This is a genomic window from Dehalogenimonas sp. THU2 (genome assembly GCF_039749495.1).
In the GTDB taxonomy this organism is placed as follows: Bacteria; Chloroflexota; Dehalococcoidia; order Dehalococcoidales; family Dehalococcoidaceae; genus Dehalogenimonas.
In genome coordinates, this window is record NZ_JBDLLU010000003.1 from 55,910 (window position 1) to 113,580 (window position 57,671).

At 55.7% G+C, this 57,671-nt stretch carries 53 protein-coding genes (1 of these 53 cut by a window edge); 29 read left to right on the top strand and 24 right to left on the bottom strand.

Annotation, left to right across the window (positions count from 1 at the left end):
* Together ABFB09_RS02190 and ABFB09_RS02195 are read right to left on the bottom strand one after the other, a co-directional pair.
* Positions 1 to 1,145, bottom strand: partial view of an MBL fold metallo-hydrolase gene (locus ABFB09_RS02190; protein WP_346999561.1) — the 5' portion only. Its footprint begins 250 nt before the window's first position; 1,145 of the gene's 1,395 nt are visible here — the first part of the coding sequence; its start codon is at positions 1,143 to 1,145; its stop codon lies off the left edge, out of view.
* A gap of 60 nt (positions 1,146 to 1,205) precedes the next feature.
* Entirely contained in the window at positions 1,206 to 1,493 is a 288-nt protein-coding gene (locus ABFB09_RS02195) for a DUF4491 family protein (RefSeq protein WP_346999563.1), read from the bottom strand.
* A 239-nt stretch (positions 1,494 to 1,732) separates the two neighbouring features.
* Here ABFB09_RS02195 and ABFB09_RS02200 point away from each other — a divergent pair, with 239 nt between their 5' ends.
* From ABFB09_RS02200 to rlmN, 5 genes are all read left to right on the top strand, one after another.
* Positions 1,733 to 5,488 (top strand): DNA-directed RNA polymerase subunit beta, encoded by a 3,756-nt coding sequence (locus ABFB09_RS02200; protein ID WP_346999564.1) that lies wholly within the window; start codon positions 1,733 to 1,735, stop codon positions 5,486 to 5,488.
* Complete coding sequence (rpoC, locus tag ABFB09_RS02205) at positions 5,481 to 9,380, top strand: DNA-directed RNA polymerase subunit beta' (RefSeq protein WP_346999565.1); 3,900 nt, start codon at positions 5,481 to 5,483, stop codon at positions 9,378 to 9,380. The genes ABFB09_RS02200 and rpoC overlap by 8 nt, the downstream gene beginning before the upstream one ends.
* A 207-nt stretch (positions 9,381 to 9,587) precedes the next feature.
* Positions 9,588 to 9,863 carry a hypothetical protein gene (locus ABFB09_RS02210; RefSeq protein WP_346999566.1) on the top strand — a complete coding sequence of 92 codons (276 nt, stop codon included), beginning with the start codon at positions 9,588 to 9,590 and terminating at the stop codon, positions 9,861 to 9,863.
* Positions 9,864 to 9,923: 60 nt separating this feature from the next.
* Complete coding sequence (locus tag ABFB09_RS02215; protein WP_346999567.1) at positions 9,924 to 10,205, top strand: YtxH domain-containing protein; 282 nt, start codon at positions 9,924 to 9,926, stop codon at positions 10,203 to 10,205.
* 48 nt (positions 10,206 to 10,253) lie between these two features.
* A complete protein-coding gene (gene rlmN, locus ABFB09_RS02220) occupies positions 10,254 to 11,354 on the top strand; it encodes a 23S rRNA (adenine(2503)-C(2))-methyltransferase RlmN (RefSeq protein WP_346999569.1) in 1,101 nt (366 codons plus the stop codon).
* Here the strand turns inward: rlmN and ABFB09_RS02225 are convergent.
* Positions 11,329 to 11,784, bottom strand: a complete 456-nt coding sequence (locus tag ABFB09_RS02225) for a DUF1801 domain-containing protein (protein ID WP_346999570.1) — start codon at positions 11,782 to 11,784, stop codon at positions 11,329 to 11,331. The genes rlmN and ABFB09_RS02225 overlap by 26 nt on opposite strands.
* A 156-nt stretch (positions 11,785 to 11,940) precedes the next feature.
* Here ABFB09_RS02225 and ruvB point away from each other — a divergent pair, with 156 nt between their 5' ends.
* From ruvB to rimI, 3 genes are read left to right on the top strand one after another with little or no spacing between them, the layout of a single operon-like run.
* Positions 11,941 to 12,981, top strand: coding sequence for a Holliday junction branch migration DNA helicase RuvB (gene ruvB, locus ABFB09_RS02230; RefSeq protein WP_346999571.1), 1,041 nt, complete (start codon positions 11,941 to 11,943; stop codon positions 12,979 to 12,981).
* A gap of 43 nt (positions 12,982 to 13,024) precedes the next feature.
* A complete protein-coding gene (locus tag ABFB09_RS02235) occupies positions 13,025 to 13,582 on the top strand; it encodes an epoxyqueuosine reductase QueH (protein WP_346999573.1) in 558 nt (185 codons plus the stop codon).
* A gap of 58 nt (positions 13,583 to 13,640) precedes the next feature.
* Positions 13,641 to 14,240, top strand: a complete 600-nt coding sequence (gene rimI, locus ABFB09_RS02240; RefSeq protein ID WP_346999574.1) for a ribosomal protein S18-alanine N-acetyltransferase — start codon at positions 13,641 to 13,643, stop codon at positions 14,238 to 14,240.
* Here the strand turns inward: rimI and ABFB09_RS02245 are convergent.
* The 4 genes from ABFB09_RS02245 to ABFB09_RS02260 all read right to left on the bottom strand — a co-directional run bounded on the left by ABFB09_RS02245 (position 14,237) and on the right by ABFB09_RS02260 (position 15,738).
* Positions 14,237 to 14,434 (bottom strand): tautomerase family protein, encoded by a 198-nt coding sequence (locus tag ABFB09_RS02245; protein WP_346999575.1) that lies wholly within the window; start codon positions 14,432 to 14,434, stop codon positions 14,237 to 14,239. The genes rimI and ABFB09_RS02245 overlap by 4 nt on opposite strands.
* 2 nt (positions 14,435 to 14,436) lie before the next feature.
* Positions 14,437 to 14,820 (bottom strand): hypothetical protein, encoded by a 384-nt coding sequence (locus ABFB09_RS02250; RefSeq protein WP_346999576.1) that lies wholly within the window; start codon positions 14,818 to 14,820, stop codon positions 14,437 to 14,439.
* A complete protein-coding gene (locus ABFB09_RS02255) occupies positions 14,786 to 15,007 on the bottom strand; it encodes a hypothetical protein (RefSeq protein WP_346999577.1) in 222 nt (73 codons plus the stop codon). Before ABFB09_RS02255 ends, ABFB09_RS02250 begins: the two co-directional genes overlap by 35 nt.
* A gap of 74 nt (positions 15,008 to 15,081) precedes the next feature.
* The gene (locus ABFB09_RS02260) at positions 15,082 to 15,738 is read right to left on the bottom strand and encodes a class I SAM-dependent methyltransferase (RefSeq protein WP_346999579.1); all 657 of its coding nucleotides are present in this window, start codon (positions 15,736 to 15,738) and stop codon (positions 15,082 to 15,084) included.
* 135 nt (positions 15,739 to 15,873) lie between these two features.
* Between ABFB09_RS02260 and ABFB09_RS02265 the strand changes: the two genes are divergently transcribed.
* The 9 genes from ABFB09_RS02265 (at position 15,874) to ABFB09_RS02305 (ending at position 25,560) form a co-directional block, all read left to right on the top strand.
* Positions 15,874 to 17,250, top strand: coding sequence for a tRNA uridine(34) 5-carboxymethylaminomethyl modification radical SAM/GNAT enzyme Elp3 (locus ABFB09_RS02265; RefSeq protein WP_346999581.1), 1,377 nt, complete (start codon positions 15,874 to 15,876; stop codon positions 17,248 to 17,250).
* Positions 17,251 to 17,458: 208 nt separating this feature from the next.
* Entirely contained in the window at positions 17,459 to 18,049 is a 591-nt protein-coding gene (locus ABFB09_RS02270; protein WP_346999582.1) for a 4Fe-4S dicluster domain-containing protein, read from the top strand.
* Positions 18,046 to 18,912, top strand: coding sequence for a CoB--CoM heterodisulfide reductase iron-sulfur subunit B family protein (locus ABFB09_RS02275; protein ID WP_346999584.1), 867 nt, complete (start codon positions 18,046 to 18,048; stop codon positions 18,910 to 18,912). Before ABFB09_RS02270 ends, ABFB09_RS02275 begins: the two co-directional genes overlap by 4 nt.
* Position 18,913: 1 nt before the next feature.
* Positions 18,914 to 21,946 carry an FAD-dependent oxidoreductase gene (locus tag ABFB09_RS02280; protein WP_346999586.1) on the top strand — a complete coding sequence of 1,011 codons (3,033 nt, stop codon included), beginning with the start codon at positions 18,914 to 18,916 and terminating at the stop codon, positions 21,944 to 21,946.
* A gap of 23 nt (positions 21,947 to 21,969) precedes the next feature.
* A complete protein-coding gene (locus ABFB09_RS02285; RefSeq protein WP_346999683.1) occupies positions 21,970 to 22,413 on the top strand; it encodes a hydrogenase iron-sulfur subunit in 444 nt (147 codons plus the stop codon).
* 8 nt (positions 22,414 to 22,421) lie between these two features.
* Complete coding sequence (locus tag ABFB09_RS02290; RefSeq protein WP_346999587.1) at positions 22,422 to 22,604, top strand: hypothetical protein; 183 nt, start codon at positions 22,422 to 22,424, stop codon at positions 22,602 to 22,604.
* A gap of 77 nt (positions 22,605 to 22,681) precedes the next feature.
* Positions 22,682 to 23,602, top strand: coding sequence for a methyl viologen-reducing hydrogenase (locus tag ABFB09_RS02295; protein WP_346999588.1), 921 nt, complete (start codon positions 22,682 to 22,684; stop codon positions 23,600 to 23,602).
* A 21-nt stretch (positions 23,603 to 23,623) separates the two neighbouring features.
* Positions 23,624 to 25,066 carry a Ni/Fe hydrogenase subunit alpha gene (locus tag ABFB09_RS02300; RefSeq protein WP_346999590.1) on the top strand — a complete coding sequence of 481 codons (1,443 nt, stop codon included), beginning with the start codon at positions 23,624 to 23,626 and terminating at the stop codon, positions 25,064 to 25,066.
* 8 nt (positions 25,067 to 25,074) lie between these two features.
* Positions 25,075 to 25,560 carry a hydrogenase maturation protease gene (locus ABFB09_RS02305; RefSeq protein ID WP_346999591.1) on the top strand — a complete coding sequence of 162 codons (486 nt, stop codon included), beginning with the start codon at positions 25,075 to 25,077 and terminating at the stop codon, positions 25,558 to 25,560.
* A 209-nt stretch (positions 25,561 to 25,769) separates the two neighbouring features.
* Here the strand turns inward: ABFB09_RS02305 and ABFB09_RS02310 are convergent, their stop codons facing one another.
* The 3 genes from ABFB09_RS02310 to ABFB09_RS02320 form a co-directional block, all read right to left on the bottom strand.
* A complete protein-coding gene (locus ABFB09_RS02310) occupies positions 25,770 to 26,084 on the bottom strand; it encodes a hypothetical protein (protein ID WP_346999592.1) in 315 nt (104 codons plus the stop codon).
* A 96-nt stretch (positions 26,085 to 26,180) separates the two neighbouring features.
* The gene (locus tag ABFB09_RS02315; RefSeq protein ID WP_346999593.1) at positions 26,181 to 26,657 is read right to left on the bottom strand and encodes a TlpA disulfide reductase family protein; all 477 of its coding nucleotides are present in this window, start codon (positions 26,655 to 26,657) and stop codon (positions 26,181 to 26,183) included.
* A 19-nt stretch (positions 26,658 to 26,676) separates the two neighbouring features.
* On the bottom strand, positions 26,677 to 27,366 hold the full coding sequence (locus ABFB09_RS02320) for a cytochrome c biogenesis protein CcdA (protein ID WP_346999594.1): 690 nt from the start codon (positions 27,364 to 27,366) through the stop codon (positions 26,677 to 26,679).
* A gap of 166 nt (positions 27,367 to 27,532) precedes the next feature.
* On the opposite strand from ABFB09_RS02320, the gene ABFB09_RS02325 reads away from it, so the two are divergent.
* From ABFB09_RS02325 to cobU, 12 genes are all read left to right on the top strand, one after another.
* Positions 27,533 to 28,276, top strand: coding sequence for a radical SAM protein (locus ABFB09_RS02325; RefSeq protein WP_346999595.1), 744 nt, complete (start codon positions 27,533 to 27,535; stop codon positions 28,274 to 28,276).
* A 397-nt stretch (positions 28,277 to 28,673) separates the two neighbouring features.
* Positions 28,674 to 29,663, top strand: coding sequence for an ABC transporter substrate-binding protein (locus ABFB09_RS02330; RefSeq protein WP_346999597.1), 990 nt, complete (start codon positions 28,674 to 28,676; stop codon positions 29,661 to 29,663).
* A 54-nt stretch (positions 29,664 to 29,717) separates the two neighbouring features.
* Positions 29,718 to 30,671, top strand: coding sequence for a cobalamin-binding protein (locus ABFB09_RS02335; RefSeq protein ID WP_346999598.1), 954 nt, complete (start codon positions 29,718 to 29,720; stop codon positions 30,669 to 30,671).
* 68 nt (positions 30,672 to 30,739) lie between these two features.
* A complete protein-coding gene (locus tag ABFB09_RS02340; protein WP_346999599.1) occupies positions 30,740 to 31,807 on the top strand; it encodes an iron chelate uptake ABC transporter family permease subunit in 1,068 nt (355 codons plus the stop codon).
* 2 nt (positions 31,808 to 31,809) lie between these two features.
* The gene (locus ABFB09_RS02345; RefSeq protein WP_346999601.1) at positions 31,810 to 32,613 is read left to right on the top strand and encodes an ABC transporter ATP-binding protein; all 804 of its coding nucleotides are present in this window, start codon (positions 31,810 to 31,812) and stop codon (positions 32,611 to 32,613) included.
* 7 nt (positions 32,614 to 32,620) lie between these two features.
* On the top strand, positions 32,621 to 33,367 hold the full coding sequence (locus ABFB09_RS02350) for an adenosylcobinamide amidohydrolase (protein WP_346999602.1): 747 nt from the start codon (positions 32,621 to 32,623) through the stop codon (positions 33,365 to 33,367).
* Between the two features lie 9 nt (positions 33,368 to 33,376).
* Positions 33,377 to 34,309 (top strand): cobalamin biosynthesis protein, encoded by a 933-nt coding sequence (locus ABFB09_RS02355; RefSeq protein WP_346999603.1) that lies wholly within the window; start codon positions 33,377 to 33,379, stop codon positions 34,307 to 34,309.
* Positions 34,296 to 35,408 carry a histidinol-phosphate transaminase gene (locus ABFB09_RS02360; protein WP_346999604.1) on the top strand — a complete coding sequence of 371 codons (1,113 nt, stop codon included), beginning with the start codon at positions 34,296 to 34,298 and terminating at the stop codon, positions 35,406 to 35,408. Before ABFB09_RS02355 ends, ABFB09_RS02360 begins: the two co-directional genes overlap by 14 nt.
* Before the next feature lie 613 nt (positions 35,409 to 36,021).
* Positions 36,022 to 37,080: a nicotinate-nucleotide--dimethylbenzimidazole phosphoribosyltransferase gene (gene cobT / locus ABFB09_RS02365; protein ID WP_346999606.1), complete on the top strand. Its 1,059-nt coding sequence runs from the start codon at positions 36,022 to 36,024 to the stop codon at positions 37,078 to 37,080.
* 44 nt (positions 37,081 to 37,124) lie between these two features.
* Positions 37,125 to 37,889 carry an adenosylcobinamide-GDP ribazoletransferase gene (cobS, locus tag ABFB09_RS02370; protein ID WP_346999607.1) on the top strand — a complete coding sequence of 255 codons (765 nt, stop codon included), beginning with the start codon at positions 37,125 to 37,127 and terminating at the stop codon, positions 37,887 to 37,889.
* A gap of 11 nt (positions 37,890 to 37,900) precedes the next feature.
* Complete coding sequence (locus ABFB09_RS02375; protein WP_346999608.1) at positions 37,901 to 38,506, top strand: histidine phosphatase family protein; 606 nt, start codon at positions 37,901 to 37,903, stop codon at positions 38,504 to 38,506.
* A gap of 13 nt (positions 38,507 to 38,519) precedes the next feature.
* Positions 38,520 to 39,083: a bifunctional adenosylcobinamide kinase/adenosylcobinamide-phosphate guanylyltransferase gene (cobU, locus tag ABFB09_RS02380; RefSeq protein WP_346999610.1), complete on the top strand. Its 564-nt coding sequence runs from the start codon at positions 38,520 to 38,522 to the stop codon at positions 39,081 to 39,083.
* An 86-nt stretch (positions 39,084 to 39,169) separates the two neighbouring features.
* On the opposite strand, the gene trxA is transcribed toward cobU, so the two are convergent.
* The 14 genes from trxA to ABFB09_RS02450 form a co-directional block, all read right to left on the bottom strand.
* Positions 39,170 to 39,487: a thioredoxin gene (gene trxA / locus ABFB09_RS02385; protein WP_346999611.1), complete on the bottom strand. Its 318-nt coding sequence runs from the start codon at positions 39,485 to 39,487 to the stop codon at positions 39,170 to 39,172.
* A 62-nt stretch (positions 39,488 to 39,549) separates the two neighbouring features.
* Complete coding sequence (locus ABFB09_RS02390; protein ID WP_346999612.1) at positions 39,550 to 42,906, bottom strand: FAD-dependent oxidoreductase; 3,357 nt, start codon at positions 42,904 to 42,906, stop codon at positions 39,550 to 39,552.
* 17 nt (positions 42,907 to 42,923) lie between these two features.
* The gene (locus ABFB09_RS02395) at positions 42,924 to 44,069 is read right to left on the bottom strand and encodes a (Fe-S)-binding protein (protein WP_346999613.1); all 1,146 of its coding nucleotides are present in this window, start codon (positions 44,067 to 44,069) and stop codon (positions 42,924 to 42,926) included.
* Between the two features lie 91 nt (positions 44,070 to 44,160).
* Positions 44,161 to 45,072: a sensor histidine kinase gene (locus ABFB09_RS02400; protein ID WP_346999614.1), complete on the bottom strand. Its 912-nt coding sequence runs from the start codon at positions 45,070 to 45,072 to the stop codon at positions 44,161 to 44,163.
* A 272-nt stretch (positions 45,073 to 45,344) separates the two neighbouring features.
* Positions 45,345 to 45,992, bottom strand: coding sequence for a response regulator transcription factor (locus ABFB09_RS02405; RefSeq protein WP_346999615.1), 648 nt, complete (start codon positions 45,990 to 45,992; stop codon positions 45,345 to 45,347).
* A 12-nt stretch (positions 45,993 to 46,004) separates the two neighbouring features.
* Positions 46,005 to 46,664 (bottom strand): DUF3786 domain-containing protein, encoded by a 660-nt coding sequence (locus tag ABFB09_RS02410; RefSeq protein WP_346999616.1) that lies wholly within the window; start codon positions 46,662 to 46,664, stop codon positions 46,005 to 46,007.
* Positions 46,665 to 46,670: 6 nt separating this feature from the next.
* Positions 46,671 to 47,549: a dihydropteroate synthase gene (locus ABFB09_RS02415; protein WP_346999618.1), complete on the bottom strand. Its 879-nt coding sequence runs from the start codon at positions 47,547 to 47,549 to the stop codon at positions 46,671 to 46,673.
* Positions 47,550 to 47,561: 12 nt separating this feature from the next.
* Positions 47,562 to 48,911 carry an acetyl-CoA decarbonylase/synthase complex subunit gamma gene (gene acsC, locus ABFB09_RS02420; RefSeq protein ID WP_346999619.1) on the bottom strand — a complete coding sequence of 450 codons (1,350 nt, stop codon included), beginning with the start codon at positions 48,909 to 48,911 and terminating at the stop codon, positions 47,562 to 47,564.
* A 17-nt stretch (positions 48,912 to 48,928) separates the two neighbouring features.
* Complete coding sequence (acsB, locus tag ABFB09_RS02425) at positions 48,929 to 51,127, bottom strand: acetyl-CoA decarbonylase/synthase complex subunit alpha/beta (RefSeq protein ID WP_346999620.1); 2,199 nt, start codon at positions 51,125 to 51,127, stop codon at positions 48,929 to 48,931.
* Between the two features lie 68 nt (positions 51,128 to 51,195).
* Complete coding sequence (locus ABFB09_RS02430) at positions 51,196 to 52,137, bottom strand: acetyl-CoA decarbonylase/synthase complex subunit delta (protein ID WP_346999621.1); 942 nt, start codon at positions 52,135 to 52,137, stop codon at positions 51,196 to 51,198.
* An 85-nt stretch (positions 52,138 to 52,222) separates the two neighbouring features.
* Complete coding sequence (locus tag ABFB09_RS02435) at positions 52,223 to 53,110, bottom strand: tetrahydrofolate dehydrogenase/cyclohydrolase catalytic domain-containing protein (RefSeq protein WP_346999622.1); 888 nt, start codon at positions 53,108 to 53,110, stop codon at positions 52,223 to 52,225.
* Positions 53,107 to 53,886, bottom strand: coding sequence for an AAA family ATPase (locus ABFB09_RS02440; RefSeq protein WP_346999623.1), 780 nt, complete (start codon positions 53,884 to 53,886; stop codon positions 53,107 to 53,109). Before ABFB09_RS02440 ends, ABFB09_RS02435 begins: the two co-directional genes overlap by 4 nt.
* Positions 53,883 to 55,811, bottom strand: a complete 1,929-nt coding sequence (locus tag ABFB09_RS02445) for an ASKHA domain-containing protein (protein WP_346999624.1) — start codon at positions 55,809 to 55,811, stop codon at positions 53,883 to 53,885. Before ABFB09_RS02445 ends, ABFB09_RS02440 begins: the two co-directional genes overlap by 4 nt.
* Before the next feature lie 17 nt (positions 55,812 to 55,828).
* Positions 55,829 to 57,595 carry a formate--tetrahydrofolate ligase gene (locus ABFB09_RS02450; RefSeq protein WP_346999625.1) on the bottom strand — a complete coding sequence of 589 codons (1,767 nt, stop codon included), beginning with the start codon at positions 57,593 to 57,595 and terminating at the stop codon, positions 55,829 to 55,831.
* Between the last annotated feature and the right edge of the window lie 76 nt (positions 57,596 to 57,671).

A 57,671-nucleotide genomic window follows, 5' to 3' on the forward strand; every position in this document is an offset into this window, starting at 1 on the left:
CCTTCCACGATCAGCCGGCCCAGGGTGCCGTGAGCCTGGTAGCCGGTGAACAGGACGGTGCTTTCGGGGCGGGAGATATTCTGGACCAGATGGTGCTTGATGCGTCCGCCGGTGACCATCCCTGATCCGGCGATGATGATACTGGAACCCTTTTGTTCGGCAATAGCCTTGGAGTCATCCACGGAACTGGTCAGTTTCAGACCCGGAAAATCGAATGGTGAGCCTTTTTTGAAGCCTTCGATATCCCCGCCCCAGAGTTCCGGATGTTGGGAGAATATGCCGGTCAGCTTGATGGCCATCGGGCTGTCCACGAAAACCGGCAGTTGGGGTATCTTTTTCTGGCTGATGAGCAGCCGGAGGTAGTGGATCAGTTCCTGGGTCCGTTCCAGGGCGAAGGCCGGGATGACCACGTTGCCGCCGCGTTCAACTGTCTCGTTGATGATTCTGGCGAACTTTTCTTCGACCTCCTCGACCGGTTCGTGATCGCGGTCGCCGTAGGTGGACTCCACCACCAGGTAATCCGGGGTGGTCGGGGAAAGCGGTGTCTCCTCCAGCGGCCGGTCGGGGCGACCGATATCGCCGGAGAAACAGATGCTGCGTTCATCGCCATCCCGGGATTTGAATTCCAGGAAGATCATCGCCGATCCGAGTACATGCCCGGCGTTTAACAGGGTTGCTCTTATCCCGTCGAACTCGATGGGATCATCGTATCCGGTGGGTTTGAACAGCGGGAAACAGGCTTCGGCGTCCTCGACCGTGTACAGCGGTTCTTCCGGATGCGGTCCACGGCGGCCTTCCCGCTTATGACGGCGTTTTTTGGTTGCGGCGTCCTCTTCCTGGATGCGAGCGGAATCCAGCAGCATCACCTCGGCCAATTCCAGTGTAGCCTCGGTGGCATAGATCTTGCCCTTGAACCCGTCACGCACCAGTTTCGGCAATAGGCCGGTATGGTCGAGGTGGGCGTGGGTCAGGAGCACCGCTTCTATCTCCGGGGGTTTCAACGGGGAGGGATCCCAGTTGCGGGACAGGAATTCCCGTTCCTGGTACAGCCCGCAGTCGATCAGCAATTGGGTTTTCTTGTCCTCGAAGAGGTAGCGTGATCCGGTGACGTTACCGGCGGCGCCGAGAAAAGTTAATTTAGGCATAATCATACGATAGCCGAAATCGAGCGATGAGGCAAATAGCCGGAATTGCTGCGTTTGATGTCACGCCGATTTCCTGGGATTGGCCGGGAACCAGTCTTTTTTAACGCGCTCTTCCTGCTCGAAGAGCTCCTTGATGCTCCACAGGAAAGAAAACCCGGTGATGCCGGTGATGGCCGCCGGTACGACGCCGTCGATGAACAAGGCCGCTCCGGCGCATCCCAATCCCAGTATCAGAAAGGCCGGCCAAGCCTGGGTGCCGAAATAATACTCAGTCTTAATCACGATGGGGTGAAAAACGCCGATGATTATAAAAGTCGCCGCGCCGATGAATATGCCAGTGAAATCCATGTCCTGTACTCCTGAAATCTACCTGCACAGTCCGGTCGGGCCGTGGGCGGCGTCATTTTACTACCCAGCAAATTTCCTGTAAAATGACGTTGACACCATTCAGTGATTAGTATATACTGAGTGGTTGTTAATTATGCCTCTTTGTCATTTTTATTTTTTCAGAGCTTTTTCCGGTCTCTTTTTTCTTTGGCCTTAATCCATCATTTTCCTTAATCGACTGTTTTATTTAAGGAGCAGACATGGTTTCTATGCTACCCGCCACTGGCGTATTGTCCGCCGCCGCCGCCCGCAAGTCCTATTCCAAGATCCCCGAGGTTGTGGATGTCCCTAATCTGATCGACCTCCAGTTAGCCTCCTTCCGGTGGTTCATGGAAGACGGTCTCAAGGACCTCGTCGAAGAAATTTCTCCAGTGAGGGATTTCAACGGCAACCGCATGGAGCTGGATTTCATCGGCTATGAGTTCCGTGAGCCCCGCCTGTCTGAAGAAGAATGCCAGCAGCGCGACAAAGATTATTCCATCCCTTTGTACGTTAAAGCGCGGCTGATCATCAAGGCTACCGGAGAGATCAAAGAACCCTTCGAGATCTTCTTTGGCGATATGCCGCTTATGACCGCCAACGGTACGTTCATCACCAGCGGCACCGAGCGGGTGGTCGTCAGCCAGTTGCTGCGCTCACCCGGCGTTTATTTTACCGTTCAGGAAGACACCGCCACCGGCCGCCCGCTGTGCCATACCAGCCTCATCCCCAGCCGCGGCGCCTGGCTGGAATTTGAAACCTCCAATCGCGACGTCATCTCGGTCAAGATCGACGGCCGCCGCAAGATTCCGGTCACCAGTTTCCTGCGGGCTATCGGTTACGGTTCGGACCAGGACCTGGTCAACATGTTCACCGATGTCGATAACTCCATGGAGCACTTGTACATCCAGTCCACCATCGACAAGGACCCGCTGATCCGCGACACCCCCGGCGCCTTGATCGACATCTACGGACGGCTGCGCCCGGGCGACCCAGCCAACGTGGAGAACGCCACCAAGCTGGTAAACGACATGTTCTTCAGCCCGGATCACTATGACCTGGGAGCGGTCGGCCGCTACAAGGTGAACCGCCGCCTCAGCCTGGAAGGCCGGGTCAGCGAGGAGAACCGCGCGCTTACCCGTGAAGACATCGTGGCCATCATCAAGCAGATCATCAAGATCAACAACAGCATCGATCATGCCGACGACATCGATCACCTGGGCAACCGGCGCATCCGCACCGTGGGCGAACTCATCCAGAACCAGTTCCGCATCGGCCTGCTCAGGCTGGAACGGGTGGCGCGGGAGCGCATGAGCATCGTCGCCCTTGATCAGGTGACGCCCGGCGGCCTGGTCAACATCCGGCCGGTGGTCGCCGCGGTGCGTGAGTTCTTCGGCGGCTCGCAGCTTTCTCAGTTTATGGACCAGACCAATCCGCTGGCGGAACTGACCCACAAGCGCCGCCTGTCAGCCATGGGCCCCGGCGGTCTTTCTCGTGAGCGCGCCGGCTTCGACGTGCGTGACGTGCATTACTCTCACTACGGCCGCATCTGCCCCATCGAAACGCCGGAAGGTCCCAACATCGGCCTTATCGGTTCCCTGGCGGCCTACGGCCGGGTCAATCGCTACGGCTTCATCGAGACGCCTTACCGCCGCGTTCTCCGGGAACTGCACAACCATGATCCCCGGCTGGTGGGATTGGCCCTCCGCGAGGCGGTAACCGACGGCGACAAGACCGTGCTGGCAGCCGGTGCCGTTATCGATGACAAGACGTTTAAAACACTGGCCAAGCTGCAGGAGCAGATGGTCCGGGTGGAACCATTCGTTTCCGACGAGGTGTTATACCTGGCCGCAGACGAGGAAGACAAGTACGTTATCGCCCAGGCGCACGCCCGGCTGGATGCCCGCGGACGTTTCGTTGACGACCGTATCGAGTCCCGCTTCGGCGAGAATTACCTCTACGAACCCCCGGTGAAGATCGATTTCATGGACGTCTCGCCCAAGCAGATCTTCAGCGTGGCGGCCTCGCTGATTCCCTTCCTCGAACATGACGACGCCAACCGAGCCCTGATGGGCGCCAATATGCAACGCCAGGCGGTACCCCTGCTCCGTCCGGAAGCGCCGCTGGTGGCCACCGGCATGGAGATGGAAGCGGTCCGTTACAGCGGCCATGTCATCTTTGCCCGCAACGCCGGCACCGTCAAGTCGGTGACCAGCGACAAGATCATCGTCAAGATCGACGGCGGACTTGAGGACACCTACAAGCTTACCAAGTATATGCGCACCAACCAGGGCACCTGCATCAACCAGCGGCCGGTAGTCAGCTCAGGCGACACCGTGCGGGCCGGACAGGTGCTGGCTGACTCGTCGGCCACCGAGAACGGCGAACTGGCCCTGGGCCAGAACCTGGTCTGTGCCTTCATGAGCTGGCACGGCTACAACTATGAAGACGCCATCATTCTGAACGAACGCCTGGTCAAAGAAGACCGCCTGACCTCCCTCCATATCACCAAGCACGAGGTCGAAGCCCGCGACACTAAGCTCGGCGTCGAAGAGATTACACGCGACATCCCTAACGTCGGTGAGGAATCGCTGCGCGAACTGGACGAAGAAGGCATCATACGCGTCGGCGCCGAAGTCGGCCCGGACGACATCCTGGTGGGTAAGATCACCCCCAAGGGCGAGACCGAGCTTTCGGCGGAAGAGAAACTGCTGCGCGCCATCTTCGGCGAAAAAGCCCGCGAGGTCAAGGACACCTCGCTGCGCATGCCTCATGGTGAGTGGGGCAAGGTTATCGCCGTCAAGGAATTCTCTCGTGATAACGGGGACGACCTGCCGGCCCGCGTCAACAAGTGGGTCCAGGTGTGGGTCGCCCAGAAACGCAAGATATCTGTCGGCGATAAACTGGCCGGCCGCCACGGCAATAAAGGTATCGTCTCCATCATCGCTCCGGCTGAGGATATGCCGTTCCTGCCCGACGGCACCCCGGTGGATGTCATCCTGAATCCCATCGGCGTACCTTCCCGCATGAACCTGGGACAGATCCTGGAACTGCATCTCGGCTGGGCCGGTCACCTGATGGGCTTCCGGGTACGCACCCCCGTCTTCGACGGCGCTACCGACGTGGCTATCGAGGATGACCTGGCGCGGGCCACCATGGCCCGGATGGCCGGTCTTATCAACCTGGATTACCAGGAGAAGAACTCCAAAACCATCGCCGCTGCCGCTGTGGAGTGGCTCAGCAGCCGGGGTTACGACGGCGCCAAAGCGTTCGACGACAACGCTCCCGGATTTGCCCGTGAGACCTGCCTCCGCCTGTGGCTGGAACAGCAGGGTGTTGGCGAGGCGCGTAATATTCCCGCGGCGGAGCTTTTCGACCGCACCTTCAAGCTGGCCCGGGAACGCAACATCCCGCTGCCCATCGACGGCAAGATGGAACTGCGCGACGGCAAGACCGGCGAACTCTTCGATCAGCCGATCACCGTCGGCAATATGTATATCCTGAAACTGATCCACCTGGTGGAGGACAAGGTACATGCCCGCGCTACCGGCCCTTACTCCCTGATCAGCCAGCAGCCGCTGGGCGGCAAGGCCCAGTTCGGCGGCCAGCGCTTCGGTGAAATGGAAGTCTGGACCCTGGAAGCCTATGGCGCGGCCTACAACCTCCAGGAGATGCTGACCATTAAGAGCGATGACGTCACCGGGCGCGCCAAGGCCTATGAGTCCATCGTCAAGGGCGAGGACGTTTCACAACCGGGCGTACCGGAGTCGTTCAAGGTTCTGGTCAAGGAACTTCAGAGCCTGGGCTTGTCGGTCGAGGTCATCAACGAGGAAGAACGCCTGCTGCCCGCCGAGCATCTCAAGGAAGCAGCGGCGGACGAAGAGGAATCTGAACTGGCCCTGGCCGGTGAGCTTTCCGCCAGACTGCTCGAAGTGAACGAAAACGAAGAAGAGGACACTGAGAACGAAGATGAATGAAGTCATTGATTTCGACGCCATCCGGATCTCACTGGCTTCACCGGATCAGATCAAGAGCTGGTCTTACGGTGAAGTTACCAAGCCGGAAACGATAAACTACCGCACCCTTAAACCGGAGCGCGACGGCCTCTTCTGCGAGCGCATCTTCGGTCCCACCAAGGACTTCGAGTGCTCCTGCGGCAAGTACAAGCGTATTCGCTATAAGGGTATCATCTGCGATAAGTGCGGTGTGGAAGTAGCCCGGGCCAAGGTCCGGCGCGAGCGCATGGGTCATATCGACCTGGCCTGCCCGGTCGGCCACATCTGGTTCACTCGCGGCATCCCCAGCCGCGTCGGCTTGCTACTCGACCTGTCCACCCGCAGCCTGGAGCGCATCGTTTATTTTTCTCATTTCGTTATCACCCAGGTGAACGAGTCCGCTCGCCTGCAGGCTGTAACCGGTCTGGAAAAGGGCCGCCAGCAGGAGATGGACGACCGCGAGACCGAGGTGGCGGAGCGGGTGGCCGAACTGGAGACCGCCGGAGCCGAGGTCGAGGAGATCAACACTCTCCGACGTGATTTCGAGGCCGAGCGCGCCGAAAGCGAAGAGCAGACAGCCAGCATCGTGGATCAGCTACGCGAACTGCGCCGCGGCAACCTGCTGACCGAAAGCCAGTTCTTCGATCTAAAGACCCGTTACCCGGAAGTCTTCGACGCCAAGATGGGCGCCGAGGCGATCCTGGATCTGTTACGCACCATCGACCTGGGTGAGATGCGCAACCGTCTCATCCTGGAAACCCGCTCAACCTCCGGTCAGCGCCGCAAGAAGGCCAGCAAGCAGCTTCAACTGGTCGAGGCCTTCCGCCGCAGCGGCAACAAGCCGGAATGGATGGTACTGACCGTCCTGCCCGTGCTGCCCCCCGACCTCCGCCCCATGGTCCAGCTCGACGGCGGGCGCTTTGCCACCTCTGATTTGAACGATCTCTACCGTCGCGTCATCAACCGCAACAACCGGCTGCAGCACCTGCTGGAGATCGGCGCGCCGGAGATCATCATCCGCAATGAGAAGCGCATGCTTCAGGAAGCGGTTGATTCCCTCATCGACAACGGCCGCCGCGGCCGCAGCGTAGCCGTGTCCGGCGATCACAAGGCCAAGTCCATCTCTGATCTCCTGCGCGGCAAGCAGGGCCGTTTCCGCCAGAACCTGCTGGGTAAGCGTGTGGACTATTCCGGCCGCTCCGTTATCGTCGTCGGCCCGGAACTCCAGCTGCACCAGTGCGGCCTGCCCCGGAAAATGGCCCTGGAACTGTTCAAACCTTTCGTCATGCACCGCCTGGTCACCGACGGCCTGGCGCCCAATATCAAGAGCGCCCGCCGGCTGGTGGAGCGAGCCCGCCCTGAGGTTTACGACATCCTCGAGGACGTGGTCAAGGACCGCCCGGTGCTCTTAAACCGCGCTCCGACGCTGCACCGCCTGTCCATCCAGGCTTTCGAGCCGGTGCTCATCGACGGATCGGCCATCCGCATCCACCCGCTCGTGTGTACCGCCTTCAACGCCGACTTCGACGGCGACCAGATGGCCGTCCACCTGCCTCTTTCCCGCGCCGCGGTTAAGGAAGCCCGGGAGGCGATGCTTTCCGTCCACAACATGCTCTTGCCTTCCAGCGGCGACCCGGTGGTCACCCCCAGCCTGGACATGGTCTTCGGCTGTTACTACCTGACCAGTATCCGCCCCGGCCTCAAAGGCGAGGGCAAGCGCTTCGGTAGTTTCGAAGAAGCCAAGCGGTATTTTGATCTGGGCATCATCGAGCTCCGGGCGGAGATCGATGTTCGTAACGGTGAAGGTGAAACGATTAAGACCAGCGTCGGACGCATCATCTTCAACGAAGCCCTGCCTGCGGCCATGCCGTTCTTCAACAAGGCGGCCGATAAGTCTACCCTTCGCCGTCTCATCGGCGAAAGCAAGCGGCTGGTCAGCGACGATTTTGCCATGGCCCGGTCGCTCGACGCCATCAAGGAGCTCGGCTTCCGTTTCGCCACCCGTTCCGGCATCACCATCGCCATGAGCGATATCGCTGTTCCGGCAGCCAAACCGGCCATCGTCGGCGCCGCCGAGCACGATACCACGGTCATCGAGCAGCAATACGCCCAGGGTCTGATCACCGACGATGAGCGCTATTCCGGCGTCATCGAGGTCTGGATGCGGGCTACCGACCAGATCGGCGAGGCTATCGCCAAGGGCATGGATAACGTCGGTAACGTTTACATGATGGCCAACTCCGGCGCCAAAGGTAACATTTCTCAGATCCGCCAGATGGCCGGTATGCGCGGCCTGATGACCAACCCATCGGGTAAAATCATCGACTTTCCCATCAAGTCGTCGCTGCGCGAAGGTTTGTCGACCATCGAATACTTCATCTCAACCCACGGCGCCCGCAAGGGTCTGGCCGACACCGCCCTGCGTACCTCCGGTTCCGGTTACCTGACCCGCCGTCTCATCGATGTGACCCAGGACCTCATCATCTACGAGGAAGACTGCGGCACTATGAACGGTCTGTGGATCGAGGAACCCACGGAGAAGGGCATCCTGCCGCCGCTGGCTGAGCGTATCGCAGGCCGGTTGGCCGCCATGCCGGTGGCCAATCCCCTGACCGGTGAAATTATCCTCGACCGCGACGGCGAAATCGACGACAAGAAGGCCAAAGAGATCGTCGCCGCCGGCGTTACCAGCGTTTACGTCCGCTCTCCGATGAGCTGCGGCTCCCGGCGCGGCATCTGCCAGAAGTGTTACTGGCGCGACCTGGGCCGCGGCAAGACGGTGGATACCTATACCGCGGTCGGCATCCTGGCCGCCCAGAGTATCGGTGAGCCCGGCACCCAGCTTACACTGCGGACCTTCCATACCGGTGGTGTGGTCGGTACGGACATCACCACCGGTCTGCCGCGCGTGGAAGAGCTTTTCGAAGCCCGTTCTCCCAAGGCCCAGGCCATCATCTCCGAGATTGACGGCGAGGTCGAGGTCAAAGAGAGCGACGCCGGCCGCAGCGTACGTATCCTGGCGCGGGATACCTACCAGGATGAATACGACCTGCCGGACGGCTGGCATCTGGAAGTGAACGAGGGTCAGCCCGTGGACATGGGTTCGGTGCTGGCAACAGCGCCGGAAGCCGCCAAGGAATCCCTTCATCTCACCCACGGCGAGGGGGTACTGGTGGCCCGTGTCGGCGGCCGCGTCAGCGTGGACGGCCAACACCTGCTCATCAAGTATGAGGACATCGACGAGCGTGAGTACGCGGTGCCCGCCGCCACCCACATCCAGGTCAGGGACGGGGACTCCGTTAAAGCCGGCCAGAAGCTGACCGACGGTTCAATCAACCCGCAGGATATCCTGGCGGTGCTCGGCCGCGAGGCCGTCCAGCGCTACCTGGTGGAAGAGGTTCAGAAAGTGTACTTCTCCCAGGGCGTGCACATCAATGACAAGCACGTCGAGGTTATCGTGCGCCAGATGATGAACAAGGTACGTATTGACACCTCCGGCGATACCGACCTGGTGCCCGGCGAGCTGGTGGACAAGTTCCGCTACGAGGACATCAACGTCAAGATACTGGCCGAGGGCGGCGAACCCGCCACGGCGCATACCATCCTCCTGGGCATCACCCGCGCCAGTCTTTCCACGGAGTCCTGGCTGGCCGCCGCCTCCTTCCAGGAGACGACCCGCGTCCTCACCGACGCCGCCATCCATGGCAAGAAGGATAACCTGGCCGGCCTCAAGGAGAACGTCATCATCGGCAAGCTCATCCCGGCCCAGTGCCAGTCCTGCCGCGACGCCACCTCGGAAAGGGCCGCGGAACTGGAAGCCTCCAAGGTGGTCCACCTGGAACACATGGAGCAACTCGAGCAGCCGGTTCTTTAGAAGAAGACTTACCGAATCTAAAAGGGGGAGGGAGCGAAAGCGCCTTCCCCCTTTGTTTAAATCCGCCTCGTATCACACTTCCCGCCTCACATTGGTAGTATTTGAAAATTAGATTATGGGTATTATTCCCCCCCATCGAAAATTATCTTGTCCGAACAGCCCATGGGCGTTATAATTGACCCCAATACCGGATGGAGGTAAAAAGCGGTGTGTTGTCCTCTCATCATCCTGATGCTCCTCGGTCCCCGGGCTGCCATTCTCGTCTGGTGGCTGGTTGATCAGGCGCGTTGGCAAAGCGCTTTTGATACTTTCCTCATCCCAATTGTTGGTTTTCTGCTTTTGCCCTGGACCACCCTGGCCTATGTCCTGGTTTTCCCCGGCGGCGTCGAGGGTCTCGATTTTGTTTGGCTGATCCTGGCGGTCCTGGTGGACCTTGGCGGCTATGGCGGCGGCTACCGGAACCGGGACAGAGTACGCCGGTAATCTCGTTTAAACTGAACGATACGGGTCGATAAATTAACGGTCTGACGGAAGGGGCATAACATGAGCGATAAAGGTAACGTCGGCGGCGGATTAGGCGCAGGATTTCTGGTCGGTTCGGCTTTAGGCATCGCGCTGGCGCTGCTCTTCGCCCCATACCGCGGCAAGAGAACCCGCCAACTGGTAATGGACAAAGTCTCGCACGTCTGGGATCAGGGTGTTGAAGCTTTCGAGGAAACCCGCGAGGAGATAGACGAGATGGCGGAGAAGGCCAGCAAACGCGTCGGTGAGGTGATGAAAAGAGCGGTCAAGGAAGGGTATTCCGAGAATAACCTCGGCGTCTAGCCTTTTCCGGATGGTTTCTTCGCATCAATTTTTCTCGATACATCCGCCATGTCATCGATAAATCTCCCCGTCCGCCTCCTGGACCTGTCGCCCACAGAATTGACCGATTTCGTCGAAGCCCTTGGCGTACCGAAGTCCGCCGTCGGTCTGCTTGGCAGATACCTCTATCGTGAGGCTGCCTGCTCTTTTGAAGAGATGACCGAACTGCCACCTGCTCTCAGGAGCAAACTCTCGGAACAGACCGTTTTGGGTGCTCTCGAACCCATCGATGAGATTATCTCCGCCGATGGTCAAACCCGCAAGGTCCTTTTCCGCCTGGAAGACGGCAAGACCATAGAATCCACCCTGATGTTTTTCCGCAATCCCGGCACCGGCCGTGCGCGGCGCACCGTCTGTGTCTCCACCCAGGTCGGTTGTGCCCTCGGCTGTCCGTATTGCGCTACCGGACGGCAGGGTTTCGAGCGCAACCTTTCTCCGGGTGAGATCGTCGGGCAGGTGATATACTTCGCGCAGCGTTTCGGCGCTGATGATCCCGAGAGAGAAACCGGCAAATCCCGCAATTGGGTAACCCACGTCGTCTTCATGGGTATGGGCGAACCGCTGACCAATTACGATAACGTGGTGAAAGCCGTCGCCATCCTCAACTGGCAGCAGGGCATGGGGCTGGGCTTCCACCAGGTGACGGTTTCGACGGCAGGCTTGGCACCTCAGATAATCCGGCTTGCCGGAGAAGGTTTGCAGTTCCAGCTTGCCGTCTCCCTCCACGCTGCCACCGATAAACTCCGCGACCGCCTGGTGCCAGTCAACCGGAAATACCCCTTGTCCGTGCTGATCCCGGCCTGCCGGGAATACGCCGCCACGACCGGCCGGAAGGTTTTCATCGAATACGCCCTGTTCGACGGCGTGAACGATTCTTTAGATCAGGTCGATGAACTTCTGCACCTGCTGGAAGGATTGGACTGCTCCATCAATCTAATCGTCGGCAATCCAACCTGCGCAGAGAGTTTCCAACCGTCGTCGAGGGAAACGGCGCTGGCTTTTCAGAAACGGTTGATAACCGGAGGTATTAGGACCATGCTGCGGGTGTCGCGGGGGGCGGATATCGAGGCGGGGTGCGGGCAGCTCAGGAGCCGGTGGCTGAACGCCTGATGTTTTTAACCTTTGTCACAAAGTCCTCAACGCTGTAGGCGGCGATTGCCTCTCCGATCAAGGGCAACGGAAGATCATCGAGTTTCTTGAATCGTACGCATGATTTACCCATATCGTATCTTTTTCCCGTTGCCTTGTATTGCGCTTCAAATTCGCGTTGTGACTGTTCATCCAGGTATACAGAGTTGAGATAGACTGCCATATGGTTTTTCTGAGAACTGAGACCGGCGTACATAAGCGGTTTTTTGTTATAGGTGTTAGGATAAATCGTCAGCGGAACCTGGTAGGTAATCATTCCCCAGTTCATCACTTCTTCAAAGCCCTCTGGGAGATTCTTCAGGATTACATCGCGGACCTTCTCGATAGCCGCCCTGCATTCTTCCGGCAGTTCTGAAAGGTAATCTTCGACGCTATTGGCTTCGGATCTCACTTGAACCTCCGTGGAAATTTGATCGAAAAGAGACAAACCTTGTCAATCGAGCAAGTTCGTTAATTATACGGCAATCGACAATTCGGTCCAATTTATTGACGTCGGAAACTGCAATCCCCCCCAGCCCCGCCCCATTATGCTATAATTCCCTCAACCATGACCGAGCGCATCATATCAAGCAAACCGGAATCTGATGACTCCAAGCTGGACGTCAACCTCCGCCCCAGGTCCCTCGACGATTTCATCGGCCAGGAAAAGCTGAAAGACAATCTTGGGGTGACCATGCTGGCCGCCAGCGCCCGCAAGGAGGCGCTGGACCATGTGCTTCTCTACGGTCCGCCCGGCCTGGGGAAGACTACACTGGCCTATATCATCGCCCACGGCATGGGAGTCAACATCCGTATTACCGCCGGCCCGGCCATCGAGCGCGCCGGAGACCTGGCGGCTATCCTCACCGGATTACAGCCCCACGACGTGCTCTTCATCGATGAGATCCACCGCCTCGGCCGCACCGTGGAGGAGATCCTCTACCCGGCCATGGAAGATTTTGCCCTGGATATCGTCATCGGCAAAGGCCCCGGCGCCAAGAGCCTGCGACTGAAGCTGCCGCCCTTCACCCTCATCGGCGCGACGACCCGCTACGCCATGCTATCTTCGCCGCTACGCGACCGCTTCGGCGCTGTTTACCGGCTGGACTACTATACCGACGGGGACATCGAGAACATCCTACGCCGTTCCGCGGCCATTCTTGGCGTCCAAGCCGACGCCGCCGGGCTCCGGGAGATCGCCTGCCGCGCCCGGGGTACCCCGCGCGTGGCCAACCGGTTGCTCAAACGAGTGCGGGACTACGCCCAGGTCAGGGGCACAGGAATTATAGACTGTGACATCGCACTTACCGCTTTGGGTCGCCTGGAAGTGGACGCCGTCGGCCTCGACAATATCGACCACCTGCTTTTGAAGGCTATCATCGAGAAGTTCTCTGGCGGCCCGGTCGGCCTGGAAACCCTCGCCGCCGCCATCTCCGAGGACTCGGACACCATCATGGACATCTACGAGCCCTACCTGATGCAGCTCGGTTACCTGGAACGCACCCCCCGCGGCCGCGTCGCCACCCGCCGGGCCTATGAACACCTCGGCTTGAAAGTCCCCCGCTCCCGCCTGACCGAGGACGACGCGCCCCAAGCCTCCCTGCTCTAGGATAGCGAGTTGATAAAACCGTGGGGTGCGGAACTGAAAACTGATGACCAACCGTCTCCTCATTCACTGCTGCTGCGTCCACTGTTCCGCCTATACTCTCCAATACTGGCGGGACCAGGGCCACGACGTCACCGCCTACTGGTACAACCCCAACATCCACCCCTTCACGGAGCACGAGCGGCGACGGGAGGCCCTGGAGGCGTTCGCGGAGGGGGAGGGTATCCCCTTTATCGTCGCGCCGGCGTACGATCTTGAGAAGTATTTCCGAGCTGTCGCCGGACATGAGGCCGAACGCTGCCCGGATTGCTACCGATTGCGGCTCGACGCGACGGCCGTCTGGGCTGCCGCCAACGGCTTCGACGCCTTCACATCCAGCCTGCTCATCAGCCCGATGCAGAAACACGACCGGATCGTCGAGGCTGCCCGGGCCGCCGGGGAATCGTCGGGCGTCCGGTTCGAGTACGCCGACCTGCGCAAGCGCTACTCGGACTCCCGCCGTATCACCAAGCCCCTGGAGCTCTATCGCCAGCAGTACTGCGGCTGCCTTTTCAGCGAATACGAGCGCTTCGGCGTTCCAGAACGCGGGGAAAGCCGGAGCTGAAGAAAAGGTATTCCCCGTGCGGCGTTCCTGTGTTACAATGGCGAACACGAGGGTGATTATGCCTTACACGGTGCGGCCGATGTGCCGCGAAGATATCGTCCAGGTAACGGCCATCGACCGGGAAGCATTTCCCACCATGTGGCCGCCGATGAACTACCAGCGGGAGCTGGAGAACCGGCTGGCGTACTACATCGTGGTCGTCGAGAATCCGACCCCATCCCCGGACGAATCGCCCGAACCCGAAAGCGTCGGGTTGGCGCGGCGGGTCAGGGATTGGCTGGCGCCGGGTCACGACAATCACCACGATAAGATAATCGGCTTCGCCGGTTTCTGGATCATGGCCGGGGAATCCCACATCATCAGCCTGGCGGTGAAACGGGAATGCCGCTGCCGGGGGTTGGGGCAGTTGCTGTTGCTGGCACTTATAGAGGAAGCGGTCAAACGGGAGTCGGAAACGGTCACCCTGGAAGTCCGCGTTTCCAATTACGAAGCCCAGCGGATGTACCTCAAGCACGGCTTCATCGGCAAAGGGGTGCGGCGGGCTTATTACACCGACAATCGCGAGGATGCCCTCATCATGACCCTCGACGATGCCGCCTCGCCGGAATGCTGTTCAAGGGTCATCGAGGCACGGAAGGCGCTCTCACTGGAAAGCTAAAGAGGCCGGACGCGGGTTTCGGCGGCCAGTTTGCCGCCGGAAGCCCAGTTATGCTTGGGCACGTCCCGGAAGATGATGGTCACCTTCTCCGGCGCGGTGCCTATCTTCTCGAATTCGGCGGTGATGCCCTCGGTGAGTTGTTTCTTCTGGGCGATGGTGCGCCCTTCCTGCATTTCCACGATAACTACCGGCATGGTTAAGTCTCCTCGATGACCTTTTTCAGGATTATGGGACAGGTCCGCCAGTCCCCGTGGACGTCCGGCGCGGCGATGATGAGTCCCCAGAGATCGTCTGTTCCTGAGCGGGCCACGTGCCACCAGTGGGTGAAGCGGGGCGGGATGCCGCGGGTGCGGAAGACGGCTTCTTCTACCCCAATGGTCTGCACCATGAGTCCAGGCCATTCGGCGAAGCCGCCCTCTGGCTGGGAGAGGCTTAAGTTGATCTCGCGATTAAGCCAATCGATCTCCAGCGTGATCATACTGGTATGATCGGCGCCGGGCAGGTGGGCTTCACCGCGGAAATTTTCCATGGCCGTCGCCGGTGATCTAGCGGCCGCCGCGGGCGCGGCGCCGGATCTCATTCTCCTGCTCGAACCGGGTGAACTCTTCCTCGGTCATCAGTTCACAGCTTTCGAGCTGGTTCTTCTCCAGGTGGATCTTCATGGCGGCGCGGCATTTCCAGCACCGGTACGGACCGATGTAGCGGTCGTCGCTGATGGAGAAACCGCCGGCGGTGTTGCATTTGGGACAGGTGATATTGACCAGCATAGCAAAAGTACTCCTTTGCCCGATGGTAGGTTGGTTACCATATAATGTTACCAGTTTAGGCTGCCCCGGACAAATTAAAGTTCTTTCTTGAGCAGCAGACAGATGTTGCGCGAGAACCACTTGAACGGCCGGCGGTAGCGGGCTTCGGGACGGGAGGAGAGGATAGTGAACCCGGCCGTCCGGGCCAGTTTCTCGATCTCGCCGTAAGTGAAAAGGTGATAGAAACGGCGGATGATCTCGCCGCCCTGTTTCCACGGGATGAGGGTGTCGCGGCGTTTAAACCAGAAGCGGGGCTGGGTGGCGTTCCAGACGGTGATGAAGGCCTCACCGCCAGGTTTGAGGACACGTTTGATCTCGGCGAGCGCTTTGAGCTGGTCATCTCTGCCTTTGATATGATGCAGGCTGGCCACGGCGATGGCGTAATCGAAAAAGCCATCCGGAAAGGGCAGGGCGCGCATATCGGCTTGGATAAGTTTGGCCTCGAAGCGGTGTTTCCGGGCGTATTTATCGGCATACTTGAGCATTTCGGATGAGATGTCGATGCCGTATAGTTCGTAACCGTCCGTGAACGGCAGGAAATCAGCGCCGTGACCGCAGCCGGCGTTTAGCAACCGGCCGCCACCCCAGCGCCCAGCCATCTCTGTGAGCTCGGTTTTGAAGATGGTATGGTGCCGGAATCCGTACCACCCGGCGGCGATGCGGTCAAAATCTGGCGGCGAAGTAATTGACATAAAGGTTTTCCTGAATCAGACTTATAGGTTATACTATTAGTGCCCGAGTAAATGAAATAGTTTTCGGATTTTCAACATTAGAATTTGTTTCGAATTTAGGATTTAGTGCTTCGTATTTTTCCAATTGGAGTATAGATGAAAAAGCTTACCCGGACAATCTCCGGTGTCACACCGGTGGCGGTGATGAGCCGCCCCGCCCCGTGCCCCGGTGAGTGCGTCTACTGCCCGGATTTCAACGATACACCCCGGAGCTATACGCCGCATTCTCCGGCGGTGCTGCGGGCAGCCACCCGGGGTTATGACGCCGGGGAGCAGGTCAAGTTGCGCTTGCGCATTCTTAAGGACATGGGACACCCGACGGATAAGATAGAACTCATCGTCATGGGCGGCACCTTCCTGTCCACGCCGCTGGATTACCAGAACGGCTTCATCAAGGCCTGTTTCGATGCGCTGAACGGGACGGAAAGTGAAACGCTTACTGATGCGCAGCGTACCAATGAAACTGCGGAGCACCGGGCGGTAGGGCTGTGCATCGAGACCAGACCGGATGTCTGTGATGATGATGATGTCGCCCGTATGGTCGGCTGGGGCGCGACCCGGGTGGAGATGGGAGTCCAGACCCTCGACGACGATATCTACCGCCTGGTCAAAAGAGGTCATGATGCTTCCGCTGTCGTTGCCGCTACCGCCCGGTTGCGGAATGCCGGGCTGAAGGTGCATTACCACTGGATGCCCGGCCTGCCGGGGGCGACGCCGGAGCGTGACCTCGAGTTGACCCGTCAGTTGTTCGATGATCCGGCTTACCGCCCGGATGGATTGAAGATATACCCGACGATGGTCGTTGAAGGCACAGTGCTGGAAGACTGGCACCGCACTGGGCGTTATACGCCTTACCCTGACGAGGTGATGACCGCTCTCATCGCTTCGATGAAGAAACTGGTTCCGCCGTACGTGCGCATCTCCCGGGTATTGCGTGATATCCCGGTCGAGTACATCACCGGTGGCCTTAAAAACTCGATGCGTGACGATGTGCGGGAGCGCCTGGAGCGGGATGGGGCGGCTTGCCGCTGTATCCGCTGCCGGGAGTACGGGCACCGCATGCGGCAGAAAGCAGTGATCGGCTCACCGTCGTTACGGCGCCTGGATTACGAGACCGCGGGCGGGCGGGAGATATTCCTGTCTTATGAAGATGAAAATGGTACGTTATTCGGCATGCTCCGCTTGAGGATACAGGATTTCTTGCCGCTGGAACTCACCTCAGCGGCCGGTCCGGCCGCGTTGATCCGCGAGCTGCACGTATATGGCCCGGAAATGGAACTGGGGGAGCGGGACGATAACAGCGCCCAGCACCGGGGTTTCGGTCGGGGACTGGTAGGGGAGGCTGAACGCATCGCGCGGGAGGAATACGGGGCTTCGATGATCGCCGTGCTGTCTGGGGTCGGGGCTCGGGCGTATTACCGGGAACTGGGTTTTACGGCTGAATCCGGTTACATGGTAAAAAGTCTGGAATAATCACCTATAAACCGCATTATCAATTGACAAAATACCCGTCTTGGGTTAATATACTGACGTATGGTACTTAAGATATAGTACTGCCAATCCAAGTTGTTTGAGATACGGATTTACGTTCAATACCCCGGATTTTCGGTTGACAAGGGTACTAGGTCTGAGCTACGATGGGTCGTTCTAGGCCTAAGACTGAACACTGAGGCGTGTAGTCATGACTGAAGTTACGGCCATTCCGGAGTACTACCTGACCCCGGGACATATCAGTGAATTTGCGTCCAACATCAAGGCGATGCATGGTGTGGACGCCAATATGTGTTTCCAATGCAGCAAGTGTACCAGCGGCTGTCCCCTGGCCGAATTCATGGATATGACCCCAACACAGGTGATCCACGCCGTCCGGCTGGGTCTCAAGGATGTCGTCCTCAACACCAACACCTACTGGCTTTGCGTGGCTTGCGGTACCTGTACCGGCCGTTGTCCTCAGGAGACGGGTCTGCTCAAGATCATGGATGCGCTGGCCAATATCGCCATCCGCGAGGGTATCACGCCCAGGGAACCGGCGATAGCTGAGTTCTACAAGACCGGCCTTTCCAATATCAAACGCTTCGGCATGATGTATGAAGCCGGCGTGGCCGGCATGTTGAGCCTCAAGACCGGCACTCTTGGCCGGGATATGGGCATGGGTGTTCGCATGCTCCAAAAGGGTAAGCTTGATTTGGTTCCCCACTTCCAGAATTCCGGCGAGATGAAAAAACTGTTCAAAAAAGTGGCAAAAAAAGAGCAGGAGATGGCCGGGTCATGAAGTACGCTTATTACAACAGCTGCTCCCTTCGCTCCACCGGCAAAGAATACAACAACTCTTTACAGCACGTTTTCAAGGCTTTGGACATTGAACTCGAGGAACCCAAAAACTGGATATGCTGCGGCTCGACGCTGGCGCACAACGCTTCGGTGCTGCTGGCGGATATCCTGCCGCTAAAGAATCTCGCCGAGATCGACAAGATGGGCCTCAAAGAAGTCATGGTCCCGTGCACCGCCTGTTATAACCGCTTTAAAATCGCCCAGTCTGAAGAAAAGGGTGATCTGCGCCTCGAGCATGAGATAGAGGCGATTATCGAGCATAAATTTGAACGCCCGGTGTCGGTGCTGCACCCGCTGGAGATTCTCGCCTCGGAGGAGAACCTTGCCCGGCTGAAAAGCCTGGTTAAACGCGATCTGTCCCATCTGAAAGTGGTCAGCTACTACGGCTGCCTGCTCGTGCGTCCTCATAAGGAAACCGGGTTCAAGGATAACCCGGAATACCCGGTGACCATGGACAGGATACTTAACGCCGTGGGCATCCAGACCTTGGACTGGTCCCACAAGGTGGAATGCTGCGGCGGTTCCCTTGCCATAACCCGGCCTGACGCCGTGATGAAACTGACATCCAAGATTCTGGACGACGCGATGGCGGTCGGCGCCGTGGCGGTGGCGGTACCCTGCACCTTCTGTCAATTGAACCTCGATATCCGGCAGGAAGATCTGGCCAAACAGGGCAAAGTCTACGATATGCCGGTTTATTATTTTACAGAACTCATTGCCCTGGCTCTCGGGGTGCCGGAAAAGGACCTGATGCTGGGCAAGCATTTTGTCGAATCTGAAAAAGTTCTGGCGAGGACGACCTAGCATGGTGGATAAGACCAAAATCGGATCCGCGCTGGTGATCGGCGGCGGTGTCGGCGGCATGCAGACGGCGCTTGATCTGGCCGAGGCCGGCATCAAGGTTTATCTGTTGGATGAGGCGCCGGCTATCGGTGGCAAGATGGTCCAGCTGGACAAGACCTTCCCCACCAACGATTGCGCCATGTGTACGGTATCGCCCCGGCTGGTAAGTATCGATCGGCACCTCAATATCGAGCTCATCACCAACGCTCATGTGTTGAGTTACCAGGGCGAGGCCGGCAATTACCGGGTGAAAGTCCTTAAAAAAGCCCGGTTTGTCGATGAATCCAAGTGCACCGGGTGCAATGTCTGTATCGAAAAATGCCCGGCCAAAACGGCCAACGAATTTGACCACGGTCTGTCCAAGCGTAAGGCTATCTATACCCTCTACGCCCAGGGGGTGCCTAACGTGCCCGCCATCAACAAGGACAGCTGTATCTACTTTAAAAAGGGCAAGGGCTGCCGCGCCTGTGAAAAGTTCTGCGAGGCCGGGGCGATCCTCCTGGATCAGCAGGATGAAGAACTTGAACTCAATGTCGGCGCCGTGGTGCTGGCCCCGGGTTACGATCTCTTCGATGCCGCAGAAAAGCCCCAACTGGGCTACGGGCGCTATCCGGATGTGCTTACCAGTCTCCAGTTCGAGCGCATGCTTTCGGCCTCCGGACCCTTTGCCGGGCAGGTGATGCGCCCTTCCAACAAACAGTTGCCGCACAAGGTGGCCTTCATCCAGTGTGTCGGTTCCCGCGAGACATCTGCTGATTTCTGTTCCGCTGTATGCTGCATGTATGCTACCAAAGAGGCACTTATCCTCAAGGAGCACCACCCGGAGATAGACGTCGCCATCTTCTACATCGATCTTCGCGCTTACGGCAAGGGTTTTGAATCCTATTATGAACGCGCCAAAAAAGCCGGGGTGCGCTACGTCCGCTGCCAGCCATCGTCGCTCAAACAGATACCGTCTAATAACGAAGTCCTTATCCGCTACCAGGACAAACAGGGCCGTTTGCAGGAAGAGAACTTTGAACTGGTGATGCTGTCCTGCGGCCTCAGGCCGGCCAAAGCGGGTCAGGCACTGGCTGATGTATTCGATGTCAGGTTGACCTCCGACGGCTTTTGCCTGACCGACGGTTTGGATCCGGTTGGTACCTCCAAAGAGGGCATCTATGCCGTCGGAGCGTTCACCGGACCCAAGGATATTCCGGATACGGTGATCCAGGCCGGAGCGGCGGCTTCACGGGTGCTGGCGCTATTAGCTGAAAAGAGAGGCGAACTGCTGACCGAGCGAACTTATCCCGAGGAGAGATCTTCGGTTGACGCCTCGCTACGCATCGGCGTTTTCGTCTGTCACTGCGGTAAGAACATCTCCTCGGTGGTCAACATACCTGAAGTCGTCGATTATGCCGGGACTATCCCTGACGTGGCCTACGTCACCGATACCCTCTTTGCCTGCGCCACCGATGCCGGAGAGAAGATCAAGCAGGCCATCATCGAGCATGAACTGAACCGGGTGATCATCGCCGCCTGCACCCCCCGCACCCATGAGGGCCTTTTCCAGGACACCATGCGTGAGGTGGGACTCAATCCCTACCTCATGGAGATAGCCAATATCCGCAACCAGTGCTCCTGGGTGCACATGAACCAGCCGGTCGAAGCCACCGCCAAGGCAAAAGACATAATCCGGCTGGCAGCCGTTAAGGTTTCCCACCTGAAACCGCTCTACCCGGGTAATGTACCTGTGTCCAATGACGGATTGGTCATCGGCGGTGGGTTGGCCGGCATGACAGCGGCGCTAGGTCTGGCCGATGCCGGTTACAAAACCTGGCTGCTGGAAAAATCCGATGAGCTGGGCGGTAACTTAAAGAGAGTGAAGTTCGGCGAGCCCAGTGAGGAACCACAGGCCAAGCTCAGGGAGTTGGTCGAACGGATCAAGCTCCATCCGAATATCGAATTGCAATATAACGCGGCGGTGACGGCCTTCGAAGGATCGGCTGGCAATTTCGTGGTGGATTTTGAGACCGCCGGAGAAAAACGGCAGGTCAAAGCCGGCGCGGTTATCGTAGCCACCGGCGCCTCCGAGCATCAGCCGGTCGAGTACCTGTACGGACAAAACGACAGGGTCGTTACCCAGCTGGAACTGGAAGAGAAACTGGCGGTCGAAAAAATCGACGCCCGGACCGTGGTGATGATCCAGTGTGTCGGTTCCCGGGACGATGCCCATCCTTATTGCAGCCGTTTATGCTGCGTTCAGGCGATCAAGAATGCCATCAAGCTCAAGGCACGTCAGCCGGAGACGGAGGTGTTTATCCTCTACCGGGACATCAGGGCTTACAGCCTCCATGAGGCTGAATACAGCCGTGCCCGTAAACTGGGGGTGCGTTTCCTGCGGTATGATGCTGATCAAAAGCCGGTGGTGACCGCAGACGGCGGTAAACTCAAGGTATCGGTCGTCGATCCGGTATTGAAGGCTAAACTAAGCATTCCTGCTGATCTGCTGGTACTGTCCGCCGGAGTCGTGCCCGACGCCGAACAGGGACTGGCCAAGCTCATGAAGTTGCCGCACTCCGAGGACGGCTTTCTGATGGAGGCGCATATCAAACTCAGGCCGGTGGAATCCCCGGTTGAAGGCGTTTTTCTGGCTGGACTGGCTCATAGCCCGAAACTGGCCGATGAATCTATCGCGCAGGCCGGCGCTGCAGCCGCCAAAGCCGCTGCCATTCTTTCCAGGAATACTATCCAACTTGAAGCCTGCGTTTCGGAAGTGCTTGATGAAAATTGCGACGGTTGCGCTTATTGCGTCGATCCCTGTCCTTATGACGCGATAAAACTCATAGAGTACGCCTCCAAAGGCGCCTTGAAGAAAACGGTTGAACCTGATCCGGCCAAATGCCACGGCTGCGGTGTCTGCATGGCTACCTGCCCCAAGAAAGGCATCATGGTAAAAAACTTCTACCTGGATGAATTGTCGGATATGGTGGCGACAATTCTGACACCGGCATAAAGGAACGATAAATTATGAGTACGATGACGTCAACCGGCGCCGCTGATGCCCCCGCCGATACCGGATACCAACCGCTGATCATCTGTTTCGCTTGCAACTGGTGTTCCTACGCGGCGGCGGATCTGGCCGGGGTTTCGCGCATCCAGTATCCGCCCAACGTTCGGATCATCCGGGTGATGTGCTCCGGCATGGTTCACCCCAATCTGGTGATCGATGCCCTCACCAAGGGCGCCGACGGCGTGCTGATGTGCGGCTGCCATCCCGGTGACTGTCATTACCGTGAAGGCAATCTCAAGGCGGAGTCGCGGGCGGAAGCCATTAAATTGATGTTGCAGGACTTCGGGCTGGAAGAAGAACGGTACCGCCTGGAATGGGTTTCGGCCTCTGAGGGCGCCCGTTTCGCCCAGGTGGTTACCGATATGGTGGCCCAACTGAAGGCGTTAGGCCCAAGCCCGTACCGGATGTAAGGAGGAACATGGAACTCAGCCGCCTGTTCGAAGGAAAGAAATTCATGTGGGACGGCAGGGCCTACGATAACGAGAGTGCCGCCCGGGAGCAAGCGCAAACGTATAAAGCCGATGGCTTTGAAGTGGGCGAACTTGCTGAAGAAGGTAAATACTACCTGTTCACTCGCCGGGTGGTCGTCAGTGTCCCTTAACAACCGCTTCGCCGGCCTTCTAGTTAACCGGCTTATGTATCTGGCAGTTAGCAACAAAAAACAAGGAGGATCTGAGCATGGTACGTGTCGCTGAGGAATGGTTTGCTGTATGCGGCGGCTGCGAAGTGTCCATTTTGGACATCGGAGAGCCGCTCCTTGATCTCTTGCCCAGCCTGGAGTTCGTTCATATTCCGGTTTTAATGGATCATAAACTCTTTGGACAGACCGGTGAAAAGACGAAAATGGAAATCCCGGATGCCGATGTCGGCATCATCACCGGCAGTATCCGCACCCAGGAAAACAAAGAACTGGCTGAGGAAATGCGCCGGAAATGTAAGATTATCATCTCGCTCGGTTCGTGCGCCAACTTCGGCGGCATCCCGGCGATGGGTAACATGTATACCAATGCCGAGATCTTCGATACCAACTATCGGAGCGGCTCCAGCACCGAGTTCGGTGAGACCCCCACCCAGAATCTACCGGCTCTAACTGACCGGGTGTATTCGGTCAACGAAGTTATCAAGGTGGATGTCTCCATCCCGGGTTGCCCGCCTACCCCGGAATGGATCGCCAGCGCCCTGGTCGCTCTGCTTGAAGGTAAAACATTTAGCCTGCCGGAACGCAGCGTTTGTGACGACTGCCCCACTGTCAGGGAGAAAAAAGCCCAGGTCGACATCCGCCGGCCGCTTCAGGCCGCGGAATTCACTCCCGGCCGTTACGACAACATGCGTTGCATGAATGAGCAGGGCATCCTCTGCCTGGGTCCGGCCACCCGCACCGGCTGTGGTGGATCTGAGAAGACCCCGCGCTGCATTAAGGCCTACATGCCCTGCCGCGGCTGCTACGGCCCCATCCGCGCCGGCGCCAACCCCATGGTGGACATGATGGGCGCCCTGTCATCGGTGGGTCTGGATCCGAAACAGATCGAAGATCGCATGGCCACGTTCAATCGCTTTATCGGCGCCGGGCGTCTGCGCCCCATGCCGGCCCGCAAATAATGGTAAAAGGAAAGAAATAGTATGAAAGAAATCGTTATTCAACCGGTTTCCCGTATCGAAGGCGGGGCCAAGATAACCATTAAGCTGGACGACAACGGTAATGTGGATGACGCCCAGGTAAATATCCTGGAACTTCGCGGCTTCGAGCGCTTCTGCATCGGGCGTCCGGTAGAGGAAATGCCCCGCATCACCACCCGCATCTGCGGCGTCTGCCCCTGGTCTCACCACCTGGCATCCGCCAAAGCCTGCGACGCTGTCTTCGGCGTCACCCCACCCCCGGCCGGACGGAAACTTCGTGAGTTGTGCAACAGTATCGCCTACATGGAAGAGCACATCCTTCACTTCTACTTCCTGGGCGGCGGCGACTTCGTGATGGGCCCCGATGCCGATTACGCGGTCAGGAATGTATTCGGTATCGCCCAGAAATTGCCGGATGTCGCCCGTAACGTGGTAAAGGTACGCCACATGTGCGCTCATATGCTGGAGATCATTGCCGGCAAGTCCATTCACCCTGCGGCGGCGGTCCCCGGCGGCTTCTCCAAACCCCTGATGGAAGAAGAGCGCAAGAAGCTCATTCCCATGGCGCAGGAAGCCTTCGAACTGGCTAAATTCTCCATCGACTACGCCAAGAAGAACATCTTCCCGGCTTACATCGAAGCTGTCAAAACGGTAGGCGTCATCAAGACCGGCTTCCTGGGTACGGTTAAAGACGACGGGACCATGGATCTCTACGACGGCAAACTGCGCATGATGGACGCGGAAGGCAAATACGAAGACTTTGAAGCCAAAGACTACCTTGACTACATCTCGGAGCACATCGAATCGTGGACCTACGTCAAATTCCCCTATAACAAGAAATGGGGCGAGTTCTCCATGGATCCCGAAAATCCGACCGGTATCTACCGCGTAAACACCCTGGCCCGCATGAACGTGGCTGATAAACTGAGCACTCCGCTGGCCCAGGCTGAATTGGAAGAGTTCCGCGCCGCCTTCGGCCGCCCGGCGCAGGCAACGCTGCTGTACCATTGGGCGCGCCTGATAGAAATTCTCTATAATGCCGAGAAGACGCTCGAACTACTCAACGATCCTGAAATCACCAGCACCAAGACCCGGGTGCCGGTAACTCCCCGGGCCGCCAGGGGCGTGGGCTGCACCGAAGCCCCCCGCGGCACCCTCATCCATGATTACACCACGGATGAGAACGGTCTGGTGACCGCGGCCAATCTGATCGTGGCTACTTGCCAGAATAACGCCCCGATCAACATGTCGGTCAAACAGGCCGCCAAGCTGCTGATCAAGGACGGCAAGTACGATCAGGGCATCCTGAACATGGTAGAGATGACCATCCGCGCGTACGATCCCTGTTTGTCCTGCGCCAGTCACGACCTGAACGGTCAGCTGGGCTGCAAACTGGATATCGTCGGCGCTGACGGAAAACTTATCGAGACACTGTCCAACCACTAATGGAATACATGCCGGATTACTACCGCAGGGACCTCCTGATATTGGGAGTGGGTAATCCGCTCTTCGGTGACGATGGATTTGGCCCGGCCGTGGCGGACGAACTGGAACGCCGCGGCCGGGTGCCGTCTTTTGCGGCAGTGCTCGATGTGGGTACCGGGGTACGGGAGATACTATTCGATCTCATCCTGGCCACCGAGCGCCCGCGGGAAGTGGTCATCGTGGACGCTCTGGACTGCGGACGGGAACCGGGGGAGATCTTCAAGGTGATGATCGATGAGGTGCCCGCCATAAAAAGTCATGACTTCTCGCTGCACCTTGCCCCGAGCTTGAACCTGCTGAAAGAACTACGGGATAACGCCGGAGTGACGGTGACCATCCTGGCCGCCCAGCCGGAACCAATACCGGAGATGGTCACCGGCGGTTTATCCACCGCGGCGCAAAAAGCGGTACAGGAAGCCTCCGACTACATCGAAGCGAATTACTTCAAGACCTGAAATTCTTCCCAAGTAGTAAGGGCACGGCACGCCGTGTCCTCCCCGTTCGTCAACTTGTAGGGGCGAGGCATGCCTCGCCCGCCCGATCGTCGCCTTTACGACAATACCCCCGCCCGGCACCAATTCGCGTCTCTCCCTTTCGTAAAGGGAGATTAAGAAGGATTTCGTCTCCCACGCCCCCGGCGGCATTCAACCGATAAAGACAGATATCAGGCGTTCTCGTCGGACCAGTTCTGCATGATGCGCTTGATGCGTTCCGCCAGTTTGGGGGAAGATCTCAGCCGCTGGATCAGCACGGGGCAGGCCTCTACCATGGAGTTTTGCACCGCCTGAGCCATATTGGCCAGCATGCCCTGCATCATGGCGTCATCCGGTATGTTGATGATTCCGCTTTGTTGTTGTGACTCCATCTGGCGGCGGACGTCTTCGGTGGAAAACCGCATCGGCATGGCGCAGGATTTGTACCAAGGGCATTCCCGGCACTGGGCGATGTTGCTGGCTTCACTGAGAATATCTTCGGTCATAATTTTTACCTCGATTGTTTTTGTAATCGTCGCTGCTGACGTCCCCGGCGGAGGCGGCCGGTCGCGTTGGACTACATCTAATTATACACCATGCGGCTAATCGAGTTTGCTTAAAGCCCTTTCCAGTTCCGCCTGACTGGCGAAGGCGCCAACTTGAAGATCGATGATTTCCCCTTCCTTATCAATGAGAAAGGTGGTAGGGGTAAAGCGGAGGCCGTAGCTAGCGGCCACGTCAGCGTTCACGTCTAGCAGGACCGGGAAAGTATAGCCATTCTGAGACATGAAAGTGTCCAGGTCTGCGGCGGAGTTCCTGATGGCGATGGTAAGGATGATGGTCTCATTGGCCGAATTATGGACTGCCTGGAAGTGCGGTAATTCCTCGATACATGGCGGGCAACTCAACTGCCAGAAATTGATTACCACCGCCTGACCCTGGAACTGGTTCAGGGACACAGTCTCGCCATTAAGGCTTTGAAGAGTAAAGCCGGGTGCGGTGCCCTTTGGTTCTGTGGCGCAACCGGCCAGAACGAGGACTATCACTACTAGTGCCGTAAAAACGCTTCGTTTGAACATGATCGTACCTTTTTTTTAATTATACCGCCAATACGTTGAGTTTACCCATTAGAATCAAGAACCCCACCGTCACCAGAGCGACACCGCCGATAATGTAAAACCAGATGGTGTAACGGCTCATCCGGCGGAGAAGGGGCAGCGCGGAACCCATGGCCAGGCCGATAGCCAGGAAAGGAATCCCCAGGCCAAGGGAATAGACCAGCAAGAGCCCACTGCTTTGCCACATGGTATCACCGGTAACTGCCATGGTGAGGATGCTGCCCAGGATAGGGCTGACGCAGGGTGTCCAGGCGAAGGTGAAAACGGCGCCGGTCATGAAAGAGCGCAGGTAGCCTCCCCTCCCGACCCGTACGTTGATCCTTTTTTCGAAATTCAGCCCGGGGAAACGCGCCGCCGCCAGCATATATGCGCCGAATAGAACCAGTATCGATCCGGTCACGTAGCGCACGACTGCCGAGTCGGAACTGATGAAACTGCCGGTCAGGCCGGCAATCGCGCCGAGAGCGGTAAAGATCAAGCTGAATCCGAGCACGAAGGCGAGTGCGTGGAAGAAGAAAACCGGGCGATTTAGAGTTTGAACCTTGCCAGGATCGAGAAATTCAGGCCCGGCCAGTGCCGAAAGATACACCGGCACCATTGCCAAAATGCAGGGAGATAGAAAGGAAACCAAACCGGCTCCCAGAGCCACCAGCAGATTTACGTTTTCCATCGTTGCCTTACGATTATATCATGTTGTCGGGGGAACCAATGAAAGCAGTAATTTAGCTTGACGATAATTAACCACAATAGGTGGTAACTTTACCGTTTATCCGTCTTGAGTGTATACTTGGTCGCCGGTTATTAGGTTGCGACATGTCGAGAGGAGTCATTAAACGTTGAAGGTTTATCACATCGCTTATGAGCCGTCCTATGGTTCAGTGGACATCCATATATGGACCAAGTGTACGCTTGATTGCAAAGCGTGTTATACCAATTGGGAGCTTTACGATTTCAGCCTGTACGACGACGCCATTGCTGAAATCATAACCCGTGAGCGCCAGACGCCTCCGGATAAATTCCTGGCTTACGACGAAGTCATCGGATTATTGAAGCCTCTTGAGATCAAATATGCTGTTTTCATGGGTACCGAAGCTGCGCTCGATCCGGAATTGCCCAAACTTGCCAAAGAACTTCATGAAAAATGGCATTCCTACAACATCCTTTTGACTAACGGCATGGTCATGCCCGACCTCGCCGATATCGACCAGGTAATTTTCAGTATCAAGGCCTTTTCCGAGGATATCTACCGGGAATATACCGGCCGGTCCAATAAATCCGCCCTCAAGAACTTCGCAGAAATTGCAAAATCGGGAAAGAACCTTCATGCGGAAGTAGTCTATATTCCGGAGTTGATTGAAGCGGATGAGATCGAAAAGGTAGCCCAGTTCGTCGCATCCATCGACCCGAACATTCCGTTCCGTATCGACGCTTATTTTCCGGTGCCGGAATGTCCCTGGCGCCCAGCATCGAACGCCGAAGTGGAGCACGCGGCGGAGCTGGCCAAGAAACACATGAAGAACGTTACCATCCTGACCCTCGATATGAAACGCATCGGCGACAAGGCACTGCGTATTTTCTGATAGCCATTGTTCGTCTCCGGTATGGCAATCCTTTTCCGTTCTGACGCGGCTTCACAGATCGCGTGAGCGATCAAAGGTTTTGTCGGAACAGGGTACAGAATTTACAAATCAGGTGCGTCTGTGACGCTCTTCTGTACCCGCGTTCGGTTGCAGTGTTTATGGCAGGTCGGTTTACACATCCAAATGCCTCTTCGTAATCCCACGGCTTTCTGATTGTACGCTGCCGGTTATTACCGGTTGGCCAGCAATATTGAACCGCCTACACACATTGGCCTTTTCCAAATCATAAAATATCTTGCAGGGTTGACATGCTGGGTGGATTTCACTATACTGAACACAAATAAAATTAATCAAAAGCAAGTCTAATTGTATAACACAAAAAAAGGAGGGATCCCAGGTGGAATTCCAAGGCAAACCAATACGCATAGGCAAGAAAATGATCATACTTGGAATCGCGGCGCTCAGTATTATTTTGCCGCTAGGGTTGACCGCATGCGGTACGGACGCTGTGACTCCGCCCCAGACAACGGATTCGGCTGTATTCCCGATGACTATCACTGATGATGCGGGTAGAACAGTAACAATTGCCAAACAACCTGAGAAGATAGTGTCTTTGATTCCTAGTCATACCGAAAACCTTTTCGCGTTAGGGGTGGGCAACAAGGTTGTTGGCGTCGATGATTTTAGCGATTATCCGCCGGCGGCTTTGGATAAGCCCAAGATGGGTAACTTATTCTCAGTGAACTATGAAGCTATAGTAAGCGCCGTTCCTGATCTTGTTTTAGTAGATATTTCCGCGGTTGGTATGGGTGTGGTTGACCAGCTGACGAACGTATTGGGGAACACCCCGGTCGTGGTGATAAAGGGCACCAGCGTATCAAGTTTTCAAGAAGTTTATGATTCTATCGGGCTCATGGGAAAAATCGTCGGGGCACCCGAGAAGGCTGAACAGATAGTATCCGACATGAAGGCAAGGGTTAAGGCAGTAACGGATAAAACCAGCGGACTTACAGCCGCGCAAAAACCGCGGACCGTTTACATCATCTGGCCTGAGCCGATGTATATTCATGGTAGTAATGGTTTGGGCTCCGCGTTGATCGTGGCTGCCGGAGGATTGAATATATTCATCGATAACACCGGTGATGCTGTACAACTGGAAGAGCTTGTCAGTCGCAACCCTCAGATTATTCTGGCTTCAGCCAGCGAAAGTATGGGGGATTTTGCCTATCAGTTCGCTTTGACCGATTCGAGGCTTGACACTACCGAAGCCAAAATTAATGGTGCTATATATGGGATGAATGACGATTTTACCGCACGTCCGGGTCCTCGGCTGGTCGAGGGATTAGAATCTATGGCCAAACTATTGCACCCTGAATTGTTTGGTTAAAGCGATTTGGTACTTCGTCGGCATCGATCTACAGAATTTGGAATGAGGGAATATATGAAAGCCGGTAAAATAGTCACCTTAGCAACGGCGCTGCTCGTGGCGGTTCTTGGACTCAGTTTAATTCCCGGTTGTACCGAGGAAGAAACGCCGATAGTAATTCCTGAAACGATTTATCCGTTGACCATTGTCGATCAACTGGACCGAACAGTCACGATCAACGCAGAGCCACAGCGGATCATCTCCCTGGCTCCCAGCAACACCGAAATCGTATATGCGCTTGGATTAGAAGATAAGCTGGTCGGCGTTACTACCTATTGCAACTATCCGGCGGCCGCGTTGGAAAAACCAAAGGTTGGCGGGTTTTCGACAGCTGATGTCGAATTGATAACCGCAGCGCAACCGGATCTCATCATCGCTGCCAATATCCATGCGAGTAAGGTAATTCCGCAACTCGAAGCACTAGGATTTACGGTCATCGCTCTAAGTCCGGATAATCTTAACGAGGTTCTTGAGGCAATCGAGATGGTGGGTAAAGTGGCAAACGTGAATGAGATTACTCAACCGCTGGTTGACGGGCTTACTGCTCGGGTCAATGCCGTAACCAGTAAAACTCAGACCCTGAATCAAAGTCAGTTAACCCGCACGTTCTATATCGTCTGGCATGAGCCGCTGCAGAGTATCGGTAGTACCTCCTTTATTAACAGCCTGATAAGTGTCGCCGGCGGTGTGAATATTGTCGGGGAGATAAACGAAAAATATCCCAAGGTCAGCCCGGAAACCGTACTTGGGAAAGATCCTCAGGTAATCATCGCCCAGATCGGTATGGGGTCTGGTGAGGATCTGCCGCTGCAGTGGGCAAAAACCGAGCCTTTGCTGGCAAGTGTAAGCGCCAGAGTGAACGGTCAGGTTTTCGGAGTGATTTCTGATGTCGTCGGGCGTTCCGGCCCGCGGATCGTGGACGCGTTGGAAGAATTGGCAAAGATGATTCACCCGGAGCTTTTCAGTTAGAATACGGGGTGGGTCGGTGAATTTACCGGCCCACCCTTTCTGATCTTGTTATTGAGGAAACAATTTATTTGAGCGTATCTGATATTCAGGCTCGAGCGGCGGCGATTTCTAAGACCTGGAAAAGCCGCACGATTGCAATCGGGATTCTCTTTATCGTTCTCGTGTTGGTCGGTGTCTTTGCCATTACACTGGGCAGTGTCCAGATACCGTTCGGCACCACTTTTGAGATTTTGTTCTCAAAGCTTCCCTTCATCACCTCAGATCCGGATTGGTCCCCCGCTTTTGAGACTATCATCACCAATATCCGGTTGCCGCGGGTAATGCTGGCAGGTATCGTTGGACTGGCATTAGCGGTAGCTGGCGCTTCCTATCAGGGACTGTTCCGTAATCCCCTGGCTGATCCGTACTTGATAGGAGTCGCCCAGGGTGCCGCGCTTGGTGCGGTATTGGGCTTTTTATTCCCGGTGGCTTTTCTCGGCGGGACGATTATTCCGATTTTTGCCTTCATTGGGGCTTTGGTCAGTGTGGGTGTCGTTTATATGCTTGCCAGGGTGGGAGGTATGATACCGGTCACGACGCTTATCCTGGCCGGCGTGGCCATGGGTTCTCTTTTCTCGGCTATGGTATCTTATTTGATAACTATCAGCGGGGACAAGATCCATGGCATCATATTTTGGATGATGGGCAGTTTTTCATCCAGCCAGTGGTCTGAGGTCAGGATAACCTGGCCGCTTATTCTTGTGGGAGTGGCGATAATTTTCCTGTTTGCCCGGGCACTGAACATCATGCAGCTTGGCGAAGAACAGGCAAAACAACTGGGCGTTGACGTTGAGAAGGTCAAGATTATCTTATTGGCCGTTTCCACGTTAATCACCGCCGCCGCGGTTTCTTTTGTCGGCATTATTGGGTTTGTCGGCATTATCGTTCCCCATGCGGTACGGTTGATCTGGGGACCGGACCACCGGTTTTTGTTACCGCTTTCAGCTTTGGTTGGGGCGATTTTCATGATCCTGGCTGACATTGTGGCCAGGACGCTGCTAGCACCGACAGAAATACCTATCGGTATTATAACCGCCATATGCGGCGCTCCATTTTTTCTGTATCTGCTTAGAAAACGCACCAAGGTGTTGTTCTAATCATGCTTACCATTGAATTAAAGAACGTATCCGTTTCTTACGGCGAAAAAGAAGTAGTTCATGATGTCAGTTTCCGCATGGTCCCGGGAGAAATGGTCGGGTTGGTCGGTCCCAATGGTTCGGGCAAATCCACTCTGATCAAATCTTTAAGCCGGATTCTAACGCCGGTTAAAGGGAGCATTACCGCCAACGGTGATGATATCTCACGTCTTGGAAGGCGCGAGTTAGCCAAACTCATCAGTGTTGTCCCCCAAACCCCTTGGCTGCCCAGCGCCTATACCGCTTTTGAGATAGTTCTCATGGGCAGGAATCCCCATTTAGGGCCTCTTCAATATGAAGGAGAAAAGGACCTGACCATCGCCTGGGATGCTATGGAAAGGGCAGGCGTCCAGCAGTTCGCAGAGCGCAGAATTTCCGAGCTTTCCGGCGGTGAAATACAGAGTGTTTTGATAGCCAGAGCGCTTGCTCAGCAAACCGAGGGCATTCTGCTGGATGAACCTACGGCCAATCTGGATATCGGGCGACAGATCGATGTGTTGAATCTGATCAAAGAGGAATGTCACCAACGTCATCTCACCGTCATCGCCGCCATTCATGATTTGAATTTGGCGGCGCATTATTGTGAAAAACTGGTCCTGATACGGCGCGGTGAATTATTCGCTTTCGGTACGCCGGCTGAAGTGATTACAACTGACAATATTTGCCAGGTATACGGGCCCGGGTCCTATGTCCACGCTCACCCGCTGACAGGATTGCCCGCGGTCCTGCCTCGGGTCGGTAATATTAAAGAAAACAGATGTGGATAAACGGTGCATGAGTAAAGACACCCGTAGCGAAGTATTAGGCTGCTTTCACGGCGTTACCGCTGAGATCGTCCATCACCGGATCTGGAATGAGCCTTCCAACGCCTTGCTCCTGTACCTGCCTGAGCCGCAGCGGACACTGTCCGGGTTGCAAGGGTATCGTAAAGCCAGCGTCGTGGCTAACTGCCATATACCGCAACCATTATGGATGAAACTTCATGACCCTGAATGTGATTGGCGCGGCTATTTCCGGCAGATCCTTAAGTCGAATTCTCTCGGCTGCAACCTGTCGCTGGACAACGCCACCATGCTTTCCACCGGCGTGACCATGGAGCACTTAGCCTGGAGCGAGGCGACCGACGGGGAGTTATGGGCTATGGCGTTTGTCACCGCCGGCGTCGAGGGTAACGCCCTGCGGGTCGGAGTGGATACCGGCCGGCATCACAACCCGGTGGGCACCATCAACACCATCGTTTTTTCTTGCGCCGAACTCACCCAGGCGGCGCTGGCGGCGTCCTTCATCACCATCACTGAGGCCAAGGTGGTCGCCTTGGAGGATATGGGGATCAAGAGCGCCTACACTCCTTCGCTTCAGGCCACCGGCACCGGTACCGACCAGATCGTGACCGTGTCCGGCAAGACCGCAAAGTGTACATATGTCAGCGGACATACTAAAATAGGCGCACTGATGGCCCGCGCGGTCACCGCCGCTACCAAGGAAGCCATCGCAAAACGCCGCAAGGTGCTTTATAGTTAGGGAGCTCCGTTGGACATAATACTGATTCTGCTGGTCGCCCTGGCGGTTGAGTTTATTATTGGCGACCCGCCCAACGCCATTCATCCCGTGGCGTGGCTGGGCAAGGTCATTTCTTTTTTTGAACGCTTCGGCCTCCGGGCCGGCAAGACTTATCAGTTCCTTTACGGCGCGCTAATTACCGTTATCCTGATGCTGGCCGTCGCGGCTGCTGCCTGGTTTCTGGTTGAATGGCTCAAGAGCATTCATTATATCCTCTATATCGTCGTCACCGGTATTCTGCTCAAGGTCAGCTTCAGCTTCGTGTATCTACGCAAGACCGCTCTGCACATCAAGCAGCTTATTGAGAAGGATGAGACTATCGACCAGGGGCGTTTCGAGTTGAGGGCTCTGGTCAGCCGCGATACTTCGAAATTATCGCGGCCGTACCTCGTGTCGGCCACTGTTGAGTCGGTCTCGGAGAGCCTTTGCGACAGCTTGGTATCGCCCATATTTTTCTTTTTACTGTTTGGGTTGCCGGGCGCCTTCGCCTTCCGCGTGGTCAGCACCTTCGACAGCATGGTTGGCTATCGCGGTAAATACGAATATCTGGGTAAGTTTCCCGCCCGCCTCGACGACGTCCTTAATTATATCCCGGCGCGCCTCTCCGCCTTGGTGGTGATCGTCGCCGCTTACCTTACGAAGATGGGAGCCCGCCGAGCCTGGCACATTGCCAAATCGGATCATCTCAAGACCGAGAGCCCGAATGCCGGCTGGCCGATGGCGGCGGCGGCGGGGGCGCTGGGGGTACAGTTCGAGAAGATCGATCACTACCGACTGGGTAGGGCTGACCGCCCGATGACACCCGATGTCGTCGAGGATTCTTTGCGTCTGATCAACAGCGCCACTATGGTCTGGTTCATCATTTGCTTTGCCGTAGGGGGGATGATCATTGCTCTCACCTAGGCCGGAGATCGCCGCTCTGGAAGCCTGCTATCACGGCGGGCCGAACTATGCCGAATTCGAAAAACTCGGCATTGACCCGGACGATGTCCTCGATTTCAGCTCCAATTCCAACCCTTACCCTTTCAAACTCGATTTCAACCTGGAAAACGTGATCATCGACCATTATCCGGATTCGGATTCGACGGACCTAAGAAGAATCATTGCTTTTCAAAATGGCCTCGACGCTGATAGCGTCATCTTCGGCAACGGCAGCATGGAGATCATCCGGCTGGTAGCCCAGGCCTATTTCAGTACCGGCGACCGGGTGCTAATTCTGAAGCCGACATTCGGGGAATACGAGTTGGCGTGCCGCATCGCCGGCGCAGAGATCATCGAGTTGTGGGCTGAAGAAAAGGATAATTTCAGGTTCGATGTAAAACGGTGCATCGACCTGATCAAGCAGTTGAAGCCCAAAGCGCTCTTCCTCTGCAACCCCGACAACCCCACCGGCCAGTACTTGACCAGGGCCGAGATCGAATCGGTGTTGTCGTCGATGGACGGCGGCCTCGTCATTCTCGATGAAGCCTATATCGCTTTTACCGAGGGCGCCTGGAGTTCGGTCGATCTGGTACCCGGGGGCAATCTGATCATCGTCCGGAGCATGACCAAGGACTATGCCCTTGCCGGTTTGCGTTTGGGTTATGCCATGGCTCATCCGGACATCATCGAGAACCTGTGCAAGGTCAAACCGCCCTGGAACGTGAACGCGGTAGCCCAGCGGACCGGCCTCCAGGCACTGGCTGACAACGCCTATATCCTGCGTAGCGACAGCCTTCTCCGCAAGAACCGGGATTACCTTATCGGTGAATTCACCTCGTTAGGCTACCGGATCGTGCCGACGCGCACCAACTTTTTCCTGATGAAGGTCGGCCTGGCGGGTGAATTCCGTATGGCGCTCATGAAGCACGGCGTCATCGTCAGAGATTGCACTTCCTTCGGTTTACCCGACTATGTTCGCATCGCCCCGCGAACGCTCCCAGAATGCCGTCGCCTGGCACAGGCGGTTAGATCATTGAGCTGGGGGACGGACAACGTAACAAATCATCAATGCCCCGGATAAGCATCGATTCTTCTCGGTCTCTTCACCAATAATTAGATGGTCGCGATATCAGGCACCCCTTCGCGTCTCTCCCTTCCGTAAAGGCTTGTCCTGAGTGAAGCGAAGGATAGATTATGAGGGATTTATGATGCCCCCGTTACATCGGATGTCACCGACCTGTTTATTTTCCAAACCCGCCAAAATCCTATTGACAATTCCTTTACTAGGGCCTTATCATATGTTCTCTATACCTTGCCATTGTATAGCCGATGGCAGTACATAATACGTCCGTTGGGACATGCCGCGCTTGAACCAACGGAATCGGGGCCGAGTCCTCCCGTGAATCCCGGACTGTCAATAACAACAGGAATTGAATCATTTGTTTTATAACCCTGACAACTCTTGGAACTTGCGATTTGAGACTCGCGACCCGGAAAATGAATTGAGTTATTTGATTCAATTTGTTGTTGCGAAACAATCTCGCGTTTGGACAACCGGATCCTAATCGTCGAAAATCGGAATTGTTTCCTGAAAAAAGCATTGCGAAAAAACAAATAATCAGTTTCTCTAAATCGGTCCGCTGGCCACACGGTGAGTGAGCGACAGAAAATAATGAAAAAGGGGAATAAAAATCATGGGTGAATTACTCAACAAGACCATAGCGTCCATCAAACCGCTGGATGATGCAGCGATGAAGAAAGCTTCCGCCCGGCAGGATATGCTGACCAAACCCCAGGGTGCGCTGGGCCGCCTGGAGGAGATCTCGATCCGGCTGGCCGGTATTCAGGGTAAAACACTGCCGGTCATCAAGGATAAAGCTATCATTACCATGGCCGGAGACCACGGCGTGGTGGCCGAAAAAGTCGGCAATTATCCCCAGGAAGTTACCCCCCAGATGGTGCTCAATTTCGTCCGCGGCGGCGCGGCGATCAACGTCATCGCCCGTCAGATCGGCGCCAGGGTGGTCGTGGTCAACATGGGCGTCGCCGGTGAACTGCCCGCCGATATCCCGGTGGTCGATAAACTCGTCGCCAGGGGTACCGCCAATATCGCAAAGGGTCCGGCCATGACCGAAGCCCAGGCCATTCAGGCTGTCGAAGCCGGCATCGAGGTGGTCAACGCCGAGATCGACAAAGGCCTGGACATCGTCGGTACCGGGGACATGGGCATTGGCAACACCACCCCCTCCGCCGCCATCTGCGCCGTCATGACCGGTCAGGCTGTGGGTAAGGTAACCGGACGCGGCACCGGTCTTTCCGATGAGCAGCTGGAGCATAAGATCAAGGTCATCGAAGGCGCTATCACCCTCAATAACCCTGACCCGAAGAACGGTCTCGACGTTCTCGCCAAGCTCGGCGGTTTCGAGATCGGCGGTATCGCCGGCGTGATCCTGGGTGCGGCTGCCCGCGGTGTACCGGTAGTCGTCGACGGATTCATTTCCGGCGCGGGCGCCCTAATCGCTGAAGCTCTGGCGCCCTTGTCCCGGGAGTATATGTTCCTCGGTCACCTGTCGGTGGAACCCGGGCACAGGATCATGGCCGAAAAACTCGGTCTGAAACCGATTGTCACCCTGGATCTGAGATTAGGCGAAGGCACCGGCGCCGCCATCGGCATCTTTATCGCCGAAACATCCACCAGGTTGCTGGCAGAAATGGCCACTTTCGGCGAAGCCGGTGTCTCTGAGGCGGAATAGCTTAAACAAGATTGCGATGGCTTAGAGAGGTTTAAAGAGAAAAAGTGTCATTCTTGGCGGCTTTGCGATTTTTGACCAGCATCCCAATTCCGTTCCGGCGGGAGAACTGGGATCGCCCTCTAAGCCAGCAGCAGTTTGCCCGCTCGCTGGTGTATTATCCGTTCATCGGTCTCGTTATCGGTGGCATCCTGTGCGGCCTGTACTGGCTTTTCAGCCACTTTCTACCGGTCTTCCTCGCTGATGCCCTGCTGCTCGGCAGCCTGGTCATGCTGACCGGCGGACTGCACCTGGACGGGGTTATCGATACCTTCGACGGACTGGCTGGCGGCCACCGGGTGCCGGAGCGCCGCAAGCAGATCATGAAGGAACCGGGCGCCGGTGCTATCGGCGTGGTGGCGGCTATCGTGCTGCTGCTGTTAAAATTTACGGCACTTATCAGCGTTCCGGAATCGGTGATCTACTCTGCCCTCATCCTGATGCCGGTGCTCAGCCGCTGGGCGATGGTGTATGCTGTTTTCAGGTACCCTTACGCGCGGGAGCAGGGGATGGGTAAGGAGCTTAAAGGCGGTTCCGCGGCCATCGTTCCGGTGCTGGCGACCCTATCTGCTTTGGCGATCGCTGCCCTAACCGCGGGCTGGCGGGGAATCGTGGCCATGCTGGTCATCTGGCTCCTGACGGTGATGCTGGCCCGCTTTTTCCAGGGGAAGTTCCAGGGACTCACCGGGGACACCTACGGAGCGATCAATGAGATCAGTGAGTTTGCCGTATTGCTTTTAGTCGTGCTATTCTCTTTCAACAATTGGTTCTAGGAGAATAATTAGTGCGACTGATCCTGATCCGGCACGGCAAAACCGCCACCGACAATCCGGAAAAATGCCACGGTTTCACCGATATCGATCTTTCTGAAGAAGGTTACCGCCAGGCCGAACGACTGGCCGCCCGTTTCCGCGATGAGAAGATAGACATCATCTATTCAAGCACGCTGAAGCGCGGCGTCGCTACCGCGGGTATTATCGCTGCCAATCGCGACGTCGAGATACGCAGTGCTCCGGAGCTCAACGAGGTCGATTTCGGACGGATAGAGGGTATCACCTTCAGTGAGGCCTGCGCGCTGTATCCCGATGTCGGAGAATTATGGCGCTGTGGTAGTACCGAGCTTTGTTTTCCGGAGGGTGAAGATTTCACCGGATTTTCCACCAGGGTTAGCACCTTTCTCGAACGATTGAAACATCATGGGGATGAAGAGACCATCATGATCGTCGGTCATGGCGGACCTCATAAAATCTTGCTGTGTGGTCTTCTTGGGTTGCCCTGGGAGCACTACTGGAAATTCCGGTTCGAGATGGCTTCGGTCAGTATCATAGACATCTATGGGACTGGCGCTTTGCTTGAAAAACTGAGCGATACTTCCCATTTGGCCCAATAGCGAGGGTATGGATATGGATCGAAAGACGATACTGCTAATCGGCGGCGCCCGCAGCGGTAAGAGCAGCTACGCGGAAGAACTGGCGCGGGAGATCGGCGGAGAAGTGTTATTCGTGGCCACCGCCGAAGCCGGTGATGCGGAGATGCAAACCCGCATAGCGGCGCATAAAAAATCCCGACCTGCTCATTGGCACACCTTGGAAGCGCCATGCGGGGTTGGCGGTTGCATCGCCCTGGACACGAGGAGCTACGATGTGGTGGTCCTGGACTGCGTCACCCTCCTGGTGAACAATATCCTTTGCAAGCACATGGCCGTTCAGGGCGATGACGTCAGCCAGAAGGCTGTTGAGGAAGATGTCAAGTCCGAAATAGGCGCCGTCATCGAATGTATGCGGAAGAGTCCCGCTACATATGTCATGGTGACTAACGAAGTTGGCGAAGGTATTATCCCGCTGGGCGCCTCCACCCGGATTTACCGCGACGTGCTGGGGAGGGCTAATCAGATGCTGGCGCGGGCGGTCGACGAGGTTTACCTGATGGTTGCGGGTATTCCGCTCCGTGTAAAGCCGCAACGGTAGATTATCGAATTGGCACTTGGTAGAGCGTAATAAAGTAAGGGCGGCTCAGCCGAGCCGCCCTTTGCCGTTCGATCGTTTGGGTCCGTTTAGATCAGTTTTTCGATCTTAGTCTCCAGCGTGCTCTCCGGTACCGCGCCTACGACCGTGTCCTCGACTTTGCCGGCTTTAAAAAACATGAGGGTGGGAATGGACATGACCCGGAATTGTCCCGCCGTCTTCTGGTTTTCGTCCACGTTCATCTTGCAGAACTTGAATTTATCCTTGTGTTTCTCTTCCAGCTTATCTACAACCGGGGCCACCATGCGGCAGGGACCGCACCATGGAGCCCAGAAGTCTACCAGCACCGGTAATTCTGATTTGACCACTTCCGCGTCAAAAGTATCGTCGGTAATTTCCAGCGGCATAGTTCACCTCTTTCTGAAGACTATTCTAAAATAGTAACGCTTTAATGGAGATAGGTCAAACGCTATGGGCATTCGATCAAGGCTTCAACCATAGCCTGCAATTGGCCGGTGGTGAAATTCTTGACCACGATACCTTGTTTGGGGCAAGTGGCCATGCAGACGCCGCAACCGCGGCATTTCACCGGGTCGGACTCGACAGTCTTTTTAACCGCCCCGTTACTACTGTATTCGATCAGGGTGATGGCGTCGAAGGGGCAGGGATCGACGCAATAGGCGCAGCCATCGCAATTGGCTTCAATCACCTCTGAGATACAGGGTTCCAGGGAGATACTGCCCTTGGCGATGGTCGCCAGCACCCGTGCCGCCGCCGCCTGGGCCTGGGCCACGGTTTGGGGGATATCTTTCGGTCCCTGGGCGCAACCGGCCACAAAGACTCCTTCGTTCATCGTAGCGACAGGGTCGAGTTTGGGATGGCGTTCCAGGAAAAAGCCGTCGGCGCTGCGCGACAGGCCGAATAAACGGCCCACCGCTTCGGCGTCCTTCTGAGGTTCAACGGCATTGGCCAGTACCACCATATCCACAGGCACCCGCAGTACGGCGCCCAGGAGAGTATCCTCGACGATAGCTATGAGTTTACCCTGTGTTTCCTCGCCGATAGTCTGATCGGTTATTTCGGCTACCTTGCCTCGAATGAAATTGACGCCCTCCTCGGCGACCCGCCTTGAAAACTCCTCGTAACCCTTGCCAACACACCGCAGGTCGATGTACATCTGATAAACGCTGGCGCCGGTGCGTTCCCTGATAAGATGAGCCTGTTTCAGAGAGTACATGCAGCATATCTGTGAACAGTACTCATGATAATTCTTGTCCCGGCTGCCGACGCAATGGACAATGGCAACGCTTTCCGGCTTGCGGCCGTCTTTCAGGCGTATCTCACCGCTGGTCGGACCCGATGCGTTGGCCAGCCTTTCGAATTCCAGGCCGGTAATGACATTCTCGAATTTTCCGTAACCGAATTGCGTGATAATGGAGGGGTCGAACATCTCGTAGCCTGTGGCGACGATGATGTTTCCAACTTCGATCTCCACATCTTTCGGCTGCTGCTCGAAATCGATGCACTTGGGTTCACAAACCGTCAGGCACTGGCGGCAATCGGAGCAACCTCCGCAGTTCAGGCAGCGCGCGGCTTCGGTCACCGCCTGGGCTTCGGTCAGGTTGAGTTCGGTCTCGGCAAACGAGGTGGTTTCTGCGGGTCTGTGCGAAATCGCGACCCGCGGTGCCTTGATGATACCTTTGATCGATGGACGTGCGATATTTGGTTGCGTTTTCCAGTTGGCTTTGAGGTCTTGTTCATTCAGGTAACGATCGATGGATAACGCAGCCTCTTTGCCGGCGGCGATGGCTTCGATGACGGTGGCCGGGCCGGTAACGGCGTCACCACCGGCGAAAACGCCTTTGAGGCTCGTCGCCAACGTTATCGGGTCGGCTTTGATGGTACCGTTCGGTTGATGCTCGATTTCGTCAAAGGATCCCTCACCGACTAATTGCCCGACGGCTGTAATGATATTATCGGCGTCGATATCGAATTCGCTACCCTCAACCGGCATCGGTTTACGCCTGCCGCTCGAATCCGGTTCTCCCAACTCCATCCTTGTGCAACGCACACCGGTGACCCTACCGTCCAACTCGATAACAGCTACCGGGCTGGTGAGTAACGTCAATTTCACACCTTCAGCCTCGGCGGCGGCGATCTCCTCGGCTATAGCCGGCATTTCGGCGCGGAAACGACGATAGAGGATAGTAACTTCTGTAGCGCCCAACCTTATGGCGGTCCGAGCTGCGTCCACAGCGGCATTGCCGCCGCCGATCACTGCGACCTTTTGTCCGAGGGGCGGTGCTGTGCCTTTTTTGACTTGTTTGAGGAAGTCTATGGCGTTGAAAACACCCCTGGCTGTCTCGCCGGGAATACCCAGCTTTTGGCTCCGCCAGGCGCCGCAGGCGATGAAAACCGACTGGTACCCTTTTTGTTCAAGCTGGTCGATGGATTCGATGGCAGTACCCGTTAGGATCTCGGCGCCGAGTTCCTTGAGATATGCGATATCATTATCCAGCGACGCTTCCGGTAGCCGGTAGGCCGGTATGCCGTAACGCAACATGCCGCCGGGTTGTTCATCGGCTTCGAAAATTGTAACCGGATAGCCCAGTTTCAAGAGGTCGTAAGCGCAGGCTAAACCGGCGGGACCGGAACCGACGACGGCGATCCTCTCGGTGCGGTTTATCGCCGAGGTTGCCGCTCCTCGACCGTGATTCAGTTCATAATCGGCGATGAAGCGTTTCAGGGCGCGGATAGCGACGGCTTCGTCCAGGTCGCCCCGGCCGCATTCGGATTCACAGGGATGGGTGCATACACGACCACAGACCGCGGCAAAAGGCATGGTGCGCCGTACCACTTCAAGGGCTTCGACGAACTTTCCCTGGGCGATGAGGGCGATGTAGCCCTGGGCATTGACGCCAGCAGGACAGGCGACACGGCAGGGTGGTGTACCGCGACGGTCTATGGTGTAAGTATTGGGCACGGACTGGGGGAACGGCCGATAGGCTGCTTTGCGTTCAGCAAGTCCGAGATCGAATTCCGATGGTACTTTCACCGGGCATATCGTAGCGCAGTCGCCACAGCCTTTGCAGTCTTTTTCGTTAACGTAACGGGGTTTCCGTTTGACGGTCACCTTGAAATTCCCGGCATGGCCGTTGACGGCGGCTACCTCGCTGTAAGAAAAAAGAGAAATGTTGGGGTGTTGCCCGGTCTGGCTCATCTTGGGCGTGGATATACAGGCGGCGCAGTCCAGTGTCGGAAAGGTCTTGTCCAGTTGCGCCATGTGGCCGCCGATGCCGGGATTCTTTTCGACCAAGTAAACCTGGTTACCGGATTCAGCGATCTCCAGGGCGGCAGTGATGCCTGCGATACCGCCGCCGACGACCAGTGTATTTGTATTAACAGCGATACTTCGAGGTTCGAGCGGTTGCTGTAAAGCAACTCGGCGCACCGCCGCGCGCACCATGTCTTTAGCCTTGGCTGTTGCCGCCGCTTTATCGCAATTGACCCAGGCACAGTGTTCCCGGATATTGGCCATATCGAGAAGGTAGGGGTTGATCCCGGCAGACTGAAGGGCGCGCCGGTAGGTTTTTTCATGCATCGTTGGGGAGCAGGCTGCAATCACGACCCGGTTGAGTGAGTTCTCGCGAATATCGCTTTTGATGATCTCTTGGCCTGGATCGGAACACGTGTATTTGTTTGTACGGGATATGACGACTCCGGGTAACGTTCCGGCGTAGTCGGCCACCGAAACCACGTCGACAACGCCGGCGATGTTGATGCCACAGTGACAGATATAGACGCCGGTCCTGATCTCTTCGTTCATAAGAGCCTCCTTAAGGCTCAAAGAGCCTGGATAATGAGTTCGCTGATGTCTAAGATGGAGAAGCCGTCGGGTAGCGGCTGATTGAGGCCACTGTCCTTGAAATTGGACAAGCAATACGGGCAGGCGGTGACAAGCGTATCGGCACCTGTGGCCGCAGCTTGTTGGATTCTGTTTTCGCTGAAACGTTCAGCGCGCGGTGTCTCCATCCAAATACGCCCACCACCGCCCCCGCAGCAAAGACTCTCGGCTCGGCCGGGTTGTAGTTCAACCAGTTCAACACCGGGAACGGCACCGATGACTTCCCTGGGTTCTTGATAAACCCCGTTGTGTCGTCCCAGGTAACAGGGGTCGTGGTAGGTAATTTTACGGTTGACGTGACTCTGGAACTTCAGCCGGCCGGCGGCGAGCAGATCCGCCAGCAATTGGCTGGTATGAATGACCTCAAAGCGGCTGCCGAGTTCCGGGTATTCGTTTTTCAACGTATGGTAACAATGAGGTGAATTGACGATAATCCTGGTGACCTTGTTTTCGGAAAACAGGGTGGTGTTCCCACCGGCAAGTTGCTGGAAGAGCGCTTCATCGCCTGCCTTGCGGGCACTCTCACCACAACAGACGACGTTTTCGATAACACCGTAGTTTACTCCGGCGGCGGTGAGAACCTCAGCGGTTGATCTCACGGCATTCCTTAGAGCCGGATCGAATGCCGTCACGCAACAAGGAAAAAACAGGTATTCGGTAGCGGCATCGAAAGTTTTGATATCGAGGCCTTGCGCCCAGGCATTACGGGTATCGGCGGATTCACCCATTGGATTGCCGGTGGCGGATAGGTTTCTGAGGGCACCGGCTAGGGGTGCCGGGGCTTCGGCGATACCCATACCGATAACCGCCCGTCGCAACGCGCGCATGATATCGATGATAGGGACGTCACGCGGGCAGCGCTGGACGCATTTATTACAGGTGACACAACGCCAGACATTGTCGATCTCAAAATCTGTCAACCCTAGCCGGGCTTCTTCGAACATTCGCCTTGGCAGGAAAGAAATATAATCCCGCCAGGGACAGGTCGCGGAGCAGGTGCCGCACTGGTAACAACGGTCAAGCGCTTCGGCGCCGCTTTCCTTAATGAGTTCAGCTACTTCTGTAAAAGGCGCTTGAGTACCCAACGCGCACCTCCTTTAAACCTATTGAATGATCATTCAATAGGTCAGGTGATTATAGCATAAAGGAGTATTAGTACCAACCCGGCAAGCGGGATTAATAGGGATGGTCCGGGGAAGTGGAAGATACCGGCAGTGTCACCATGACGGTTGTGCCCTGGCCTGGAATTGAGTCAATGTTCATCTTAGCGCCTATGAGTTGAGCCCGTTCCTGCATGCCAGTCAAGCCTAGTTTACCGCTGACTGCAAGATCACCGATACGATCAGGAGGATGGAAACCCTTGCCATTGTCCTTGATGGTGAGAACCGTACGCTGAGGCAGGAAATCGATCATCACCCAAACGTGACTTGCGGCGGCGTGTTTACCAACGTTGCGGAGTGACTCCTGAACGATACGAAACAGCACCAGTTCTTTTTCAGGAGGGAAACGCCGGATCGTCCCATTGATCGCAAGTTCGATATTAAGCTTGAAGTACTGTGCCAGGTCCGGTACCAGCCATTCTATCGCTGGGATCAACCCGAGGTCATCGAGCACGGAGGGTCGTAAGTCTTGACTGAAACGTCGTACACTGCTCAATGTTCGGTTGACGTGCTGGTGCATGTCTTCCAAGTATGCCTCATCCGGAGATGTCAGTGCCGGATGGAGGGACATGAAACCATCAATTTTTCGGGAGATCGCGATGAGGTCTTGGGCAGTATCATCATGTAGTTCCTGGGCGATACGGCGGCGCTCTTCTTCTTGGGCTAGTGTGATTTGTTTAAGATAGAATCTGAGATTCTGTTGCATTCTTTGCAGTTCTCTTTGAGCGCTTTCCAATCTTAAATACGCCATTTGGCGGTGGCGTTTATCCGTTTCATAGCTTTCCAACCATAGGTTGACCACCAGACCGATGATCACGATACCGATGATCTCAATGATATCATCGCCAGTAATCGGTGATTCTAGGAGAATTAGATTTGGCACGATCATCGTTACTGCGATAAGCAGAGCGAGTAACCCAATACGCATTCCAAAAACCAGAGCCGCATAGGTTACCGGCAATAGCATTATCAAGCGTCCGAAAGAATGACGGCTTAAAGACAGAAAATTATTTGGGTCTAACGTATCGATAAATGGAATGAACTGGGGGTATTGGAGTAGAAACCCGCCGACAAAAAAAAGCACCAATAACCAAAGATGAAAGTTGGCGAAAATCCTAGCTATTCGGCGCCAGGATTTGGGTTTAGGTGTTTTTTTTCGTTGAGTGGAGGCGATATTCAGGGCAGTTCCTCCATATAAAATCAGCCGCGTTTAAGGCCGTAAAGAATCGCTTCTGTCCGAGAGGCAACCTCCAGTTTTTTAAAAATATTGGAGAGATGCGTTTGGACGGTCCGGCTGCTGACAAAAAGCTGGTCGGCGATGTCCTTGTTGCTGACACCTTTGGCGGCCAGTTTCAGCACTTCCATTTCGCGTTCTGTTAGTGTTGCCGAAGGTCCCTCATCAGGTTTGATCGGTTTAGACTTTAGTTGATCGATGACTCGGCGTGTTGTGGAAGGTTGCAGTATGGATTCGCCCGAATGAACGGCACGAATCGCGTCAATAAGTTGGTTTCCGCGTACGTTTTTAAGCAGGTAACCGGCCGCGCCGGCTTCTAATAATGCCATAATATATTGGTCGGAATCATAAGCGGTCAGGATAAGCACTGCGGTTGTCGGCAGGATTTTCTTTACCTGTTTAGTAGCCTCGATATCGTTCATATTGGGCATTGCGATATCCATGACGATAACATCCGGCCGATACACCCTGGCCAGTTCAACCGCTTCCACGCCGTCGCTGGCTTCGGCGACTACCTGCATATCCGGTTGTCGCTGCACCATTTCACGAGTGCCCTCACGGACAATCACGTGGTCATCTGCGAGCAATACCTTGATCTTATCTTCACTTTCCATAATATCACCTCTTTAGATTATAGCCCGGTGTATTCTAGGTGTCCATGAACACAGTTTCATCGCTATAGACTGACATAGCGCGGCAATATCTTCAATAGGAAGAAAATTGGAGACCGTAGCATCGAAGATGACTGTACCGTCGGCTGGGAATTCCTCATCGCCACTCCAGAGCACCCATGTAAGGTTTACGTGTGGAAAAACTTTGAAACGAACGGAGACATCGCCTTGCGACGTTGGCCTGCCGCAATACTTTTCGGCGGCGGCGATCAATGCATCCGGAGAACTACCAAAGCGTTCGATCACCGGCGCGATCGCCCGTTTGAAGAAAGTCGGGTAATAACTTCTCCCGTCCTGCAATTCTTTGAAAGTGATGGGGTGGGGCGCATATCGTTGCTCATCGGTTGCTGTGACGAGGTAGTGTAGTATCACCAGGCTGTCGGTGATACCGGGAATGCCTGTTTCGGATGTAATCGTTTGACGATCAATATCGACCGTGTACTCGCGGTCTAAGAATCTTATACCTATAATGTTCCCACTCCGTCGCGTGGCGCGGCTGCAGCGACAGATGCCACCGAGGTCTGAGCTTTTTAACCTATCGAAGGCTAACTGGTAAGATTCCGAGTAAGCCCGCTCATAGCCGCCAAACAAGGGTTCCGAAAGTGTGTTTGGCATCTGATGTTAAATTTCTAACCACGAATGAGAATATAAAGCCTGACCGTTCAGTACCCGAACCGTTTTAATATAATCCTGTTCCTTTTTGGTCAACACCTCCATGTCTATTTCTGTCTCATCCATGGCTCGGTGCACCAAATTGACAATATTCGGCAGCCGACCGCGGGCAATATCGAGAAGTTCCGCATCGAAAGCGTCAACGATAGCTGCATGGAGTCCCTGCCGCGCGAGCATGATGAGGTAGGTGCGGTTCAGAATTGGACGAAGGTGCTGGGGTGTACCGTTGGAGACGTTGGACAAACCGACGATCGACTTGCATCCGGGAGCTATTTCGGACAGCGCGGACAGAAAATCAATACATGACGTTACCTGGTTGATTTCACCGCTGACAGGGGTCGCTATTGGGTCTATCCAGATATCTTCGTTCGGAATGCCTGTCTCATTCGCTTTGTAGACAAGGTCAACAGTTAACATGCAGCGCTCATTGGTATCACGTGGCATGCCGTCGCTGCCCCACAACAACCCGATCATCTCGGCATTGTACTTCTTCACCAGAGGCAGGGTTTGTTCCACTCGCTCGGGCTGCAGTGACACGGAGTTGATCAGGGCACGCCGCCTGCACAGTTTTAGCCCTTCTTCGATGGCCGAGGCGTTGGTTGTGTCCAATGCGAGCGGCAGGTCGCTCACTTGTTGAATAGCGGCCACCAGCCATGGCATGAGATCGGTTCCGGTTTTCCTGGCCGGTCCTATGTTCAGGTCAAGATAGTCAACGCCAGCTTTTGTTTCCGCCCTGGCCAAAGCTTGTATGGGATCGGCGTGTTTTTCCTTGAGCGCCGGTCCGATCGTTTTGGACATGACGTTGATATTTTCGCCGATGAGTATCACTATATAAAACTCCTAAGGTTTCCAATTGGACTTAAGATAAGGTAAAAGGTGGGCTGCTTCCCGGGGTCCGACCATGATCTCCCAATCCGGCAATTCTTCTTCCAGTCCGCCGCTTTCCTGGGCGATATAACCCGGAATGATAAGTTTACGATGTTTTACGCGTTCGGCGATGCCACTTTTTTTGACGAAACCTCCTATGTTGTCCGCGCCGAATTTACCGGCAGCCCAGGCGGTCATAACCGAAAGTCCTTCAGTGTCTTTGATGAGGAGATGTGCCGGCATGCGGGTATTCTCTATTTCACCGGAGACGATAAAATAGGTTAATGAGAAATTGCAGGTGATTGCTACCGGTGAATTTTCATCCGGGCCGTTGATGTCGTATATCCCTTCGGCGGTAGCCAGCGGCCGCTGAGGGTCGGTGTACAGGTTAAGGCGGGCTACCAGCAGAGGAAAAAGGGTCTCCCCTTTGAAATCGGAAAGCACGATTATACCGGCATACTTGGCCATTAATGCGCTGGCGATAAGAGATTCTTTGATAGGGTTGTCGGTCATCTCCGCTGGAAAAACTATGGTTGGGAAACCCAGCAACCTGAACTTTTTGAGCAGTGCTAAACGGCGCAAGCCAACTTGGTCTGCCAGCGCTTTCTTCAAATCGCGGGCGCCGGTGTCCAGGATGATGTCCTTGATGCCAAGGTCTGTCAATCGTCGTGTGAGTTCGGTCAATTCATCAAGCGTGTCAGCATGGGCAACCACCGGGAGCGATAGTTCCTTAGCCGGTGCGGCCAGGGTTTCCAAGTTTGAGAGGGTAATGGCACATATTATCGGTTTGCGATCATCGCAGGCTTCAGCCGCAGCATTGATCGCTCCGGCGTCCTGGCACATGAGGATGATTCCTGCATCTGTTTGGTTTTTCGCTTTCGCGGCCAGAGCGGCATAAGTACTTGAATCGCCTGATTCATATTTTAGAGCAACCAGTTCCGGTTTTAGCGTGGCTCCGACGCGAGTGTAAGTATGGGAATGGAGACTTTTCAGCCGGCGGGCTATTTCTGTGTCATTCATCGTATCGCTGATAACGATGGCTAACCCAGGCGGGTTCTCGAATCGTTTCTCATGGCGGAACATCACGGTTTCACCGCCGATTTTAAGCGGATTGCCACCCGTCATGATGCTTACCGGGCGGATGGGAGGCGCCGAAGCCTCCTCGAGTTTTGTTTTCGATTCTTCACTGATAAACGGGCACGCGGTGAGTTCAGCCTTGCCAGCCGCCAGGCTCATAGCGAAAGCCAAACAGGTTGGGACACCGCACTTACCGCAATTGGTTTTGGGTAAATATTTAAAAATTTCGATGCCGGACAGTGCCATAGGTCATCTCCTTCAATTTACAATAAGGGTTCCATGGTTATCGCCGGGTGGTTTTTTTCGGTCAGAAAAGCAAGTATGTCTTCTTCGGTGGTGCCGACACTCTCATCTGCGATACGGTCCAGAAGGTCGGGGATGCCAATCTCAATTGCTCTTTCGTTGAACCGGTCGGCGATCTCTTCTTTGAGAGAGCGTGGCATCCAGACCAGACGTTTAATACCGCCTTCAGCAGCCAGGAACTTGCGTTGAGTGATGTTGTATTTTGAGTGTCCCACGAAACCGGGTGTGGTCACACCGCCGCCGATGGTACCGGCCAGGGTGGTAAATTTCATACCGCTGGGTGTCATATTAGCGAATTCCCGGTTGACGGTCATGACTCCGTTGCATAAAGGCAATATCGCGGCGATACATTCCATACAGCCGCAGGCGGTCATCGGATCAATCAGAATACTATAGAAATTGTAGTGGTCCACCTTACCCCGGGAGGCTTTAAATACAAATTCATTAACCCCTTTCCATTGACCCGTTCGGGCGTCGATCGTTTCGCCCTTGGGTACCGGTTGGTTGGGACCGGTGGGACTGATCTCAAAAGAGGCTTTACAATCCATCCAGTTATACGAACCACACAAACCGGTACGCTCGGGACTGACGACACATACATGAGAAGGGGCAAAAGACTGACAAAGGAGGCAGGAATAAAATGTGTCGGTCGTTTCGTCAGTCATTCCTTCGATTCTAGCGTCCCGGTTAGCATAGACCTCTTTAGCTTTGCTGGCGATATTCGTGACATCACCTTCAATGGTGAAAATTTTCACCTGGAGTTTGTCGAAAATACGTCCGAAATCCTGGTGCAATTTTGCGTGCAACAGCTTGCCGATATGTTCCAGCCGGAATCCTTTTTCGAAGGCGCCTTTACCGATACGTAACCAGGCGATATCGCGCTGACCGATGTGCATCACCCCTTGAGCGTAATTGATGAGATGGTGCACTTGTCGCTCTAATATAGGTTCGTAATCTTCTTCCATTTGCCGGCCAGCCACTTCAACAACGATCGCCATCGGCAGTCTGCTGCCGGGAGGAACATCGGTGATCTCAGGACCGATAACTTCGACCAACCCGTCTTGAATGGCTTCCATCGGTTTGGACGTAACCCATTCCACCATTGGAGTGCGCCCGCCGCCACATTCCAGGTAGATATCCTCACCGCGTACGCGTTCGCCTTCAAAGGCGGGACCGTAGGCAACTGGTACCGGCACTTCGGAAACTACGACTTTCAAGCCACGAACTTCAGTGGCTCGCGATACTATTTTCTCATAGGGCACCCCGGATACTATCAGTTCGACCGGCGGTTCACCCAGGGTCAATGAGGGTATCGAGGTGTCGGCGATTACAGGGAAGCCGAAATTAAGCGCTCCTGCGGCGACGGCATACCATTCGTTGGTCACTTCACCAAGGGCGATGACGAAGGCTGCGATGCGTTCTTTGCTGTAAGAAAATAACTGTCTTTGATCCCCGGGCGTGATATTACCGAAAGATAAGGCTACGCGTGAAGCAAATCCCAAGGCGAAAACCGAGGATGAGATATCAGGACCGAAGGGGACGAGCCGCGTTGGCCAGCCGACCTGGATACCGCTCCGTTCGAGTTGCTCACTGAAACGGTCACCATGGTGGGATGCGCTCATAAAAACGTAGAGATTCCGCTGTTGCAACTCTGTGGCGATGCGGACAGCCGCCTGGTCGTCCGCCGCCGCGCCGAGGATGACGGCGAATCCGGGAGCGCTGCCGTCGACGAATTCGACGCCCCGTTTCCGCAATATCACGTCGTCAGCGGCACCCATCCAGAGGTTTTCCACGACCTGCGTTTCCATTCCGGTGTAAAAACCGGGAGTATTCAAATATCTTAGTGCTTCGATGATTTCGGCGGCGAAGAGGGCAGCCATACCGGCGTCCAGCACTCCGGCTAACCCGACTGAGTCCGGTTCCGCATTAGGTGCTGGCAGCAAGGCGTGGCAGCGATCTATAACTGGAGCAATGTCTTTGAGCATTTCGACTTTCATGCCGGTGACGGCATAGATAACCGGCAGGTAATAGGCGGTATTCGGGAATCCAATCGGAGTGTTCTCGAAATGATCAGCTGCCGCCTGTCGCCACGCGGTTTCTGCTGTCTTGAAGATTTTCCAGGCGCCGCGCACGGCGCCGGTTATGATTATTCTGGACATCTTAAATACCTCTTGAGGTTTCCCTGTTGCTGATCTGGGACTTGTGTGGCTCCAGTCAATCAGTCTGGTCAGCTTAATTCCGATATCATCTCTCGGGTCAACCTTATTGCTTCCGGATGGCGCATGATGAGGATATCAGCGCCAGCCAACAGTAACAATGTTGCACTCATCGCCTCCAGGGTAATGCCGCGCTCGCCGTCGTTCCCATAACTCGGGTCATCGGCTTCGACGGCCTTGGCTTCCTTGGATTTCCATGTTTCGCGGGCAATGTTGCAGATGAGCGGAAACTGCAACTTTTCATCCTGTTGGGTCAGGGCAGCCATGCGGATGCGCTCCATTACGGAATAGGCGTATTCGATCCCATAACCGATGGAACTGACCGTCGGGTCCATGATGATATTTGATTCTTTTATGCCCAGATTGGACATCAGGATGTTAAGCTGCTTAGCCAGATTGATATCGATGGGGCTGGAAGCGATAACGATATGGTTGTAAGCCATGGCTGTGGCACCGATTTTCTTGTAGTTACCTTCTTCCACCGGGCCCAGCGCCAATCGTCGGTCCTGGACGGCTTCAGCCACAGCCCGTAACACTTCGGTGTCTTTTTCGGGATTGGCCGTGCCCCAGATGACCAATGGAACGTCGATGGCGGCGGCCACTTTCTTTACCAGCTGGGCGGTCTCTTCCGCGCTACGATTAGTTCCGTTGGGGTCGGTGCTTTGTAGTTGCAGACAGATCATCTCGGCGCCGTATGATTCGACACACTTCTTTGCCCAGGCAACAGGGTCTCCCAGCACGTCGGCAAAGGGCGCTATCGCTGCTTCCGGCCAATCATCCGGTGCTTCATCATAGACTTCCATGGCGATGCGTGGAGTGTTTGGCATGTTGCCTTCGAACTTGTAGAACGGATAGCAGCTTTCTCCACCGACTTCAATGGATTTAGCGCCGTCACCCATCTGTATCTGATGAATACGGCCGTTATAGTTTAGATGAGGTATTTCAATGGGCATGATTCGCCTCCTGTCGTTGATGCGCTCAGTTCATGAGCCGGGACCATTTGGATCTCATATTCCACAATGGACAATACACCCCTGATCACTTCAGTCCATGGGCAAGTTTGGCGGCTTTGACCGTATTGGTCATCAGCATGACGATCGTCATAGGGCCGACACCGCCGGGTACCGGGGTGATGGCACCGGCGATTTCTCTAACATTATCAAAATCCACGTCTCCCGACAAGATACGCTTGCCGGCAGGGGTTTTTCCGATCTCATTGGTTCCCACATCGATGACTGTTGCACCCGGCTTGACCATGTCGGCAGTGATGAACTTCGGCTTGCCGATGGCGGCGATCAATATATCGGCACGGCGGGTATGGCTGGCGATGTCCCGGGTGGCACTATGGCATACCGTAACCGTGGAATTAGCACCGGCGGCTTTCTGCAATAAAATATTAGCCACAGGTTTCCCCACGATGTTGGAGCGGCCAACGATCACCACTTCCGCTCCCTCGGTCGGTACTCCGGCATGGATCAATAGTTCCTGGATGCCATGAGGTGTACAGGGCAGGAAGGTGGGTTGACCGATCACCATCCGCCCGACGCTTACCGGATGAAAACCATCCACGTCCTTATCCGGGCTGATAGCCGTCAAAACCCGGCCTTCGTCGATATGGCGGGGCAGTGGTACCTGGACCAGGATTCCATGGATTTTGGGATCAGAGTTTAATTGTCCTACCAGGTTTAGTAGTTCATTTTCCGATACCGTACCCGGCAGGGGATAATTGGCTGAATAGAGTCCAAGCGCCTGACAGGCTTTGATCTTGGTGCTGACGTAAGTCTGGGACGCCGGGTCGTCGCCAACGATGACCGTGGCCAATCCGGGCGTGAGGTCATATTTTTCTTTCAGATCGTCGATTTCTCTCTGGAGTTCCTCGCGGATCTGTTTTGCGATCTCGGTACCGCTTATTATCCGTGCTGTCATGTTTTTACCTCATTCAATTTGTGAAGCCGGAGATTTTGCATCAGTCTATCGATTGCCCGTACTGCTGCCGAATCATCGGGCATTTCGAGTAATGAGTGTTGATGCAAGTCGTATTCCATGATGAGTTCATCGGTGGGTACTACCACAGTGGGCGAGATCCCCAATCGGTCCATTTCAGCTTCCACCAGTGGGTCGATTTCTGCCGGAGCCTGGTTTATTACGACCCACTTCCGTTTAATGTTCAAGTCTAATTCTTGCACCAGCTGCATAACCGTGGCGATGGTACGCACTCCTTTTATCGAGTGGTTGGATACGATTATGAGTTCATCGACGTTCCCTGTCGTGCCGCGGGAGAGATGTTCCAGTCCGGCTTCATTGTCCATGACCATGTACTGGTAATTCGGCGTCAACTTATCGATGAAATCTTTCAAGACGTTATTTGGAAAACAGTAGCACCCGGCGCCTTCCCCCCGCCCCATGGTGATGAGGTCAACGCCCCGGCTTTCGACGATCGCCTCACTGAACTTGATATTGAGGTAAGCGTCCTTGGACATTCCGGATGGGATAGTGATCTTATTTTCGTTGAACCCGGCCAGCACCGATCCAATCGTTCTCTCGATATCAAGGCCCAATCCAAGTCCCAGGTTAGCAGCCGGATCGGCGTCAACCGCCAGAACCGGTGCACCGCCGTGTTTGACCAGGTATCGAATGATCAAACCGGCGATCGACGTTTTACCGGTACCGCCTTTACCGGCCATTGCAATGGTAACTGTCATCGGGAACCCTTATTGGATGGCATTGCCTGGCGGGTGACACCGGGGAAAAGAGCGGCATCGGTGTGGGGCAAGAACATTGAAGCGATATAATTATCCATGAAGGAGGCATTCTCGGAGAGTTCGATATTGGTCACCAGTTTGGCGACAAGCTTGCCAGCCTCAACAAGGTCGGTGGAGAAGCTGCAAAGCCGTGCCCCCAATAATGAACCGTTGCCTACAAATACAAATCTATCTCGGCATATGTCCGGCAGAAGGCCGACGGTCACCGCGTCTTCTATATCCAGGTGACTGCCGAAAGTCCCGGCGATAACCACCTTGTCCAGTTGTTCGAAGGTCATATCGACACTCGCTAAAAGCGTCTGGTATCCGGCGTACATCGCCGCTTTGGCGCGTATGAGGTTATCGATATCCACCTCGGTCAGCACGATATCCTTGCCGGTGCCGGTCTCGTGTGCCTCGACGACCAGATACTCATATCCATCGGTGCCGGGCCGAACCCGTTCGGATACCTCGGGCTGGAATTTCCCTCGTTGATCGATGACACCGGCGGTAAAGAGTCCGGCGACGATGCTTATCAGGCCGGCGCCGCAGATGCCGCGCGGTTTTTCGCCCCCGATAGCCGTGACCACCGGGCCTCCGCTTCGGGTGCCGATCTTGAACGTCTCGATCGCGCCGCTGGTCGCCAGCATGCCGTGGCGGATGCCCCCACCCTCGAAGGCAGGACCGGCTGAACATGACGCGCTGACCATCCACTCGGAGTTGCCGACGACCGTTTCGCCGTTGGTGCCGATATCAATATATAGCACCGTTTCCTGTCGCTGAAATATTCCGGTGCCGACCAACCCGGAGACGATATCTCCACCGATGTAACTTGCTACTGAAGGAACGACGTATAGTGGTACTCCCGCGCCGACCAATAGCCCGATGTCCCCGGAAGGGAGAGCCGGAAGGTCGGCTGCGGTCGGCACATACGGCGCCAGTCTCAAATGCTTTGGATCGAGACCCAGTAATAAGTGGACCATCGTAGTGTTGGCCGCCACGGTGACGTGAGCGATATCCGATCCATCGATACCCGCTCGCCCGGTCATTTCGTTGATAAGTTTGTTGAGTGTGGTTACGACCGCCCGCTGCAGTGTTTCCAGCCCCCCGGGTTTTCCCGCGTAGGCGATGCGGCTGATGACATCATCCCCGTAGGAGCGTTGCCCATTGTATTCCACCCCTTGGGCCAGGACTCTACCCTCGGTTAAATCGAGAACTTCCCCGCGTACGCCAGTGGTGCCGATATCGAAGGCCAATCCATACATGTGTGATCGTGTGTCGCCCGGTTCGATATCTGTCAAACGGAGACCACCCGGTTCTTTCAATACCGTGAGAGTCACTCTCCAATTCCCGCCCCGGAGCGAAGCGGCGATTTTCTTCAGCAGAATGATATTAAGACGGGCGTTTTGGATCCCGTGGGATTCCAATTCACGTTCGATGCGCGTCAGGTCGCTGGAATTATCCTTCAGGCTGGGCTGCGGAAGCTCCACCAGGAGTTTGAATACAGGAGGAGAGAAGCGCCAGTTGGTGGCGGCTAAGGTTTCTTCACTGGTGACCAGGGATCTTAAGTGACCTTCCGAGACCGGAGCGCGGCTTTCCGGTGGCACTTCAACGATCAGATCGCTCATTACCCGGCACCGGCAGGCCAGACGGAATCCGGATGATATTTCGTCGTTGCACAGTTGCAGCGATGGCGGGCTTTCGACCTCACCCTTGATAATTTTCACTTTGCAGGTGCCGCACACGCCGTCCCCTCCGCAGGATGCAGTGATGCCGACGCCGGCGCGGCGCGCCAGTTCCAACAGGTTTTCGCCGCAGTTGGCTTCGACCGTGATTCCGTACGGCTGAAAGGCCACCTGGTATTTGTCGCTGATTTGCTGGTTCATATCATCATGCTGCCTGATTAAAACAATCCCTTCACTTTTCCCGTCTCCACATCGACATCGATGCGCCGAAAAGCCGGGTCTGACGATGTACCTGGCATAAGCTTGATATCCCCAGCCACCGGCACGATGAATCCGGCGCCGTTATATACCAGGATATCACGGATCGGCAGCGTCCAGCCTTCGGGGCGCCCTTTGAGCGCAGGGTCATGCGACAGTGACAAGTGCGTTTTCACCATGCAGGTGGCAAAATGAGCCTTAGTTGGGTCGGCCTCGATCGTCTGGGCTTTGGACAAAGCGTCCGGCGTGTAACTTACGCCATCCGCTCCATACACTTCTTTCGCGATTTTATCTATGCGCGCCCTGAGCGGCAGATTGTCCTCGTAGAGCAGTTTAAAGTCATTGGCCTCTTCGCAGGCGTCGATGACAGCGTCGGCCAGTTCCAACGCGCCTTCTCCGCCGTTCAACCAGTGACGTGAAACCGCGGCACGGGCGCCTGCTGCCTCTGCAGCACGCTTTACGATACTGATCTCCTCCGGAGAGTCGGTATGGAAATGGTTGATGCACACCACGGGGTTCATCCCGGACTTTTTGACCGTTTCGATATGGGCGATGAGATTCAACAGGCCTTTTTCGACCAGACCCGGATTGGGATCGGTATAGGCGGCGTCCAGTGGTTTACCGGGGGTTACCCTTGGCCCGCCGCCGTGCATCTTCAAGGCGCGTATCGTGGCGACAATAACGGCGCAGTTGGGTTTCAGCCCGCTCACCCGGCACTTGATGTTCCAGAACTTCTCGAAACCGATGTCGGCGCCAAAACCGCTTTCGGTGACGTGGTAATCTGATAATTTCAAAGCCACCTGATCAGCCACGATCGAAGATTGGCCGACAGCGATGTTGGCGAAAGGTCCGGCATGCACCATCACCGGCTGTCCCTCGATACTTTGCAGTAGATTAGGATTGGAGGCTCTCACCAGCCACGCGGTCATAGCCCCGTCCACTTCAAGGTCCTTGGTGGTCACCGGGTTGCCCTGCCGGTCATAGGCTACCACTATCCGGGAGATACGTTCTCTCAGATCGCGGAGGCTGGTGAAGACGGCCATGATGGCCATGACCTCGGAACTGACGGAAATGGCGAACCCGCTACGCATCATGAAGCCGTCGGTTTTACCGCCCAGCCCGATGATTATATCTCTCAGAGACTGGGCGCAGAAATCCATCACCCAGCGCATGGGTACGTTGTGGGGGTCGATATTCAATCGCTTGAGGTTGCGTTTGCCTAAAAACTCATCGGTGTTGATGGCCTCATGCTGCAAGCGGGCGGTCAAGGCCACCATCGCCAGGTTGTGGGCATTGGTAATAGCGTCGATATCGCCGGTCAAGCCAAGTGAAAAAGGCGTCAAGGGGATGCACTGTGACAACCCGCCACCGGCCGCACTGCCCTTGATGTTGAAAGTTGGTCCGCCGGAAGGCTGGCGGATAGCGCCGGAGACATTACCTTTGCGTTTGGCCAGACCCTGCACCAGGCCCATGGTCGTGGTGCTTTTACCTTCACCCAGTGGTGTGGGGGTGATGGCGGTAACGTCGATATACCTGCCGTTGGGCTGGTCTTTGAGCCTGGCGGTAACCGCTGAGTAGTCCACCTTACCCAGGTGATGGCCGTAAGGCAGGAGTTCCTCATCAAGGATGCCCCATTCCGCAGCCAGCCGGTTAACCGGTTTCATGGTTTTTTCAGCTTCCTCGGCAATCTGCCAGTCCTTGAGCCTGGTCGGATCAAGTTTGACCAATCGGGAAGTCTCCTTTCTCCGGGCGGTCCATCACCCGCGAATGCCGGTACCCCTAAAATATACTCTTTTTAGGCAC

What these genes read in the sequence shown, in the direction of transcription:
- ABFB09_RS02195 (WP_346999563.1), bottom strand. Translation starts at nt 1,493, where the DNA reads ATGGATTTCACTGGCATATTCATCGGCGCGGCGACTTTTATAATCATC.
- ABFB09_RS02200 (WP_346999564.1), top strand. Translation starts at nt 1,733, where the DNA reads ATGGTTTCTATGCTACCCGCCACTGGCGTATTGTCCGCCGCCGCCGCC.
- rpoC (WP_346999565.1), top strand. Translation starts at nt 5,481, where the DNA reads ATGAATGAAGTCATTGATTTCGACGCCATCCGGATCTCACTGGCTTCA.
- ABFB09_RS02215 (WP_346999567.1), top strand. Translation starts at nt 9,924, where the DNA reads ATGAGCGATAAAGGTAACGTCGGCGGCGGATTAGGCGCAGGATTTCTG.
- rlmN (WP_346999569.1), top strand. Translation starts at nt 10,254, where the DNA reads ATGTCATCGATAAATCTCCCCGTCCGCCTCCTGGACCTGTCGCCCACA.
- ruvB (WP_346999571.1), top strand. Translation starts at nt 11,941, where the DNA reads ATGACCGAGCGCATCATATCAAGCAAACCGGAATCTGATGACTCCAAG.
- ABFB09_RS02235 (WP_346999573.1), top strand. Translation starts at nt 13,025, where the DNA reads ATGACCAACCGTCTCCTCATTCACTGCTGCTGCGTCCACTGTTCCGCC.
- rimI (WP_346999574.1), top strand. Translation starts at nt 13,641, where the DNA reads ATGCCTTACACGGTGCGGCCGATGTGCCGCGAAGATATCGTCCAGGTA.
- ABFB09_RS02245 (WP_346999575.1), bottom strand. Translation starts at nt 14,434, where the DNA reads ATGCCGGTAGTTATCGTGGAAATGCAGGAAGGGCGCACCATCGCCCAG.
- ABFB09_RS02250 (WP_346999576.1), bottom strand. Translation starts at nt 14,820, where the DNA reads ATGAGATCCGGCGCCGCGCCCGCGGCGGCCGCTAGATCACCGGCGACG.
- ABFB09_RS02255 (WP_346999577.1), bottom strand. Translation starts at nt 15,007, where the DNA reads ATGCTGGTCAATATCACCTGTCCCAAATGCAACACCGCCGGCGGTTTC.
- ABFB09_RS02260 (WP_346999579.1), bottom strand. Translation starts at nt 15,738, where the DNA reads ATGTCAATTACTTCGCCGCCAGATTTTGACCGCATCGCCGCCGGGTGG.
- ABFB09_RS02265 (WP_346999581.1), top strand. Translation starts at nt 15,874, where the DNA reads ATGAAAAAGCTTACCCGGACAATCTCCGGTGTCACACCGGTGGCGGTG.
- ABFB09_RS02270 (WP_346999582.1), top strand. Translation starts at nt 17,459, where the DNA reads ATGACTGAAGTTACGGCCATTCCGGAGTACTACCTGACCCCGGGACAT.
- ABFB09_RS02275 (WP_346999584.1), top strand. Translation starts at nt 18,046, where the DNA reads ATGAAGTACGCTTATTACAACAGCTGCTCCCTTCGCTCCACCGGCAAA.
- ABFB09_RS02280 (WP_346999586.1), top strand. Translation starts at nt 18,914, where the DNA reads ATGGTGGATAAGACCAAAATCGGATCCGCGCTGGTGATCGGCGGCGGT.
- ABFB09_RS02285 (WP_346999683.1), top strand. Translation starts at nt 21,970, where the DNA reads ATGACGTCAACCGGCGCCGCTGATGCCCCCGCCGATACCGGATACCAA.
- ABFB09_RS02290 (WP_346999587.1), top strand. Translation starts at nt 22,422, where the DNA reads ATGGAACTCAGCCGCCTGTTCGAAGGAAAGAAATTCATGTGGGACGGC.
- ABFB09_RS02295 (WP_346999588.1), top strand. Translation starts at nt 22,682, where the DNA reads ATGGTACGTGTCGCTGAGGAATGGTTTGCTGTATGCGGCGGCTGCGAA.
- ABFB09_RS02300 (WP_346999590.1), top strand. Translation starts at nt 23,624, where the DNA reads ATGAAAGAAATCGTTATTCAACCGGTTTCCCGTATCGAAGGCGGGGCC.
- ABFB09_RS02305 (WP_346999591.1), top strand. Translation starts at nt 25,075, where the DNA reads ATGCCGGATTACTACCGCAGGGACCTCCTGATATTGGGAGTGGGTAAT.
- ABFB09_RS02310 (WP_346999592.1), bottom strand. Translation starts at nt 26,084, where the DNA reads ATGACCGAAGATATTCTCAGTGAAGCCAGCAACATCGCCCAGTGCCGG.
- ABFB09_RS02315 (WP_346999593.1), bottom strand. Translation starts at nt 26,657, where the DNA reads ATGTTCAAACGAAGCGTTTTTACGGCACTAGTAGTGATAGTCCTCGTT.
- ABFB09_RS02320 (WP_346999594.1), bottom strand. Translation starts at nt 27,366, where the DNA reads ATGGAAAACGTAAATCTGCTGGTGGCTCTGGGAGCCGGTTTGGTTTCC.
- ABFB09_RS02335 (WP_346999598.1), top strand. Translation starts at nt 29,718, where the DNA reads ATGAAAGCCGGTAAAATAGTCACCTTAGCAACGGCGCTGCTCGTGGCG.
- ABFB09_RS02345 (WP_346999601.1), top strand. Translation starts at nt 31,810, where the DNA reads ATGCTTACCATTGAATTAAAGAACGTATCCGTTTCTTACGGCGAAAAA.
- ABFB09_RS02350 (WP_346999602.1), top strand. Translation starts at nt 32,621, where the DNA reads ATGAGTAAAGACACCCGTAGCGAAGTATTAGGCTGCTTTCACGGCGTT.
- cobT (WP_346999606.1), top strand. Translation starts at nt 36,022, where the DNA reads ATGGGTGAATTACTCAACAAGACCATAGCGTCCATCAAACCGCTGGAT.
- cobU (WP_346999610.1), top strand. Translation starts at nt 38,520, where the DNA reads ATGGATCGAAAGACGATACTGCTAATCGGCGGCGCCCGCAGCGGTAAG.
- trxA (WP_346999611.1), bottom strand. Translation starts at nt 39,487, where the DNA reads ATGCCGCTGGAAATTACCGACGATACTTTTGACGCGGAAGTGGTCAAA.
- ABFB09_RS02390 (WP_346999612.1), bottom strand. Translation starts at nt 42,906, where the DNA reads ATGAACGAAGAGATCAGGACCGGCGTCTATATCTGTCACTGTGGCATC.
- ABFB09_RS02400 (WP_346999614.1), bottom strand. Translation starts at nt 45,072, where the DNA reads ATGCGTATTGGGTTACTCGCTCTGCTTATCGCAGTAACGATGATCGTG.
- ABFB09_RS02405 (WP_346999615.1), bottom strand. Translation starts at nt 45,992, where the DNA reads ATGGAAAGTGAAGATAAGATCAAGGTATTGCTCGCAGATGACCACGTG.
- ABFB09_RS02410 (WP_346999616.1), bottom strand. Translation starts at nt 46,664, where the DNA reads ATGCCAAACACACTTTCGGAACCCTTGTTTGGCGGCTATGAGCGGGCT.
- acsC (WP_346999619.1), bottom strand. Translation starts at nt 48,911, where the DNA reads ATGGCACTGTCCGGCATCGAAATTTTTAAATATTTACCCAAAACCAAT.
- acsB (WP_346999620.1), bottom strand. Translation starts at nt 51,127, where the DNA reads ATGTCCAGAATAATCATAACCGGCGCCGTGCGCGGCGCCTGGAAAATC.
- ABFB09_RS02430 (WP_346999621.1), bottom strand. Translation starts at nt 52,137, where the DNA reads ATGCCCATTGAAATACCTCATCTAAACTATAACGGCCGTATTCATCAG.
- ABFB09_RS02435 (WP_346999622.1), bottom strand. Translation starts at nt 53,110, where the DNA reads ATGACAGCACGGATAATAAGCGGTACCGAGATCGCAAAACAGATCCGC.
- ABFB09_RS02440 (WP_346999623.1), bottom strand. Translation starts at nt 53,886, where the DNA reads ATGACAGTTACCATTGCAATGGCCGGTAAAGGCGGTACCGGTAAAACG.
- ABFB09_RS02445 (WP_346999624.1), bottom strand. Translation starts at nt 55,811, where the DNA reads ATGAACCAGCAAATCAGCGACAAATACCAGGTGGCCTTTCAGCCGTAC.